Source organism: Streptomyces sp. NPDC013157, assembly GCF_042899865.1.
Taxonomy (GTDB): domain Bacteria; phylum Actinomycetota; class Actinomycetes; order Streptomycetales; family Streptomycetaceae; genus Streptomyces.
This window is the reverse complement of the sequence record NZ_JBIBAK010000022.1, coordinates 57276-113832: the sequence shown is the minus strand read 5'-3', so window position 1 is coordinate 113832 and position 56557 is coordinate 57276. Positions and strand designations below refer to the sequence as shown.

The window sequence follows — 56557 nt, the reverse complement described above, 5'->3', positions numbered from 1 at the left end:
AACGGCCGGACCAAGCTGGCACGCAAGGGCTGCGACCTGCTCGTGGTGAACGAGGTGGGGGAGCGCAAGACCTTCGGCTCCGAGGAGAACGAGGCCGTGGTGCTCGGCGCCGACGGCAGTGAGACCCCGGTGCCGCACGGGCCGAAGGAGGCTCTCGCCGACACCGTCTGGGACCTGGTGGCGGCCCGTTTGGGTTAACTTATTTCAGCCATATGTCAACTTTCCCGGACGCGACATTGCGGTGCAGGGGCTCTGGTCAAGGCCGCCGACCATTGGGCAGAATGCCCGTGCCGCAGGTCACAGCACTTCCGAGTGTCGAGACAGGTGGGCCGGCGGCCGAGTGCGACCGATAAACTGTTCTCGGACGACGCCCGGGTGCAGCCCCCGTGTCGTCCGCCAATGATCAGACAGCAGCCGCTGCAACCCCAGGGAGCGTTGTGTCCCGTCGCCTGTTCACCTCGGAGTCCGTGACCGAGGGTCACCCCGACAAGATCGCTGACCAGATCAGCGACACCATTCTCGACGCGCTCCTGCGCGAGGACCCGACCTCCCGGGTCGCCGTCGAGACGCTGATCACCACCGGCCTGGTGCACGTGGCCGGCGAGGTCACGACCAAGACGTACGCGGACATCGCGACGCTGGTCCGCAACAAGATCCTGGAGATCGGCTACGACTCCTCGAAGAAGGGCTTCGACGGCGCTTCCTGCGGCGTCTCGGTCTCGATCGGCGCGCAGTCCCCGGACATCGCCCAGGGCGTGGACACGGCGTACGAGAAGCGGGTCGAGGGCGACGAGGACGAGCTCGACAAGCAGGGCGCCGGCGACCAGGGCCTGATGTTCGGCTACGCGACGGACGAGACGCCGACGCTGATGCCGCTCCCGATCTTCCTGGCGCACCGCCTCTCCAAGCGCCTCTCCGAGGTCCGCAAGAACGGCACCATCCCCTACCTGCGCCCCGACGGCAAGACGCAGGTCACCATCGAGTACGACGGCGACAAGGCCGTCCGCCTCGACACGGTCGTGGTCTCCAGCCAGCACGCCTCCGACATCGACCTGGAGTCGCTGCTCGCCCCCGACATCCGCGAGTTCGTCGTGGAGCCGGAGCTGAAGGCGCTGCTGGACGACGGCATCAAGCTCGACACCGAGAACTACCGTCTGCTGGTCAACCCGACCGGCCGCTTCGAGATCGGCGGCCCGATGGGCGACGCCGGCCTGACCGGCCGCAAGATCATCATCGACACCTACGGCGGCATGGCCCGCCACGGCGGCGGAGCCTTCTCCGGCAAGGACCCGTCCAAGGTCGACCGCTCGGCCGCCTACGCCATGCGCTGGGTCGCCAAGAACGTCGTCGCCGCCGGCCTGGCCGCCCGCTGCGAGGTCCAGGTCGCCTACGCGATCGGCAAGGCCGAGCCCGTCGGTCTCTTCGTCGAGACCTTCGGCACGGCCAAGATCGACCACGAGAAGATCGAGAAGGCCATCGACGAGGTCTTCGACCTGCGTCCGGCCGCCATCATCCGCGACCTCGACCTGCTCCGCCCGATCTACGCCCAGACCGCCGCGTACGGCCACTTCGGCCGCGAGCTCCCGGACTTCACCTGGGAGCGCACGGACCGCGTGGACGCCCTGCGCGCGGCCGCGGGTCTCTGACCCCGCGACCACCTGGTGCGAGGCCCGGCTCCCTTTCGGCGGAGCCGGGCCTCGGCGTGTCCGGGGGCTGTGGAAAACGGCTGGCCGACGGGACGGGATGATCAGTACGGTGACGTCGTCCCGGTGCGATGGCCGCGGTTACTTCCGTGGAGTGTGCCCACGGGCGCGCGGTGAAGCTGGTGTGTTTCGACCGTTGCCGGACTGACCTCGGGAAACCGGCGCCGCCCGGTGTGCGGGCCTCGGATCCTTCTCTTCCGGGCGATGCCCACGCAGGTTCGAATCCTGCTGCCGGTTCCAGACCGGTATGGCCGAGTGGCCCAAGGCAGAAGAATGCCGTCACGGCGTTCCGCGGCCGGAGTGAACTCGGGCGGCGCCGGTTGTCAGTGACGTTTGGTAAGAATGCAAGGGTGAGCAGCGAGAACGGGCAGGGGGGCGGCGGTGCCGGAGGGGCGCCGCCGGAGCAGCTCGCGCTCATTCGGGAGAGCGTGCGGGGAGCCACGGCGCCCCGGGCCAAGCCGCGGACCTGGCGGGGGGCCGCGCTGGCCGAGCGGTTGCCGGTCGCGCGAGTGCTCGTGGACAAGGGCGTGCTCCACCTCGACCGCTACTTCGACTACGCCGTCCCCGCCGAGCTGGACGCCGAGGCGCAGCCGGGGGTGCGGGTGCGGGTGCGGTTCGGGGCCGGGCGGCACCGGGTGCGGGACGGGCGCCGCGAGGGCGGAGGGCTCATCGACGGGTTCCTGGTCGAGCGGCTCGCCGAGTCCGACTACTCGGGTCCGCTGGCCGCGCTGGCCCAGGTGGTGTCGCCCGAGCCGGTGCTGAGCGAGGAACTGCTGCGGCTCGCACGCGCGGTCGCCGACCGGTACGCGGGGAGCCTCGCGGACGTGCTGCAGCTGGCCGTGCCGCCGCGCAGCGCGCGGGCCGAGAAGCGGCCCTCGCCCGACCCGCTGCCGCCGCCGCCCGCGCCGGGCGCCGGAAGCTGGTCGCGGTACGAGCACGGGGCCGCCTTCATCGAGTCGCTGGCCTCCGGCGGCGCACCGCGCGCCGTGTGGAACGCCCTGCCGGGGCCCGGGTGGAGCGAGGAGATCGCCCGGTCCGTCGCCGCCACGCTCGCCTCGGGACGCGGCGCGCTCGTGGTCGTACCGGACGGGCGGGCCGCCGCGCGGGTCGACGCCGCGCTGACCGGTGTGCTGGGCGAAGGGCGGCATGCGCTGCTCACGGCGGACGCGGGGCCCGAGAAGCGGTACGCGCAGTGGCTCGCCGTCAGCCGCGGGTCGGTTCGGGCCGTCGTGGGGACGCGGGCGGCCATGTTCGCGCCCGTGCGGGATCTCGGGCTCGTCGCGATCTGGGACGACGGGGACGACAGCCACAGCGAGCAGCACGCGCCGCAGCCGCATGCGCGGGATGTGCTGCTGTTGCGTGCGGCTCTCGACAAGTGCGGGTTCCTGCTCGGGAGTTGGAGCTGCACGGTGGAGGCCGCGCAGCTCGTCGAGACCGGCTGGGCGCGGCCCCTGGTGGCGGGCAGGGAGCAGGTGCGGCTGGCCGCGCCGCTGGTGCGGACGGTCGGGGACGGGGACCTCGCGCGGGACGAGGCCGCGCGCGCCGCCCGGCTGCCGACGCTCGCCTGGCAGGCCGTCCGGGACGGACTGCGGCACGGGCCGGTGCTGGTGCAGGTGCCCCGGCGGGGGTATGTGCCACGGATGGCCTGCGCCCAGTGCCGGGCGCCGGCGCGCTGCCGGCACTGTGCCGGTCCGCTGGAGGCGCGGGACGCCGGGGCGCTGCAGTGCGGGTGGTGCGGGCGGTCGGAGAGCGACTGGCACTGCCCCGAGTGCGGCGGCTTCCGGCTGCGCGCCCAGGTGGTCGGCGCCCGGCGGACCGCCGAGGAGCTGGGACGGGCCTTTCCCGCCGTCCCCGTACGGACCTCGGGACGCGAGCAGGTGCTGGACACCGTGCCGGGGACGCCCGCACTGGTCGTGAGCACACCGGGCGCCGAGCCGGTCGCCGAGGGCGGCTACGCGGCGGCCCTGCTGCTGGACGGCTGGGCGATGCTCGGGCGGCCCGACCTGCGGGCCGGTGAGGACGCGCTGCGCCGGTGGATCGCGGCGGGGGCGCTGGTGCGGCCGCAGGCGGACGGGGGGACCGTGGTCGTCGTCGCGGAGCCGACGCTGCGGCCCGTGCAGGCGCTGGTGCGGTGGGATCCGGTCGGGCACGCGGTGCGGGAGCTCGCCGAGCGGGCGGAGCTGGGGTTTCCGCCGGTGTCGCGGATGGCGGCGGTTTCGGGGACGGCGGAGGCGCTCGCCGAGTTCCTCGGTACGGCCGAACTGCCGCCGGACGCGGAGGTGTTGGGGCCGGTTCCGGTGCCCGTGGTGCGGGCCGGGGCGCCTCGGCGGGCGGGTGCGCCGCCGCCCGGGGAGCACTGGGAGCGGGCGCTGGTACGGGTGCCGCCGGGGAGTGGAGCGGCGCTCGCCGCCGCCCTGAAGTCGGCTCAGGCCGCCCGGATGGCGCGGGGGAGCGGGAGCGGGGGCGCGGGCGGGGAGGCGGTTCGGGTGCGGATCGATCCGCCGGACATCGGGTGAGCCGGCAGACGGCTGCCCTCCCGGATGCTTGCCGGGAGGGCAGGAGCGGGCGGGTCGGCCCTTGAGGGCAGCCGTGGTGTCGGTCGGCCCTTGGCGACGTCGGCCGTTGCGTGTTCAGCCGTTGTGCATGTCAGCCGTTGTGCATGTCAGCCGTTGCGCGGGCCGGGGAAGGCCGTCGGCCTGGCCTCGTCGCGGAGGGCGGGGCTGCCCGCGGTCGGCTGGGTCGGCATGGAGCGGGCGGCCGGGACCGTGGGGACCGTGGGCAGACCGCCGCCCACGTTGATCGTGCGGGTGCCCGACGGTTCCGTGGACCGGTCGGGGTCGGCCGTGGCCGCTGTCTGGGCCGCGGCGCGGCGGGCGCCGTAACGGCGGTGCACGGCCTGCTTGGTGACTCCGAGCGCGGAGCCCACGGCGTCCCACGAAAAGCCGAGCGAACGGTCGAAGTCCACGGCGGCCGTGACCAGGGTTTCGACACTGTCCCGGAGTTCCTGGGCGAGCCGGACCGTCGGGGCGGGGGCGCGTCCGTAGACGACGAAGCCCGTGGACGGGCCGGATCGGCGCGGGCGGTAGACGTTGCCCAACTGGGCGGTGAGCGTGCGTAGTGCGTCCACCTGGCGGCGGACCCGCTCGATGTCCCGCACCAGCAAGTGCAGGCTGGCCCGGGCCTGGGCGTCGTGGGTTGCGTGGTCGGCCATGAACAAGCCTCTCGAACCGGCGTTGAAAGGAATGGGCCGCGTATGCGGCCCGTTGTGGTCAACTCTCTCTTGACCAACGCGTGGGCGCTCCGCTGGTCACGGTGTGGGGGCGTATGGGCATATGCGTACGCCGTGCGGCGGGGACTGCACCACCGGGGAGCCCTCCCACCCGCGCGCCGCCCGTTGCGGTCGGTGGAGAGGTTGACCGACCTGTGGGGGTGTTCGCCGTCGGCGGCTTGTGGTTCGTCGGCTGTCGCCCGTTGCCCACCCGCGCGCCGCCCGTTGCGGTCGGTGGAGAGGTTGACCGACCTGCGGGCGTGTTCGCCGTCGGCGGCTTGTGGCTTTGTCGTGCGGGGGCTTCGGGGCTGTGGGCGGTGGTTGGTTGTGGCGGCATAGACTTGCTTGTTGCCCGTGTTGATGCCGTTCGAGAGGGTCTCAGTCGCCCATGAAGCTTGTCTTCGCCGGTACCCCCGAAGTCGCCGTTCCCGCTCTGGACGCTCTCATCTCCTCCGGGCGGCACGAGGTGGCCGCCGTGGTCACGCGGCCCGACGCGCCGGCCGGGCGGGGACGCAGGCTGGTCGCTTCGCCGGTGGCCGAGCGGGCGATGGAGGCCGGGATCGAGGTGCTGCGGCCGCTCAAGCCGCGCGAGCCGGAGTTCCTGGAGCGGCTGAAGGAGATCGGGCCGGACTGCTGTCCGGTGGTGGCCTACGGTGCGCTGCTGCCCCGGGTCGCACTCGACGTGCCGGTCCACGGGTGGGTCAATCTGCACTTCTCGCTGCTTCCCGCCTGGCGCGGGGCGGCTCCGGTGCAGCACTCCATCATGGCGGGCGACGAGATCACGGGCGCCTCCACCTTCCTCATCGAGGAGGGGCTGGACTCCGGGCCCGTCTACGGGACCGTCACCGAGGAGATCCGGCCCACCGACACCAGCGGTGACCTGCTGACCCGGCTCGCCTTCGCCGGGGCCGGGCTGCTCGCCGCGACCATGGACGGTATCGAGGACGGCACGCTCAAGGCCGTACCGCAGCCGGGGGAGGGCATCACCCTCGCGCCGAAGATCACCGTCGAGGACGCGAAGGTGGCGTGGTCGGCGCCGGCGCTGCGGGTCGACCGGGTGGTGCGGGGGTGCACCCCGGCCCCCGGTGCCTGGACCACCTTCCGCGGTGAGCGGCTCAAGCTCATCCAGGTCACGCCGGTGCCCGAGCGGACCGATCTCGCCCCCGCCGAGATCGCTGTCGGGAAGAACAGCGTGCACGTGGGGACGGGGTCGTACGCCGTGGAACTGCTCTGGGTACAGGCCCAGGGCAAGAAGCCGATGCGGGCCGCCGACTGGGCGCGTGGCGTGCGCATCGGCGCCGGGGAGACCCTCGGCGCCTGAGCCCCTTTCCCCACCAGCGGCTTTCCCGCGTACGCGGCGTACGCTGGGAGTCGCCTCATTCCCATACCCGGAGCACCTTTTTCGTGAGCGAGCAGTCCCGGCGGCCGCGCAGGCCCGCCAAGCCCTACCGCCGTCCCCAGAAGGACCCCGTCCGCATCCTCGCCTTCGAGGCGCTGCGCGCCGTGGACGAGCGGGACGCGTACGCCAACCTCGTGCTGCCGCCGCTGCTGCGCAAGGCCCGGGAGAAGGGCGACTTCGACGGGCGGGACGCCGCGCTCGCCACCGAGCTGGTGTACGGGACGCTGCGCCGGCAGGGGACGTACGACGCGATCATCGCCGAGTGCGTCGACCGGCCGCTGCGCGAGGTGGACCCGCCGGTCCTTGACGTGCTCAGTCTGGGTGTGCACCAGCTGCTCGGGACGCGGATTCCCAGCCACGCCGCCGTCTCCGCCTCCGTCGAGCTGGCCCGGGTGGTGCTGGGCGACGGGCGGGCCAAGTTCGTCAACGCCGTGCTCCGCAAGGTCGCGCAGGACGATCTGGACGGCTGGCTCGCCAAGGTCGCGCCGCCCTACGACCAGGACCCCGAGGACCATCTGGCCGTGGTGCACTCGCATCCGCGGTGGGTCGTCTCCGCCCTCTGGGATTCGCTGGGGGGCGGGCGCGCGGGGATCGAGGAGCTGCTGGCCGCCGACAACGAGCGGCCCGAGGTGACGCTGGTCGCCCGGCCGGGGCGGGCCACCACCGAGGAACTCCTAGGCGAGGAGGCCGCCGTACCGGGGCGCTGGTCGCCGTACGCCGTGCGGCTCGCCGAGGGCGGGGAGCCCGGCGCCATCACGGCCGTGCAGGAGGGCCGGGCCGGTGTGCAGGACGAGGGCAGCCAGCTGGTCGCCCTCGCGCTCGCCAACGCGCCGGTCGAGGGGCCGGACGCGAGGTGGCTGGACGGCTGCGCCGGACCCGGCGGCAAGGCCGCGCTGCTCGCCGCGCTCGCCGCCGAGCGGGGGGCCGTGCTGCTCGCCTCCGAGAAGCAGCCGCACCGGGCCGGGCTGGTCGAGAAGGCGCTGCGCGGCAACCCGGGGCCGTACCAGGTCATCGCCGCCGACGGCACCCGGCCGCCGTGGCGCGCCGGCACCTTCGACCGGGTCCTGATGGACGTTCCCTGCACGGGCCTGGGCGCGCTGCGCCGCCGCCCGGAGGCACGGTGGCGGCGCCGCCCCGAGGACCTCGACAACTTCGGTCCGCTGCAGCGTGCGCTGTTGCGTACCGCGATCGACTCGGTGCGGGTGGGCGGAGTGGTCGGGTACGCGACGTGTTCTCCGCACCTGGCGGAGACGCGGGCGGTGGTGCAGGACGTGCTGAAGCAGTGCCCGGACACGGAGCTGGTGGACGCGCGTCCGTTGCTGCCGGGGGTGCCGGAGCTGGGGGAGGGACCGGATGTGCAGCTTTGGCCGCACGTGCACGGCACCGACGCGATGTATCTGGCACTGATCCGCCGGACCGGCTGAGGCCGGGGAGTGGGGACGCCTACCGGCCCTTGCAGGGTTCCTCCCCCAGCCTTCGGCCGGGGGAGGAACTGCGCGGCCAGCTCCCACCCGCCCGCGCGCGACCCACAACCGCGACCACCCCGAACCCCACTCGGCCCACCCCGTCAGGGCATGGCAGGCTTGGGGCATGGCCGTGCAGATCAACCCCAGCATCCTGTCCGCCGACTTCGCCCGCCTCGCGGACGAGGCGAAGGCGGTCGAAGGCGCCGACTGGCTCCACGTCGACGTCATGGACAACCACTTCGTCCCGAACCTCACGCTCGGTGTGCCGGTCGTAGAGTCCCTGGCCCGTGCTACGGACACCCCGCTGGACTGCCACCTGATGATCGAGGCCCCTGATCGATGGGCGCCGCAGTACGTCGAAGCGGGGGCCTCCTCCGTCACCTTCCACGTGGAGGCGGCGGCAGCCCCGGTGCGGCTCGCGCGGGAGATCCGGGCGAAGGGCGCCCGCGCGTCCATGGCGCTCAAGCCCGCGACGCCCATCGAGCCGTACGAGGACCTGCTCCCCGAGCTGGACATGCTGCTCATCATGACGGTGGAGCCGGGCTTCGGCGGCCAGGCCTTCCTCGACATCATGCTGCCGAAGATCCGCCGCACCAGGGAGTTGATCAGCAAGCACGGACTGGAGCTGTGGCTCCAGGTCGACGGTGGGGTTTCTGCGTCGACGATCGAACGGTGCGCGGACGCCGGAGCCGACGTTTTTGTGGCAGGTTCGGCGGTGTACGGGGCAAACGACCCGGCAGAGGCGGTACGTGCACTGCGCACCCAGGCGGCGGCGGCCACCGCCCAGGCGTCGTGGGCGTGCGACCACTGAGGTACGGGAACGTGAACGGCTCCGATCAGGGCTGATCAAGTGCGCCGGATCTGCAAGGATGAACGGCGTATCCAGAGTGTGAACAGCAGTGAGGAGATGGCCGTGTCGGGTATGTCGGCGGGCCGGTCAGCCATGCGGATGGGACCCGCAGAGCTGGTGCAGGCGGCGGCCATGGCCCGCCGCTTCTACCTCGAAGGCAAGTCCAAGATCCAGATCGCCGAGGAGTTCGGCGTCAGCCGCTTCAAGGTGGCCCGGGTACTGGAGACTGCCCTCGAAAGGGATCTCGTACGCATCGAGATCCGCGTACCGGCCGAACTGGACGCCGAGCGCTCGGACGCGCTCCGCGCCCGGTACGGCCTGCGGCATGCCGTCGTGGTCGAGTCCCCGGCCGAGGCGGAGGAGACCCCCGACCCCGAGAACCTCGGCGAGGTCGCCGCGGACCTGCTCGGCGAGCTCGTCAACGAGGGAGACGTGCTCGGCCTCGCCTGGGGCCGGTCCACCATCCACATGGCGGCCGCCCTCGACCGGCTGCCGCCGTGCACGGTGGTGCAGTTGACCGGCGTGTACGACGCGGGGACCTCCGAGCGCGGCTCGGTCGAGGCCGTCCGGCGCGCCGCGCAGGTCTCGGGCGGCGACGCGCACCCCATCTACGCGCCGATGCTGCTGCCGGACGCGGCCACCGCGGCGGCGCTGCGCAACCAGACCGGGATCGCCCGGGCCTTCGAGTACTTCGACAAGGTCACGGTCGCCTGCGTCTCCATCGGCTCCTGGGAGCCCGGTATCTCCACGGTGCACGACATGCTCAGCGACGAGGAGCGCGCGCACTACGCCACGCTGGGCGTCGCCGCCGAGATGGCCGCGCACCTCTTCGACGCCGAGGGCCGCCGGGTCGGACGCGACCTGGGGGAACGCTGCATCACGGTCAAGGCCGACCAGTTGCGGCGTATCCCGGAGGTCGTCGCCATCGCGGGCGGGCAGCGCAAGGCGGCCGCGATCGACGCGGTGCTGCGGTCGGGGCTGGTCACCAGCCTCGTCACCGACACCTCGGCCGCCGACTTCCTGATGACGGCGGGCACCACGCCCAAGCCCGCGCTGAACCGCGCGGACCCGGACGGTCCCTGACCGGGAGCACGGCAGTGCCGGCGGCAGCAGGGGTGACAACGCTGCCGCCGCGCCTGTGTCCGTCAGGTCCTCAGGACCGCTTCGGAAGTGCCGCGTCGATCAGCACGCCGGCCGCCTCCCGGGCGACCGCCCCCGCCGACGGGTCGCGGTCCATCCGGGCGGACACCCCGCCCCCGTCGTACAGCAGGTGGAGCTGATGGGCGAGCGCCTCGGGATCCGGGGCGCCGGCGTCCCGGGCGAGACCGGTGAAGAGCGCGCGGATCCAGGCACGGGCGACGTCGGAGGCCTCCTCGATGGCGCTGCCGTGCTTGGCCTCCGCGCTCGCCGCCACGAAGGCGCAGCCGTGGTAGTTCTGCTGGGCGAGCAGCTCGGCCTGCGCGTCGAAGACCGCCAGCAGCCGGTCGCGTGGGGTGTCGGCGGCGTCGACGGCGTGCAGCAGCCGCTCGGTCAGCCTGGTGTGCCGGGCGTCGAGGTAGGCGCGGATGAGCTGTTCCTTGCCGCCGAAGGTGTTGTACAGCGAGGCCTTGGCGACCCCGGCGTGCTCGATGATCCGGTCGATCCCGACCGTCTGCACGCCCTCCGCGTAGAACAGCTCGTTCGCAGCGGACAGGAGCCGCTCCCGGGCCGTGGGAGCCTTGGCACTCAACGTCTTCGTCATGCCACTCACCTTCTCGACTCTTCGATTCTACGGCTGACCAGACCGGTCTACTCAGTGGTCGGGACGTCGGTCACCGGGACGCGTCCGCGTGCTCGGCGTGGACGGCCGGGGTGCCGCCGGAGGCCACGAGCACACCCGGCGCGCTCTGCGGCTTGCCGCGCAGCAGCAGGGCGGCCAGGGCCAGCAGCGCCAGCGCGATGACCACCGCGCCGTACTCCTCGGAGGTCGGGACCAGCCCGCCGCCGTGCACCACCAGCACACCGGCGAGCACGGAGGGGACCCCCATGCCGAGGTAGGAGACGACGAAGAGCAGGGACAGCACGCCCGAGCTCTCGTGCGGCCTGGTCAGCGGCATCACGGTGCGGATGCCGCCCTGGAAGCCGCTGCCGAACCCGAGGCCGGACACGGCCGTACCGGCGAAGAACAGCGCCGGCACGCCTCGGTCGACGGCCACCAGGGTGAGCGCCACCCCGGCGACCAGCGCGACGATGCCGGTGTACGTCACGGTGGTCGCCGAGGCGCTGCGCAGGGCGAGGACCGAGCTTGCCGCCACGAACGCCAGGACGAAGAGGCCGAGGCCGCCCCAGACGGCGGAGGTGGAGCCGACCAGGGCACGGACCAGGGCCGGGCCGAGAGAGCCGTAGAACCCGGCCAGCGCCCAGACGGCGAACATGACCGGGGCGGTCGCCAGAACGGCACCGCGGACGGTGCGCGGGAGCCTGATCTCGGGCACCAGACTGGCCAGCGCGCCGGGCGCACGGGTGACGGTCTCGTCGATCAGGGCGATGGCGACGGCCTGGGCGACGAACACGGCGAGCAGGCCGAGGTAGATCGTGTGGGTCGGGGCGGGCAGGTACTGCACGACGAATCCGCTGACCAGGGCGCCCGTCGCGGTGCCCAGACCGGGGGCGAAGGCGTTCGCGAGCGTGCCGCGGGAGCGGTTGATGTCCATCATCCCGGCACCGACCGCACCGAGCGCGGCGCCGGTGGACAGGCCCTGCACGACGCGGGCGACGAGCAGTTCACCGACGCCTCCGGCGGTGGAGAACAGCAGCATCGCGGTGGCCTGGGCGGCGATCGCGGTGATCAGGACCGGGCGGCGGCCGACGTGGTCGGACAGCTTGCCGAGGACCAGCAGGCCGGAGAGGACGGCGATCGCGTAGACGCCGAAGACGACCGTGGTGGTGATCGGGGTGAATCCCCATTCGGCTTGGTAGGTCGCGTAGAGCGGCGTGGGCGCGCTGGAGGCGGCGAGGAAGGAGACGACGACGGAGGCGAGCACGTAGAACGCCGCGCGCGGCGGGATCGGCCTGCGCGCTGCCGTCACGCGCTCGGTGCGCTCGGTTCGCTCGTGCGGTGCGAGGTGGTTCATCGGAGATCCTTCGCGGGGACGGTGCGGAAGAGCGTCGGTTCGGAGATGCTCGGTGGGTAGACCTGTCTGTCTACCTGACCTGCTCAACCCCATAGACAGGTCTGTCTATTCCGTCGGGAGGAGGTTTCTTCGCACATTTCCCGGCACGAAGACGTCCGGGCACGAACGACGCGGTCAGGCGGCGGCGCGGGGCTCGCGGAACGCGCGGCGGTACGCGGTGGGTGTGGTGCCGACGGCGTCCCGGAAGCGGGCGCGGAGGTTGGTGCCGCTGCCCAGGCCGCTCCGGGCGGCGATGATGGACGCGATCCGGGCGCCGCGGCGGAAGGCGCGCCGCAGGGCCGCGGTGATCTCGGGGGCCGGTGGCCGCAGGTAGCCGTCGTATCCCGGCACGATGATCGTGTCCGCCCGGGCCGGCGCGGACAGTCCGGCCGTGGCGCCGACCGTGAACCCGGTACTGGTGGTGACGCTGCCGCGGGCCGCGCCGCAGGCCGTCAGCCGGTACGGGGTGCTCGGCCGCGGGTTGAAGATCTGTGTGGGGATGCCCAGGCCGATGGGGAGTACACCCGGCAGCGCGAGGACCGCGACACGATGAGGGACCGTGGCTCGAATATTACGGCCGTAACAAAGCGGTCGGCCGAGCCGTCCCGGCAGGGCAGGGCTGTCCCGAAAGTTGCGTACCGTGGCGGGCGAGCCCGTTTCCGATCGGGGAGCGCCCGACGACGATCGGATCCACGAACGCACACACCCCGATCGGCCGGTACTTCGACGTCCGGGGCGGGCAGGTCCACGGCCACGTCCGCGAGGGCGACGGACCGGCCCTCGTCTTCCTCCACTACTGGGGCGGCTTCCATCGCACCTGGCGGCCGGTCCTCGAACTCCTCGACCCCGCCCGGGCGTTCGTCTCGTACGACCAGCGAGGCTGGGGCGCGTCCGCCGCCACGCCCGGGCCGTACGGCATCGAACGGCTCGCCGACGACGCCCAGCAGGTCGCCGAGCAGCTCGGCCACGACGAGTTCGTGGTCGTCGGCCACTCCATGGGCGGAAAGGTCGCCCAGGTTCTCGGCTCACGGCGCCCGGCGGGGCTCCGGGGCCTGGTGCTCGTCGCACCCGCGCCGCCCGCCCCGGTGGGGGTGACGCCCGAGTTCCAGGAGGCTCTCTCGCGCGCGCGCCTACGACGACGCGGAGGCCGTCGGCCGGAGCATCGACCAGGTGCTGACCGGCCGGCCCCTCGGTGACGCCCTGCGCGGCCAGGTCCTGGAGGACAGCTCCCGCGCGGCGGAGGCGGCCCGCTCGGCCTGGCCGAGGCAGGGGATGGTCGAGGACTTCTCCGGCAGCGTCGGGAAGATCGACGTACCCGTGCTGGTGCTCGCCGGCGGCGCGGACCGGGTCGACCCGCCGCAGGTGCTGCGCGAGCACCTGCTCCCCCTCGTCCCCACCGCGACCCTCGTCGAACTGGACGGGGTGGGCCGCCTGTCCCCGCTGGAGGCACCGGACCTGGTCGCCCGCCACCTCGGGGACTTCCTGTGCGCCCTGTGAGCCGCGACGGGCATGTCTTCCGACAATCTCAACGCCGTTGTATGGAGCGTCTTCGCCGACTCGACGCCGTCAACCCCGAGTATGTGTACGACAGACCGCGTACCGAACGCATCGGGAGGACGAGTTGACCACTGAGCCCCAGTCCGTGCCGGGAGCCGAACCACAGCCGGTGCTCGGTCCGTTGACCACCGCCGCGATCTTCCTGGTGCTCACCGTGCGCCCCGGCGGCGAGGAGACGGCACGGGAGGTGCTGGGCGATCTCCGCGCGCTGCAGCGCAGCTTCGGGTTCGGGTCGCCGGACGCCGCGCTGAGCTGTGTGGCGGGGGTCGGCTCCGCCGCCTGGGACCGCCTGTTCGACCACCCCCGCCCGGCGAACCTGCACGCCTTCCGGCCTCTGGAAGGACCCCGGCACACCGCGGTCGCCACCCCGGGCGACCTCCTCCTGCACATCCGGGCCACCCGGTTCGACCTGTGCTTCGGGCTCGCCGCCGAGATCATGCACCGGCTGCGCGACGCGGTGACCGTCGAGGACGAGGTGCCGGGCTTCAAGTACCTGGACGCGCGCGACCTGCTGGGCTTCGTCGACGGCACCGAGAACCCGGTCGGCGTCGCCGCCCGCAGGGCCGTCCTGATCGGCGCGGAGGACCCCGGCCATGCCGGCGGCAGCTACGTGGTCGTACAGAAGTACCTGCACGACCTCGACGCCTGGAACGCGCTGTCCGTCGAGACGCAGGAGCGGATCATCGGCCGTACGAAGGCCACCAACCTCGAGCTGGAGGGGCCGGCCTCCCACGTGGACCTGAACACGATCACCGGCCCGGACGGCGAGGAACGGCAGATCCTGCGGGACAACATGCCGTTCGGCAGCCCCGGCGGCGGCGAGTTCGGGACCTACTTCATCGGCTACGCCCGGACGCCGGACGTCATCGAGCAGATGCTGCACAACATGTTCCTCGGTACCGAGGACGCCACCCACGACCGGATCCTCGACTTCTCCACCGCGGTCACCGGCACACTCTTCTTCGTGCCGTCCGACGACTTCCTGGACGACCTGCCCGCGCTCCCCGGAGCCGACGGGAGCGGGCGGTGAGACCGATGCCCGCGCACATGGTCGTGGACCGGCTCCGCAACCTCACTCGGACGGTGCTGAGATGACGACGAGCCCGCACCTGGTCACGCTCGACCTCGACGGGGTCGCCGACAAGGCCGGCCTCATGGACCGGATCGCCGCCGCCCTGGACCTGCCCGGCTGGTTCGGGCGCAACTGGGACGCCCTCACCGACAGCCTCCGCGACCCCTCGGTGTGGCCGCCGGAGGCCGTCGACCGCGGGCTCCTGATCGTCGTCACCGGCTGGCGGGGATACGCGCGGACCAGACCGGACGAGTGGGAGACCGCCCGGCGGGTGTTCACCGACGCGTCCGCCGACGAACCCGCGCTGACCGTCGCCCTCGCCCTCCAGTGACCCCGCCGTAGCCCCTGTAGGTTCGTCCAAGCGGGCTCTGACCTGCCTGGATGTTCGTCCCGGGCATGACGTGCCGGTCGGCATGGGAGAATGAAGTACGTGCTTTTCCCTCTGGCCGGCCGGTCCGGGGGTCACCTCTGATCGACTGGGATGTGCGGCACGTGCGTTTCCTCAATGACATCCAGCCCGCGTACGACCTGACGTACGACGACGTCTTCATGGTGCCGAGCCGCTCCGCGGTCGGCTCGCGTCAGGGCGTGGACCTCGGCTCGCCGGACGGCACGGGAACCACCATCCCGCTGGTCGTCGCCAACATGACCGCGATCGCGGGCCGGCGGATGGCCGAGACGGTGGCCCGGCGGGGTGGACTCGTCGTGATCCCGCAGGACATCCCGATCGACGTGGTCACCGATGTCATCACCTGGGTCAAGAGCCGCCACCTGGTCCTGGACACCCCGATCGTGCTGGCCCCGCACCAGACCGTCGCCGACGCGCTGGCCCTGCTGCCGAAGCGGGCGCACAACGCCGGCGTCGTCGTCGACGAGGACGGCCGCCCCGTCGGCGTCGTCACCGACCGGGACCTCACCGGCGTCGACCGGTTCACCCAGCTCGCCGAGGTCATGTCCCGCGACCTGCTGCTCCTGGACGCGGACATCGACCCCCGCGAGGCCTTCAACAAGCTCGACGGCGCCAACCGCCGCTACGCCCCGGCGGTCGACCGGGACGGCAAGCTGGCCGGCATCCTCACCCGCAAGGGCGCCCTGCGCGCCACGCTGTACACCCCGGCGACCGACGCGCACGGCAGCCTGCGCATCGCCGCCGCCGTCGGCATCAACGGGGACTTCGCGGACAAGGCCAAGCAGCTGCTCGACGCGGGCGTCGACACGCTCGTCATCGACACCGCGCACGGCCACCAGGAGTCGATGATCAACGCGATCAAGCTGGTCCGAGGCCTGGACCCGCGGATCCCGATCGCGGCCGGCAACATCGTCTCCGCGGAGGGGGTCAAGGACCTCGTCGACGCGGGCGCGGACATCGTCAAGGTCGGCGTGGGCCCCGGCGCCATGTGCACCACCCGCATGATGACCGGCGTCGGCCGGCCGCAGTTCTCGGCGGTCCTGGAGTGCGCCGCCGAGGCGCGGAAGTACGGCAAGCACGTGTGGGCCGACGGCGGTGTCCGGCACCCGCGTGACGTCGCCATGGCGCTGGCCGCCGGGGCGTCCAACGTGATGATCGGCTCCTGGTTCGCGGGCACCTACGAGTCCCCCGGCGACCTCCAGCAGGACGCCGACGGGCGGCTGTACAAGGAGTCGTTCGGCATGGCCTCCGCGCGGGCGGTACGCAACCGCACGTCGGAGGAGTCGGCCTACGACCGGGCCCGCAAGGCGCTCTTCGAGGAGGGCATCTCCACGTCCCGGATGTTCCTCGACCCGGCCCGGCCGGGCGTGGAGGACCTGATCGACTCGATCATCGCGGGTGTGCGGTCGTCGTGCACGTACGCCGGTGCGGGGTCGCTGGAGGAGTTCGCCGAGAAGGCGATCGTGGGGATCCAGAGCGCGGCGGGTTACGCGGAGGGCAAGCCGCTGCACGCCAGCTGGAGCTAGCCGCTTCACGGTTCGCCGCCGGGCTCGTGTTCTACTTCGGGTACGGCTGCCGCCGGTCCCGTCCTGCACCATCCGAAGGCTGAACGACCCCTTGCTGAACGATCTCGACGAACGCATCGTGCACGCCCTCGCCGAGGACGCCCGCCGCTCCTACGCGGACATCGGGCAACTGGTCGGCCTGTCCGCACCTGCCGTCAAACGGCGGGTGGACCGGCTGCGCGCCACCGGGGCGATCACCGGATTCACCGTACGGGTCGACCCGGCGGCCCTCGGCTGGGAGACCGAGGGGTTCGTCGAGATCTACTGCCGGCGCAACACGTCCCCGGAGACCATCCAGCGGGGCCTGGAGCGCTACCAGGAGGTGGTGGCCGCCTCGACGGTCACCGGTGAGGCCGACGCGGTCGTGCAGGTCTTCGCCTCCGACATGCGGCACTTCGAGAGGGTGCTCGAGCGGATCGCGGGGGAGCCGTTCGTGGAGCGCACCAAGTCGGTGCTGGTGCTGTCGCCGCTGCTGCGCCGCTTCTCGTCGGGTGCGCCCGGGTGAGAGTGACGGGGAGGGGGTGCGGTCGTGCGCCGGGTGCGGGTGATTCGTGGCTGGTCGCGCAGTTCCCCGCGCCCCTTCAGGGCGCGGTTCCGCCGCCGACCCAAGGGCGCGGGGAACTGCGCGAACAACCCCCACCGGCCCGCACCCGGCGCACGACCGCACCGCCCGCCTCCTACTCCGCGGTCTTCCTCGCCAACGCGTTGTTCCCGATGGAGTTGTGCACACTGAAGCTCACCGCGTCCGACCGGTAGCGGTCGTCGGACCACTCCACCGGCCGCCCCTCCCGCGTCGTCGTCACCCGCCGCACCCGCAGCAGCGGGCTCGTCCGGCGGATGCCGAGCAGCTCGGCATCCTGCGCACCCGCCGCCACCGCGTCTATGACGTGCTCGCCGTAGGCGAAGACCAACCCCTTGTCCTCGTACAGGCGTTGCGTGACCGAAGGGCAGTCCGGCTCTATCGCCTCGACCGCCGGAGAGATCCAGTCCGCGTAGACCGTGCGCTCCAGCAACACCGGCTCGCCGTCCAGCCCACGTACCCGCAGCACATGCAACACGGGCGTACCCAAGGCCAGTTGGAGGCGTACGGCGTCCTCCTGTGTGGCCGGCCGGTACTCCTGGGACACCACGTGTCCCGTCGCCTCGCGGCCCATCGCCTTCGCCCACTGCGCGAAGCTGCGCAGCTCCGCGAAGCTCTGGCTGCGGCGGCTGGCGAGGACCACCCGGCGGGCGCCCTGACGGGAGCCGATCAGCCCCTCGGCGGTGAGCGCGGCGACCGCCTGGCGGACCGTGCCGCGGGAGACGCCGTACTCCGCGGCGAGCTCCGTCTCCGAGGGCAGCCGGCTGCCGACGGTGTACTCCTCGCGGTCGATGGCGCGCCGCAGCTCGTCGGCGATCTCCTCGTGTCGCGCCGTCATGCTTCCCCTCTGAGTAGACCGCTGTGCACAGCGTGACCAGCCTAATCGACGTTCCCAGGTGAGTCGTGTCAGCCCGCACCCGGCCTGGATTGTGCAGGGAATCAGGGGCTGGAGTTTCGTCGCCGTTCATGAAGGGGAAACCCACGGCGGGCGTACTAGGGCCAACTTGTTCAGACAAGTTCGCTCGGCGCCGCCACCACTAGCGCCACCCACCCTCGTGCGTACTCCCTGGAGAGACCGTGACCGTGTCCCTGCCGAGAACCGCCCTCCTCGGCGGCTCCCTCGCCGCCGTAGCCGCGCTTGCCCTCAGCGCCTGTGGCGCCGCCCCCGACAACGCGTCGTCCACCACCTCCGACGGCAAGAACGCCGCCACCGCCACCTCCGCCGCCGACCTCGGCGGCATGGACAAGCTGGTCGCCGCCGCCAAGAAGGAGGGCGCGCTGCACATCATCGCCGTGCCCCGCGACTGGGCGAACTACGGCGCCATCATCGACGGCTTCCAGAAGAAGTACGGCATCAAGATCGAGGACGAGAGCCCCGACGGCTCCAGCCAGGACGAGATCAACGCCGTGACCTCGCGCAAGGGCCAGGACCGGGCGCCCGACGTCCTCGACCTCGGCTCGTCGTTCGCGCTCAGCGCCGCCCAGCAGGGGCTGCTCGCGCCGTACAAGGTCACCTCGTACGACGACATCCCCACCGGGCAGAAGGACCCGCAGGCCCGCTGGTACAACGACTACGGCGGCTACATCTCCATCGGCTGCGACGCGAAGCGGGTCAAGACCTGCCCGACCACCTTCGCCGACCTGCTCAAGCCGCAGTACAAGGGCCAGGTCGCCCTCAACGGCAACCCGACCAAGTCCGGTTCGGCCTTCGGCGGCGTGTACGCGGCCGCGCTCGCCGACAAGGGCTCCTTCGACGACATCCAGCCCGGCCTCGACTTCTTCGCCAAGCTGAAGAAGAACGGCAACTACACGCCCGTCGAGTCCACCCCGGCCACCGTCGAGAAGGGCGAGACGCCCATCTCCATCGACTGGGACTACCTGAACGCCGGTTACGCCGACGAGTTCAAGTCCAAGGGCGTGGACTGGAAGGTGTCGATCCCGAGCGACGGCCAGTACGCCCAGTACTACTCCCAGGCCATCAACAAGGACGCCCCGCACCCGGCGGCCGCCCGCCTGTGGCAGGAGTACCTGTACAGCACCGAGGGCCAGAACCTGTGGCTCAAGGGCTACGCCCGCCCGGTCCTGATGTCCGCCATGGAGAAGGCCGGCACGCTGGACAAGACCGCCGCCGCCAAGCTCCCCGCGGTCACCGGCGCGCCCACCTTCCCGACCGAGGCCCAGCAGGACAAGGCCAAGACGGTCCTCTCCACGGGCTGGTCGAAGGCCGTCTCCGGATGACGGCCACGCTCACGCGGGCCGATGTGGCGTCCGCCGCTTCCCAGAAGCGGCGGCGCCGTGCCCCCGGCTGGCTCGCCGTCGTCCCGCTCCTCGCCTTCACGGCCGTCGCCTTCGGACTGCCGGCCGTCGCCATGCTGAACGGCGCCTTCACGGTCAAGGACCCGGCCAGCGGGGTGAGTTCCTACACCGCGCGGAACCTCGGCGATTCGCTGCAGGGGCCGTACCTCACCGCCCTCGTCGGCAGCGTCAAGCTGTCCGCGCTCTCCGCCCTCATCGCCGCCGTCCTCGGGCTGCCGCTCGCGCAGGCCGTCGTCAGCTCGCGCTCCCGGGCGCTGCGCGAGGCCGTGCTCACCGCCTCCGGGGTGCTCGCCAACTTCGGTGGCGTGCCGCTGGCGTTCGCGTTCGTCGCGACCCTCGGCAACGCCGGTGTGCTCACCGTGCACCTGCACCTCGCGGACCACGGCTGGGACCTGTACAGCTTCTGGGGGCTCGTACTGGTCTACCTGTACTTCCTGATCCCGCTGATGGTCCTCACCATCACCCCGGCCCTCGACGGACTGCGCACCCAGTGGCGGGAGGCCGCGCTCAACAACGGTGCCACCGGCGTGCAGTACTGGCGGTTCGTGGCCCTGCCCGTGCTCGCGCCCTCGCTGCTCGGCGGGCTCGTGCTGCTCTTTGGCAGCGCCTTCGCCGCCTACGCCACCGCCGCCGCCATGGTCGGCAGCGCGGTCCCGTTGGTCACCCTCCAGATCGCCGACGCCCTCTCCGGCAACGTCCTGGTCGGCCAGGAGAACGTGGCCCTCGCCCTGAGCCTGGACATGGTGCTGGTGGCGGGCGTGGTGATGGCCGTGTACCTGCCCCTGCAACGACGGAGCGCCCGATGGCTCGACGCCTGACCCCCTGGCGCTGGGCCGTCCTAGGCCTTGCCGCCCTCTACTTCCTGGTCCCGCTGGGCGCCTCCGTCGTCTTCACGGTCGACGTGCCCGGCCAGGGCGTCACCTTCGACGCCTACACGCAGATCCTGTCCGCCGACGGGTTCACCTCCAGCCTGCTGCTCTCGCTGGAGCTGGCCGTCGCCACCATCGCCGTCGTACTGCTGCTGATGGTGCCCGCCGTGGTCGCCCTGCGGCTCAGCGCGCCCAAGCTGCGGCCCGTCGTCGAGATCGTCTGCTCGCTGCCGCTGGTGGTGCCGCCGATCGCGTTCGTCGCCGGCATCGCGAGCGTGCTCAAGTGGGGGCCGGACCACCTCTCCCGGACCCCGCTGTTCGAGACGTTCGTCGCCATCCAGAACCCGAGCTTCCCGGTCGTCCTGGTCCTCGCCTACGTCGTGATGGCGCTGCCCTTCGTCTACCGGGCACTGGACGCCGGGCTGCGCGCGATCGACGTGCGCACCCTCGTCGAGGCCGCCCGCAGCTGCGGTGCCAACTGGCCGCAGGCGCTCGTGCGGGCCGTGCTGCCCAACCTGCGCGGGGCGCTGCTCAACGCGGCCTTCCTCACGCTGGCGCTGGTGCTCGGCGAGTTCACCGTGGCCCGGCTGCTCGGCTTCGAGCCGTTCGCCGTGTGGATCTACAACGTCGGCGGCTCGCAGGCCCAGATGTCCGTCGCCGTCTCCGTGCTCAGTCTCCTGGTGACCTGGGCCCTGCTCCTCGCGCTCGCCGGTGCCGGCGGCCGTGACCGAACCGCTTCCTCCCGGGGATGACACACCATGACCACCGCCACCCTTGAGAAGGCCGCGACCGTCGAATTCCGGTCGCTGCGGCGCGAGTTCGGCGCCACCGTCGCCCTCGACGGACTCGACCTGACCGTGCAGCCGGGAGAGTTCCTGGCCCTGCTCGGCCCGTCCGGCTGCGGCAAGACCACCGCGCTGCGCATGCTCGCCGGCTTCGAACACCCCGACTCCGGCGCCGTGCTCGTGGACGGTGAGGACGTCACCCGGGTTCCGGCCCACCGCCGGGACGCCGGGATGGTCTTCCAGTCGTACAGCCTCTTCCCGCACCTGAACGCCGTCGACAACGTGGCCTTCGGGCTGCGGATGCGCAAGGTGCGTACGAGTGAACGGCGGGCGCGGGCCGCCGAGTTGCTGGAGCTCGTCGGGCTCGGCGACAAGGGGGAGCGGTTCCCGCACCAGCTCTCCGGCGGCCAGCAGCAGCGCATCGCCCTGGCCCGCGCTCTCGCCCTGCGGCCCCGGGTGCTCCTCCTCGACGAGCCGCTGTCGGCGCTGGACGCCAAGGTCCGGCTGTCGCTCCGCGAGGAGATCCGCCGGCTCCAGCAGGAACTCGGCATCACCACCCTGTTCGTGACGCACGACCAGGAGGAGGCGCTGTCCGTAGCCGACCGGGTCGCCGTGATGCGCGCCGGGCGGCTCGAACAGTGCGCCGAGCCCGCCGAGTTGTACGGCCGTCCGGCCACCGCCTTCGTCGCCGAGTTCGTCGGCACGATGAGCCGGATCCCGGGGACGGTCAAGGACGACACCGTCGAGGTGCTCGGGCAGCGGCTGCCGGTCGACGGGCAGGCACCGGGCGCGGGCGAGGTCGACGTGCTCGTGCGGCCCGAGGCGGTCCGGGTGCGCGCGGACGGCGCCGGTACGGCCACCGTCGTCGCCACCGCCTTCCTGGGCGCGGTCGTCCGGGTCACCGTACGGCTCGCCGACGGCACCGAGGCCAAGGCCGACCTGCCCGCCCACGAGGCCGCCGAGCTGGGGGCCGGATCCGCCGTGAGCGTGTCGCTGCCCGAGCGGCCGGTGCTCGTGGCGCCACGCGTCCAGAAGTAACGCTTCCCGAAGTCCCGCCCCCCCACGTGAGGAATGACAACAACGTGACCCCCCACCCACGACTCCCGCTCCAGGCCGCCCTGTTCGACATGGACGGCACGCTCGTCGACACCGAGCGACTGTGGTGGGAGGCGGTGGAACAGGTCGCCGGGCGGCCGCTCACCGAGGCCGACGAGCCGGAGGTGCTCGGCCGGCCGGTGGAGTACACCGCCGGCTGGCTCGCCGCCGCCACGGGCCGGTCGGCCGCGGAGCTCGCGGCCGGGCTGCACCGGGAGTTCGCGGACCGCGTCCGCACCGGCATCGTGCCCCGCCCCGGCGCCCTCGACCTGCTGGACGCGCTGGCAGCGGCCGGCGTCCCCACCGCCCTGGTCACCGCGTCCCCACGCGCGGTCGCCGACCTCGTGCTCGACGCCCTCGGCCCCCGGCGGTTCGCCGTCTCCGTCACCGCCGACGACACCGGCCGCACCAAGCCCGCCCCCGACCCGTACCTCGCCGCCTGTCGCGCCCTCGGCGTCGACCCGGCCGCCTGCGTGGCCGTCGAGGACACCGAGACCGGGGTCGCCTCCGCCGAGGCCGCCGGATGCGCCGTGCTGGCCGTGCCCTCGCTCGCCCCGATCGGCGGCGCGCCCGGCCGGACCGTGCGTGACACGCTGGTCGGGATCACCCCGAAGGAGCTGAGCGACATGGCCGTACCGGAACTCCGGGTGATGTCCTGGAACCTGTGGCTCGGCGGCAGCCGGATCGACGACCACCGGGCCAAGCAGCTCAAGGCCGTCATGGACGCGGGCGCGGACGTCGTCGGCCTCCAGGAGACCGGCGGGACCAGCGCCCGCGAACTCGCCGAGGCCCTCGGCTGGCACCACCACACGGCGGGCGAGAACCTCGGGATCATCAGCCGCTTCCCGGTCACCGCCCGCCTCGGTGACCCGGACGTCGGCTTCTACGGCGCCGCCGGGGTGCGGATCGCCGTCCGCCCCGGCCGCGAGGTCGAGATCTGGACCGCGCACCTGCACTACACGCCGTACGGGCCCTACGAGTTCCACTTCGACGGGCTCGGCGCCGACCAGCTGATCGCCCACGAGGAGGTCCGGCTCGGGCAGATGCGGGAGACCCTGCGGCGGATCGGGGACACAGACGTACCCGTGGTGCTCGTCGGGGACTTCAACTGCCCGTCCCACCTGGACTGGCCGGCGGTCCAGTGGCCGGTGACCAAGGCCGCGGAGGAGGCCGGGTTCCGCGACTCCTACCGCGAGGCGCACCCGGACCCGGCAGCGGCCCCCGGCCACACCTGGTCGCCGATCCACCCCGTCCACGAGGACGGCAGCGGGCGGCCCGAACCGCAGGACCGGATCGACTACGTGCTGCACAGGGGGCTGCGCGTGCTCGACTCCCGGACCTGGGTCACCGGCACCCCGGCGCCCTGGCCCGACGTGGCGGGCAACGACTGGCCCTCCGACCACGCGGCCGTCGTCACCGCGTTCGCCGTCGAGCCGTAACCAGGGGTTACCCGGGGCAACCATTGCGGTCGGGGTGACGATCCCGTAAGTTGTGCGGGCCTCCCCCCTACTCACTGGTAACACCGGTAGGTAACCCATGCGCTGGCCCGGCCGCCCCACCACCGTCCGCACGCGGATCGTGGCGCTCGCGCTCGCCCCGGTCGTCGCGCTGACGGCCCTGTGGAGCTTCGCCATGGTGTCCGTCACCGGCGAACTGCGCGCGCTGATCCGGGTCCAGGGGGTGTACGACGACTTCGGCACCCCCGTCGACAGCGCCGTCGGGCAGATCCAGATCGAACGGCGGCTGTCGGCGGCCTACCTGGGCGCCCCTCTGGACACGGCGACCGCCGCCGACCTGCTCGCCCAGCAGCGGCGCACCGACCGGGCGGTGGGCGCCATGCGCGACGCGATCCGGGACGGCGACCGCGGGCGCCTCAGCGACCGGCAGCGCGAGGCGCTCGACACGATGGTCACCGCCACCGGCGGGCTGGAGAGGCTGCGCGGGCAGGTGCTGTCCCGGAAGATCTCCTGGGACAGCGCCGTCACCGGGTACAGCGCCCTCGTGGAGCCCGGCTTCGACGTCGAGTCCGCCCTCACCGCGCTCCAGGCCGGACAGCTGGCCCGGGAGTCCCAGGTCGTCGTCGAGCTGGTGCGGGTACGCGAGTTCGTCTCGCGCGAGGACGCCCTGGTCGCCGGGGCGCGGGCCGCCGGACGGCTCACCGACGCGCAGTACGACGACCTCACCGCGACCATCGAGGACCGGCGGGTCTTCCAGCGGACCTACGTCCCCGACCTGCCGTCGGACTCGCGGGAACTGTTCGAGACGTTCCAGCGCGGCCAGCTGTACCGCTCGCTGGTGCGCGGCGAGGACGCGCTGCTGAGGGCGGGTGCGGACCGGGCCGGTGCGGCCGTCGCCGCGGACACCTGGCGGTCGACCACCGACCGGGCCGTCAAGCAGTACATGCTGCTGTGCACGCACTCCGCCGAGAACTCCGCCGCCCGCGGACGCGCCTTCGCCTACCGGGAGTTGGTCAAGGCGGCCGTCGTCGGCGCGGCCGGGCTCGCGGCGGTGGTCCTGTCGCTGTGGTTCGCGGTGCGCGGGGCGCGCCGCATCTCGCGCCGCCTGGAGATCCTGCGGGACGCGGCCGACCTGCTGACCGCACGCCAACTGCCCGCCCTCATGAAGCGGTTGAGCGCCGGTGAGGACGTGGACGCGGTCACCGAGGCGCCGCCGCTGGCCGCCGGGGAGGCCGGGGACGACGAGATCGGGGACGTCGGCCGGTCGTTCAACCGGGCGCGGCTGGCCGCCGTAGAGGCCGCGATCAGGCAGGCCACGCTGCGGCGGGGCCTGTTCGCGGTCCTCCTCAACATCGCCCGCCGCAACCAGGCGCTCGTCCACCGCCAGCTGAAACTCGTCGACACGCTGGAACGGCGCACCGACGACCCGGCCGTCCTGGGCGAGCTGTTCCGCATCGACCACCTCACCACCCGGATGCGCCGGCACGCGGAGAGCCTGATCATCCTCTCCGGCGCGACCCCCGGGCGGCGCTGGCGGCGGCCCGTGCCGATCGCCGACGTGGTGTCCTCGGCGGTCGGCGAGATCGAGGACTACCCGCGGGTCGTGGTGCCGCCGATGCCCGAGGTGGGCGTGGCCGCGGACGCCGTCGCCGATGTCGTGCACCTGCTCGCCGAGCTTTTGGAGAACGCCACGGTGTTCTCGCCGCCGCACACCCAGGTGACCCTGCGCACCGGCCGGGTCGGCCACGGCTTCACCCTGGAGATCGACGACCGGGGCCTCGGCCTCGACGCGGACCAGCTCTCCGGGGCCCGCCGCACCCTCACCGACCCCGACGCCTTCGACCCGACCCGCCACGACCGCCTCGGCCTCTACGTCGTGGGCCGCCTGGCCGCCCGGCACGGCATCGAGGTGACCCTCCGGGAGTCGCCGTACGGGGGGACGACGGCGGTGGTGCTGCTGCCGGGGACGGTGCTGGCCGAAGTGGAGCCGGAGGGCGGCCGACGGGACGGGGAGCGAGCAGGACGGCCGGCGCCGGGGGAGGAGCACGGACGGCCCGCGTCGGGGGAGGAACGCGGACGCCGGCCCACGTCGGAGGTCGGTGTGCTCGCGCCGTCCGGGCCGGGACGGTCCGGGACCCCGGCTCCCGGCACGGACCCGCCCCCGGCCCTGCCCACCCGCACCCGCCAGGCCTCCCTCGCCCCCGAGCTGCGCGCGGAGCGGGCTCCCGGCGAGGCGCGTGACCTGGACGCCGACGAGATGCGGGCGGTCTTCGGAGCCTTCCAGCGCGGCCTGGACCGGGGGCGCAGAGGACTGCCGACCGGCCCCGAGGAGCCGGACCACACCGAGGAAGGGACCCGAGCCGACGATGACCAGTGACGACCAGCCCCAGCCGCCCGGCCCGGCCATCGCCCCGGACCCGGCCGCCGTCCCCGGCTCACAGCCCCCGGCCGGCCAGGAGCCCGCCGCCCGGCCCGGCAGCGACCTCGGCTGGCTGCTCGACGATCTCGTCGCCCGGACCGATCACGTCCGGCAGGCCGTGCTGCTCACCGCGGACGGGCTGCCGCTCAGCCACTCCGAGGGGATGCGGCGGCGGGACATCGAACACCTCGCGGCCGTCTGCTCCGGGTTCCACAGCCTGGCCCGCTCGGCGGGGGACCGGTTCGGCGCCGGCGAGGTGCGGCAGACCATGGTGATGCTCGACGACGCCTACCTCTTCGTCACCCCGGCAGGGCACGGCAGCCGGCTCGCCGTCCTCAGCGACGTCCGCACCGACGTCGGCCAGCTGGCCCACGAGATGGCACTGCTCGTCCGCCGCCTCGGCCGGCACCTCGACGCCGCCGCACGCTCCACCCCCTGATCCTCCGGTGAGCGACGAGCACTGGTACGAGGACGAGACCGGCTCCCTGGTCCGCCCCTACACCGTGACCCGGGGTCGTACCGAGCCCTCCGGCAAGCACACCATCGATCTGATGTCCCAGGTCACGGCCGTGGACAGGGGTGAGGACGCGGACCGGCCGGAGGTCGACCATGCCCGCGCCGCGCTGCTCGCCCTGGTGCGCCGCGGGGGCCGCCCCGTCGTCGAGCTCGCCGCGGACGCCGACCTGCCGCTCACGGTCGTACGCGTGCTGCTCGCCGATCTCGCCGAGGCGGGCCTGGTCCGCATCCGGGAGCCGCGCCGGGTGGAACCGACGGGTCCCGCCGCCGACCCCGAGCTGCTCAAGGTGATCGTGGAGCGGCTGCGGGAGCTGTGACCCCGCGCAACGAATCGCCACCGGACCCCCGTCCCACGCAACGAACCGCGCGGCAACGCGCAACAGCTCCGCCTTGTCCGGTCCGGCCCGCCGACCGTACGGTCTAAGTGACCCCCAGACCTCCTTCCGTACCCGGTGAGGACCCGCATGCGCACCGCCCTGCTCCAGAGCTCCGGCCGCCCCGGCTCGACCGTCGAGAACCTCAAGGTGCTCGACGAGGCCGCCGGCCGGGCCGCCGCCGCGGGCGCCGCGCTGCTCGTCGCCCCGGAGATGTTCCTCACCGGCTACGCGATCGGCGACGACATCGCCCGCCTCGCCGAGCCGGCCGACGGCGACAGCGCGGACGCGGTCGCCGAGCTGGCCCACCGGCACGGTCTGGCGATCACCTACGGCTACCCGGAGCGCGACGGCGACCGTGTCCACAACTCCGCCCAGCTGATCTCCGCGGGCGGCGCCCGGCTCGCGAACTACCGCAAGTCCCACCTCTTCGGCGGCTTCGAGCGGGACCACTTCACCGCGGGCGAGCAGCCGGTCGTCCAGGCACAGCTGAACGGCCTCACCGTCGGGATCATGATCTGCTACGACGTGGAGTTCCCGGAGCTGGTCCGTGCCCACGCCCTGGCCGGCACCGACCTGCTGCTGGTCCCGACGGCGAACATGCATCCGTTCGAGATCGTCGCCGAGTCCATGGTCCCGGTGCGGGCCTGGGAGAACCAGATGTACGTGGCCTATGCCAACCGGGTCGGCCAGGAAGGCGAGTTCGAGTTCTTCGGGCTCTCCGCGCTGGCCGGACCCGACGGGGTCGCCCGCGCCCGCGCCGGCCGCGCCGAGGAACTCGTCCTCGCCGACCTCGACCCCGCTCTCCTCGCCGCCTCCCGCGAGGCGAACCCGTACCTGGAGGACCGCCGCCCCGGCCTCTACGGGTCCCTGGCCTGACCTCCCCGCTCTTCTTCACACGTTCCGCGTTTCGCAAGGAGTCCGTACCCCATGACGTCCACGGTGCCCAACGCCGTCGAGCACGCCGACGAGCAGCAGCCGCCGATCACCATGTTCGGCCCGGACTTCCCGTACGCCTATGACGACTTCCTCGCCCACCCGGCGGGCCTCGGTCAGATCCCGGCGACCGAGCACGGCACGGAGGTCGCGGTCATCGGCGGCGGGCTGTCCGGCATCGTGGCCGCCTACGAGCTGATGAAGATGGGCCTGAAGCCGGTCGTCTACGAGGCCGACAAGATCGGCGGCCGGCTGCGGACCGTCGGCTTCGAGGGCTGCGACTCCTCGCTGACCGCCGAGATGGGCGCGATGCGCTTCCCGCCCTCCTCCACCGCCCTCCAGCACTACATCGACCTGGTGGGGCTCGAGACCAGCCCGTTCCCCAACCCCCTGGCGGAGGCGACCCCTTCGACCGTCGTCGACCTCAAGGGCGAGTCCCACTACGCCGAGACGATCGACGACCTGCCGCAGGTCTACCGGGACGTCGCCGACGCCTGGAACAAGTGCCTGGACGAGGGCGCCGACTTCTCCGACATGAACCGCGCGATGCGCGAGCGGGACGTGCCGCGCATCCGTGAGATCTGGTCCCGGCTCGTCGAGAAGCTCGACAACCAGACGTTCTACGGCTTCCTCTGCGACTCCGAGGCCTTCAAGTCCTTCCGGCACCGCGAGATCTTCGGCCAGGTCGGCTTCGGCACCGGCGGCTGGGACACCGACTTCCCCAACTCCATCCTGGAGATCCTGCGGGTCGTCTACACCGAGGCCGACGACCACCACCGCGGCATCGTCGGCGGCTCCCAGCAGCTGCCGCTGCGGCTCTGGGAGCGCGAGCCGGAGAAGATCGTGCACTGGGCCTACGGGACCTCGCTCGCGAAGCTGCACGAGAACGGCGAGCCCCGTCCGGCCGTGACCCGGCTGCACCGCACCACCGGCAACCGGATCACGGTGACGGACGCGAACGGCGACATCCGCACCTACCAGGCGGCGATCTTCACCGCCCAGTCCTGGATGCTGCTCTCCAAGATCGCCTGCGACGACTCGCTCTTCCCGATCGACCACTGGACCGCGATCGAGCGCACCCACTACATGGAGAGCTCCAAGCTGTTCGTCCCGGTCGACCGGCCGTTCTGGCTGGACAAGGCCGTCGACGACAGGGGAAATCCGACCGGCCGGGACGTCATGTCGATGACGCTCACCGACCGGATGACGCGCGGCACCTACCTCCTGGACGACGGCCCGGACAAGCCCGCCGTGATCTGCCTCTCCTACACCTGGTGCGACGACAGCCTGAAGTGGCTGCCGCTGTCCGCGCACGAGCGGATGGAGGTCATGCTGAAGTCGCTCGGCGAGATCTACCCGAAGGTCGACATCAGGAAGCACATCATCGGCAACCCGGTGACCGTGTCCTGGGAGAACGAGCCGTACTTCATGGGCGCGTTCAAGGCCAACCTGCCCGGCCACTACCGGTACCAGCGGCGCCTGTTCACGCACTTCGTGCAGGACTCGCTGCCCGCGGACAAGCGGGGCATCTTCCTCGCCGGTGACGACATCTCCTGGACGGCGGGCTGGGCCGAGGGCGCCGTCCAGACCGCGCTGAACGCGGTCTGGGGCGTCATGCACCACTTCGGCGGAGCGACCGACGCGGCCAACCCCGGCCCCGGCGACGTCTACGACGAGATCGCGCCGGTCGAACTCCCCGAGGACTGAACCCAGGACTGACCCGAGGGCCGGCCGGAGGGCGGACTAGACCCCGGCCGCCCGCGCCTTCTCGTACACCTCGGCCGCGACGTCCTTGAGCTCCCGGGCGTCGCGCGCGGTGATCTGGAGGTCGATCAGGATCTCCTCCAGGCCGACCGCCGCGTGGGCCGCCAGGTCCTCGACGATCTGGTCGACGCTGCCCTGGAAGGGGCGGCGATCGGCGCCGTCGTAGGCCTTGGGCGTGTAGGCGGTGTTGACCCGCAGGACTGTCCGGATCGGTTCCGTCCGGCCGCGCTCGGCCGCCAGCTCCTGCAACTCCTGCCACTGCGCGGCCAGTTGTTCGACGCCCATGCCCACGGGCAGCCAGCCGTCCGCGCGGTCCACCAGCCGGCGCAGAGCCTTCCTGCCGTGCGCGCCCAGCATGATGGGGATCGGCCGGGCGGGCTTGGGACCGACCAGGGCCGAGGCGATCTTCGTGACCTCGCCGTCGTGACGCACGGGGTCGGGGCCCCACACCGCCCGGCACACGTCGATGAACTCGTCGAGCACCTTGCCGCGGTCCTCGAACGGCCGGACCCCGGCGGCCGCGTACTCGTCGAGGGACCAGCCGGTGCCCAGGCCCGCCACCACCCGGCCGCCGCTCGCCGCGTCCAGCGAGGCCAGGGACTTGGCCAGTTGGAAGGGGATGTGCAGGGGTGCCACCAGCACGCTGCTGCCCAGCCGGGCCCGCTCGGTGGCCGCGGCGGCGAGGGTGAGGGTGACCAGGGGATCCGCCACGTGCCGGTACTCGTCGGGCCAGGGGAGGCCGGGGACGTTGTAGAGCCCCTGGGTGGCGGGCTCCGGGAACAGGGCCCGCTCGAAGACCCACAGGCTGTCGTAGCCGATCTGCTCGGCGGTGCGTGCCACGTCGGGGACGTCGGTGCCGAGGGAGTACTGCCGCATCTGGGGAAGACCAAGACCGAGCCTGGTGGTCATGCCGGTGCTCCTTTGCAGTCGGGTGCCAGCCGTCAACGTACGGTGCGCGTCCGAAGATTCCGGAGGCGGCGCGCACACCGATGGGATCGCGCCACGTCAGTCGCGCAACGGCGTGAGCAGCATCCGGCCCGCCAGGCCCACGGCCGCGTCCAGCCGCTCGGCGAACTCCTCGGCCAGCTCCTCGAATCCGCGTAGCGCCCACAGCGCCCGCGCCGCCGCCCAGGTCGCCTCCCGGGCCCGCTCCAGGCTCCAGGAACCGAGCAGATGGGTCAGCGGATCGGCGATCTGGAGCAGGTCGGGGCCCGGCATCAGGTCCTCGCGGATGCGTTCCTCCAGCGAGACGAGCAGGTCGCCCACGCGGTCGAACTCGTCCTCCAGATCGGCCGGTTCGCAGCCGAGCGTGCGGCAGGCGTCCACCACGGCCAGCGCCAGGTCGTGACCGATGTGCGCGTTGATGCCGGACAGCGCGAACTGCAGCGGGCGGATGCCGGGATGGCGGCGGAACCGGAACAACGGCCGCCAGCAGGCGGGGGGTCGGCGGTCCGCCGCCTCCACGTCCACGGCGGTGAGATAGCGCTCGGCGAACCGCACGTCCAGGGTCGCCGCGGCCCCGGGGTCCGCGAACCGGCCCGCGTCCAGGCGCCGTTCGACCTCCTCCGTGACGGCGAGGTACACACGGTTGAAGACCGCGACCCCGTCCCGCTCGGGCAGGGCCGCGTCCAGGGCGCGCATCCGGGCGACGACGGTGCCGACCGGAGCGGTGAGGTGGTGCAACTGCGCCATGGGGGAAGGGTCCCAGCTCCGGCCCGGCGCGCGTGCCGACGGGCCCGGCGCTTCCCCGGAACGGGGGAACGGACCCGCTGCGCGGATGGCCGCAACCGGGCGCCTACGGCCGGGTGTCGTCGTAGGAGCTCGTGCCCTCGTCGAGGAGCGGTTCCGGTCCCTTGAGGTGGGCCGGGGCCATGGCGCGCAGGGCGTGGTAGCCGACGATGACGACCAGGGTTCCGAGGGCGATGCCGCTGAGGGAGAAGGTGTCGGAGAACTTCATGCTGACGTTGCCGACGCCGATGATGATGCCTGCGGCCGCCGGGACCAGGTTCAGCGGGTTGCGCAGGTCGACCTTGGCGTGCAGCCAGATCTGGGCGCCGAGCAGGCCGATCATGCCGTACAGGATCACCGTGATGCCGCCGAGGACCCCGCCCGGGATCGCGGCCACGATCGCGCCGAACTTGGGGCAGACGCCGAAGAGCAGCGCGAAGCCGGCGGCGGCCCAGTAGGCGGCGGTGGAGTAGACGCGGGTCGCGGCCATCACGCCGATGTTCTCGGAGTAGGTGGTGTTGGGCGGGCCGCCCACGGCGGTGGAGAGCATCGAGGCGACCCCGTCGGCCGAGATCGCGGTACCGAGCTTGTCGTCGAGCGGGTCGCCGGTCATCTCGCCGACCGCCTTGACGTGCCCGGTGTTCTCGGCGACCAGGGCGATGACGACGGGCAGGGCGACCAGGATCGCCGACCACTGGAAGGACGGGCCGTGGAAGGACGGCAGCCCGATCCAGTCGGCCTTGCCGACGCCGGAGAGGTCCAGTCGCCAGTGGTCGGTGACCTTGCCGCTCGGGCTCATGGAGTGGATCCGGCCGAAGATCCGGTCGAGGGCCCACGAGAGGGCGTACCCGAAGACCAGGCCCAGGAAGATCGCGATGCGGGACCAGAAACCACGCAGACAGACGACGGCCAGACCGGTGAACGCCATCACCAGCAGCGCCGTCCACTGGTCCTGCGGCCAGTAGGTGGAGGCGGTGACCGGCGCGAGGTTGAAGCCGATCAGCATCACGACCGCGCCGGTGACGATCGGCGGCATCGCGGCGTGGATGATCCGGGCGCCGAAGCGCTGGACGGCCAGCCCGACCAGGAACAGCGCGACGCCGACCACGAAGACCGCGCCGGTCACCGTGGCACTGGTGCCGCCCTGCGCGCGGATGACGGCGGCCACCCCGACGAAGGACAGCGAACAGCCCAGGTAGCTGGGCACCCGGCCGCGCGTGGCCAGCAGGAAGAGCACGGTCGCGACGCCGGACATCATGATCGCGAGGTTGGGGTTCAGACCCATCAGAACCGGGGCGACGAAGGACGCACCGAACATTGCGACCACATGCTGGGCGCCGAGCCCGACCGTCCGCGGCCAGGAGAGCCGCTCGTCGGGGCGTACCACCGCTCCGGGCGCGGGGGTGCGCCCGTCGCCGTGCAGTTTCCAGCGCACGCCGAGATCCATGGTGGGGCTTCGCTTTCTCTGTACGTGAAGATGGTCCGAACCATTGTCAGGGCTACCTGGCGGTTCTACGCTCGCACGGTCCTACTCATGAACTGCGTTCATAAGTCTGAATAGACGATCGGAGTGCCGATGAGTGGAAGATCCCGCGCGGCCGTTCTGCTGACGACCCTGGTGGCGTTCGGAGCCGTCCTCGTCCCCTCCGCCCATGCCGTGGCCAAGGCTCCGGACACCGCCGTCCTCGACGGCGCCCGGCTCCAGCACACCAGGGCCGAACTCCACGACGGCGACCCGCAACTGCGGCGCGCGCTGCGCGACCTGACGACCCGTGCCGACAGCTGGCTGACCCAGGGCCCCTGGACGGTCGTCGACAAGCCCAAGCCCGCCCCGGGCGGCGACGTCCACGAGTACCTCAGCCAGGCCCCCTACTGGTGGCCCACCACCACCCCCACCGCCGACAACCCCTGGGGCTGCCCCTACGTCCAGCGCGACGGCCAGCGCAATCCCGAGGTCGACAGCGGCACCGACCGCCAGGACGTCGAGAAGGTCTTCGACTCGACGTACGACCTCTCCCTGGCCTGGTACTACACCGGTAACCGGAAGTACGCCGAGAAGGCCGGGCAGATCCTGCGTACCTGGTTCCTCGACCCGGCGACCCGGATGAACCCGGACCTGAACCACGCCCAGTTCATCCCGTGCAAGTACGACGGCCGGGCCATCGGCATCATCGACTTCTCCCAGTCGTACACGAGCGTGGTCGACGCGCTGGCGATCCTCGGCACGGGGGCGCCCGGCTGGAGCGCCGCGGACCGGGCCGGGATGCGGAGCTGGAACACCGGCTTCCTCGACTGGCTGAAGAACAGTGCCTTCGGCAAGGAGGAAGGCGCCGCCGCCAACAACCACGGCACCTTCTACGACATGCAGCTCGCCGCCCTCGCCTACGCGACCGGCGACAAGGCGCTGGCCAGGCAGACCGTGCTGGACGCCCGGACGAAGCGGATCGACCCGCAGGTCGCGGGCGACGGCAGCCAGCCGCAGGAGCTGGCCCGCACCAGGAGCTGGCACTACTCGACCTTCGACCTGGTCGCCTACACCCGGCTCGCGGCGATCGGCCGGCACGTCGGCGTGAACCTCTGGGGCTACCGGGGGCCGGACGGGCAGAGCCTGTCCAAGGCCGTGGACTACCTGCTGCCGGCCGCGACCGGGGCGGCCGCCTGGCCGTACCCGGAGCTGGAGTTCCACCGGTACGCGGCGAGCGACGTGGTGCACGCGGCGGCCGACGCGGGCGACAAGGCGGCCCAGAAGGCGGTCGGGCGACTGGAGACCCCGCCCGGCGGCGACCTCTGGGCGCTGCGGCCGGCCGCCGAGCAGCTGGACTCGATCGCGGGCTGACCAGCCCCTTCCCGACCGGGGCTCCTGAGCGTCCGCTTAGGATGGAGTGTCCCCACCGCTTCGTCCAGCGCCCAGGAGCCCCACCCGTGACCGCCGAAGCCCCCTCCGCCCCCGCCCTTCCCTACGGCCGGCTGCTGCCGGTCAGCGTCCACTTCGACGACCTCGACGCGCTCGGGATGCTGCACAACGCCCGCTACCCGTTGCTGGTCGAGCGCGCCTGGACCGAGCTGTGGCAGGGGCACGGCATCCGCTTCGACGGCGACTGGGCCACCGCCGGGGACGCCTGCAACGTGGTCAGGGAGCTGCTGATCGGCTACGAGGAACCGGTCACCAGGTCGGGCACCTACGCCGTCCACCTCTGGCTGGAACGGCTCGGCACCACCGGGCTGACCTACGGCTTCCGCTTCTGCTCGCCGGACGGCGCGACCACCTACGCGCGGGGCACCCGGGTGCTCGTCCGGCTGGACGCGGCCACGCTGCGCCCTGCGCCCTGGAGCGAGACGTTCAGGGCCGTGGGCCGGGAACTGCTGCGGCCTCGGGGCTGACCTCCGCACGAGATCCCCGCGTCCCGGCGCGCAGCACGCCCGCGAACGCCACCAGCCCCAGCGCCAGCACCGTGACCAGGCAGAACGACACCACCAGACTGGTCGCCTGGGCGATGCCGCCGATCAGGCTGGGCGCGATCAGGCCCGAGGTGTAGGTGATCGTCGCCACGCCCGCGATGGCCTGGCTCGGGTTCGGCCCGGCGTGTCCGGCCGCCGCGAAGCACAGCGGTACGACGACCGCGATGCCGAGGCCCATCAGCGCGAACCCGGTCATCGCCACCACCGGCTGCCCGGCGAGGACCACCAGCGTTCCGCCGATCGCGGCCAGCACACCCCCGGCGCGCACGGTACGGACCGCGCCGAAACGGTTCACCACCGCGTCCCCGCTGATCCGGGCCGCCGCCATGGCCAGCATGAACCCGGTGGTGGTGGCCGCCGCGAGCCCGGCCGAGCTGTCCATCCGGTCCCGCAGGAACACCGCCGACCAGTCCAGGCTCGCCCCCTCCGCGAACACCGCGCAGAAGCCCACCGTGCCGATGAGCAGTGCCGACCGGGGCGGCAGCGTGAACCGCGGCGGCGGCTCCTCGTCCTCGCCGGGCCTGACGTCCAGGACGAAGCCGGCCGCCAGCACGCCGAGCACGGTGAGAACGGCCGAGGCCAGGGCGAAGTGCACGCGCGCGTCCGTGCCCAGATGCGCGGCGAGGGTGCCCGCCGCCGAGCCGAGCAGGGTGCCCGCGCTCCACATGCCGTGCAGCCCCGACATGATCGACCTGTCGAGCACCCGCTCGATCTCCACGCCGAGCGCGTTCATCACCACGTCCGCCATGCCGGCGCTCGCGCCGTACACGAACATCGCCAGGCACAGCAGGTACAGGTTGGTGGCGAGCGAGGGCAGGATCAGCGACAGCGTCCACATCGCGATCAGCCCGCGCAGTGCCGTACGGCTCCCGAAGCGGTGGCTGATCCGGCCGGCCAGCGGCATCGAGCACGACGCGCCGAACGCCGTGAAGGCGAGCGCGAAGCCCAACTGCCCGGCGCTCAGCGAGGCGTGGTCCTGGACCCACGGCACCCGGGTCGCGAACGAGCCGGTGACGGCACCGTGCACGGTGAACACGGCCGCGACGGCGTACCGCGCGCGCTTCACCCCGTGCTGCTCGTAACCCACGTCTTTCATGGTCCTGCCCCTCCCCGGGTGGGTGCCGCCCCGCTGTCCGCCGTAAACTATCAGGGACCCTGCCTGATAGATAGGGAGTTATGTGGCCGTCCTGGGCCATCGGATCTGGGAGGATGCCCGTCATGCCCGCATCACCGAGCACCGCCCGGGCCATCAACGACCGGCTCGCGCTGAGCCTGCTCCAGCAGGAAGGACCGCTGACGGCAGGGCAGTTGAAACAGCTGACCGGGCTGTCCCGGCCGACCGTCGCCGACCTCGTCGAACGGCTCACCGCGTCCGGTCTGATCACGGTGGTCGGCGAGTCGGGCGAGCAGCGCCGGGGGCCGAACGCCCGGCTGTACGGCATCGTCGCCGACCGTGCGTACCTGGCCGCCCTCGACGTACGCACCGAGAGCGTCTCGGTGCTGGTCTCCGACCTGGTGGGGCGGGTGCTGGCGGAAGGGTCGGTACCGGTCGTCCCGGAGGCCGGGGAGGCGGCGGCCGTCGATCAGGCGATGGGGCTCGTGGAGCGGGCGGTGAAGGAGGCGGGGGCGTCCGGGGACGAGGGGCAGCTGCACACCGTGGGCATCGGCGCGCCCGGGCTCGTCGACCCGGCCACCGGTGAGCTCCGCGACACTGCGGGCCTGCCGGTCTGGCACCGGCGGCTGGTCGCCGCCCTCCAGGAGCGGTTCCCGCAGGCCAGGGTCAGCGTCGAGAACGAGACCAACCTGGCCGCCCTCGCCGAACAGCGCGAGGGTGCCGCCCGGGACCGCGACACCTTCGTCCTGCTCTGGCTGGGGCACAGCTGTGGCGCCGCCGTCGTCCTGGACGGCGGCCTGCGCCGGGGCGCCTCCGGCGGCACGGGCGAGATCGGCTTCCTGCCGGTGCCGGGCACGGCCGCGCTGCCCACGGCGACGGACTGCTCAGGGGGTTACCACTCGCTGGTGGGAGCGGCGGCGATCGTGGAGCTGGCGGCGGAGTGCGGCGTGGGGCCGGGGGGCCTGTCCGCCGACCGTCTGGTCGAGGAGGCGGTACGCCGTGCAGCGGGCGGTATCGATATGCGGCTCCGCCGCGTGGGCGCGACCAGCCACGAGGGCGCCGATGACGACCACCGGCCGTCCCCGGCACATGCTCGCTTTCTCGACACCCTCGCCGACCGCATCGCCGTAGGCGTGGCAGCCGTCGTCGCCGTCCTGGACCCCGGCTGCGTGGTCCTCGGCGGTGAGATCGGCCCCGGCGGGGGAGTGGCGCTCGCCACGCGGGTCGAGGCGCGACTCGGCCGGATGTCCCCCCTGGCCACCGAGGTACGGGCGAGCACGCTCGGCGGCGCCGCCGTCCTGCGCGGCGCCCTGCTCACCGCCCGCGAGCGTGCCCAGGACGAACTCTTCGCGGCACCGGACCGCTGACCCCGTGCCCCGCGCCGGCGCGGGCCGCCCGGATTGGGCGGGCCCGGCGACGGGCAAGGGCCGTCGTCACCGCCACCGGGTCCGCTCGAACCCTAAAAGGACTAGACCAGTAGGGTCAATAGGTGTGAATAACAGTCAAGATTCCTGGTCCGGGCGCCAGTTGGGCACACCGCGGTCCGTCTGGGAAGTCCAGCGGCGCGGGCTGTGAGGCACCCCACACGGTTCCCCTGTATGGACCACGATCGGGCGTGGCACACTGGCCGTGTACCAGAAGCAGCGCACTCCGGGGTCGGTGAAACTCCGAACCGGCGGTTATAGTCCGCGACCCGTCCGCTTCCAGCGGCCGGTTGACCAGGTGAAATTCCTGGACCGACGGTTAAAGTCCGGATGGGAGGCAGTGCGCGGCGGGCGAGCATGTACGTGTGCGCGCCGCCGTATCTGGTCTCGTCCGTCACGGACGGGACCTTTTCGGCGTCGTCCTCGGTGTGATCGTCCGTCCATTCTGTCGTCCGTCGACAGGCCCCGGAGTCCGTGCCCCGTTGAGGCAGGAGGACCCGGGAAGTGTTCACCGGAATCGTCGAAGAGCTGGGTGAGGTCACCGCCGTCGAGAACCTCGGCGACGCGTCCCGTTTCCGGCTCCGTGGCCCCGTAGTGACCGAGGGCGCGCAGCACGGCGACTCCATCGCCGTGAACGGTGTCTGTCTGACCGTCGTGGAGCACGAGGGCGACGAGTTCACCGCCGACGTCATGGCGGAGACCCTCAAGCGTTCCTCCCTCGGCGCCCTGGGCGTCGGCTCCCGCGTCAACCTGGAGCGCCCCACCGCGGTCGGCTCCCGCCTCGGCGGCCACATCGTGCAGGGCCATGTCGACGGCACCGGCCAGGTCCTGGCCCGCACCCCCTCCGAGCACTGGGAGATCGTCAAGGTCTCCCTTCCGGCCGACCTCGCCCGCTACGTCGTCGAGAAGGGCTCCATCACCGTCGACGGCATCAGCCTCACGGTCGTCGAGGCGGGCCCCGACTACTTCACCGTCAGCCTGATCCCCACCACCCTCGACCTCACCACCCTCGGCCACAAGCAGCCCGGCGACCAGGTCAACCTGGAGGTCGACGTCGTCGCCAAGTACGTGGAGCGCCTGCTCGCCGGCACGCAGGGAGCAGGCCGGTGAACTGGCTGAACTCCGAGGCCTTCGCCCTCTTCGGCCAGCACATCCTGTGGTCGGACATGATCGGCAACATCCTCGGCCTGGCCGCGCTCGGCCTCGGCTGGCGCCGCAACCTGTGGAGCTGGCCGGTCCAGTTCGCCTCCGGTCTGATCCTCTTCGGCGCCTTCTTCGGCCACCTCACCGGCAGCGCGGGCAAGCAGGTCGTCGTCATGGCGGTCGCCCTGTACGGCTGGTGGCAGTGGAACCGCAACAGGGGCCGGGTCGAGGACGGCGGTGACGGCCACATCGCGCCCCGCTTCGCCACCTGGCGGGAGCGCGGCGCGATGGTCGCCGCCGCGGCCGTCGGCACGGTCGCCGTCGCGCTGCTCTTCAAGGCCTACCCGTCCCTGTCCTGGGACCCCTGGCCGGACGCCTACATCTTCGTCGGCACCGTCGTCGCCATGTACGCCCAGGCGCGCGGCATGGTCGAGTTCTGGATCGCCTGGCTCCTGGTCGACGCGGTCGGCGTCCCCCTCAACTTCACCAACGGCTACGCCTTCTCCGGCTTCGTCTACGTCATCTACGGAGCGCTCGTCCTGTGGGGCCTGCGCGACTGGTGGCTGCGCTCCCGCCAGGGCACGCGGCCCGCTCTGGAAGGAGCACCCGCATGACCGCGGCACCGATCCTGTACAGCACCGAAGGCGTCGAGGACCTCACCCTCGACCCGGTCGAGCAGGCCATCGCCGACATCGCGGCCGGCCGCCCGATCGTGGTCGTCGACGACGAGGACCGCGAGAACGAGGGCGACCTCGTCATCGCCGCCGAGAAGATCACCCCCGAGATCGTCGCCTTCATGATGAGCGAGTGCCGCGGCCTGATCTGCGCCCCCATGGAGGGCGACGAGCTGGACCGGCTGCAGCTGCCGCAGATGGTCGGTGACAACACCGAGTCCATGAAGACCGCGTTCACCGTCTCCGTCGACGCCTCCGCCGCGCACGGCGTCACCACCGGCATCTCGGCCGCCGACCGCGCCACCACACTCCGGCTGCTGGCGAGCGGCGACGCCGAGCCGACGGACCTCGTCCGCCCCGGCCACGTCTTCCCGCTGCGCGCCCGCCCCGGTGGCGTCCTGGTCCGCAACGGCCACACGGAGGCCGCCGTCGACCTCGCCCGCCTCGCGGGCCTGCGCCCGGCCGGCGCCATCGTGGAGATCGCCGGCGAGGACGGCCGGATGCTCCGCCTCCCGGAGCTGATCCCGTTCGCCCGCAAGCACGGTCTGACGATCATCTCCATCGCGGACCTGATCACCTTCCGCCGGGCCGCCGAACCGACCGTCCGCCGCGAGGCCGAGGTCAACCTGCCCACCAAGCACGGTGCCTTCACCGCGTACGGATACCGCTCCACCACCGACGGCGTCGAGCACGTCGCCCTCGTCCACGGCGAGATCGGCGACGGCGGGGACGTCCTGGTCCGGATCCACTCCGAGTGCCTCACCGGCGACGTGTTCGGCTCCGCCCGCTGCGACTGCGGACCCCAGCTCGACGCCGCCCTGGACCGCATCCAGGACGAGGGCCGGGGCGTCGTCGTCTACCTGCGCGGCCACGAGGGGCGGGGCATCGGCCTGCTGTCCAAGCTGCGCGCCTACGAACTCCAGGAGCGCGGCCGCGACACCCTCGACGCCAACCTCGAACTCGGCCTGCCCGCCGACGCCCGCGACTACGGTGCCGGCGCCCAGATCCTGGCCGACCTCGGGGTGCGCAGCGTCCGCCTGATGACCAACAACCCCGACAAGAGCGACGCGCTGCTGAGCCACGGCCTCAAGCTCAGCGGACGCGAGCCGATGCCCGTACAGGCGGGCGAGCACAACCTCCGTTACCTGCGCACCAAGCGGGACCGGATGGGCCACGACCTGCCCTGGCTGGACACGCCCCCGGCGCTGTCCACCTGCGGCAACCAGTAAAGAAACAGCACTGAGGAGAGACGTGAGCGGCAAGGGTGCACCTGAACTGTCCGTACGCAATGTCAGCGACCTGCGGGTCGCGGTCATCGCGTCCCAGTGGCACGAGAAGGTGATGGACGGTCTGGTGGACGGCGCCCTGCGCGCCCTGCGCGAACTGGGGATCGACGAGCCGACCCTGCTCCGGGTCCCCGGCAGCTGGGAGCTCCCGGTCACCGCCAAGGTCCTCGCCGGGCGGGGCTACGACGCGATCGTCGCCCTCGGCGTCGTCATCCGCGGCGGCACCCCGCACTTCGAGTACGTGTGCCAGGGCGTCACCCAGGGCCTCACCCAGGTCTCCGTGGAGACCGGTGTGCCGGTCGGCTTCGGCGTCCTCACCTGCGACGACGAGGAGCAGGCCCTGGACCGGGCGGGTCTCGCGGGCTCCAACGAGGACAAGGGCCACGAGGCGGTGACGGCCGCGGTGGCGACGGCGGCCACCCTCCGCTCAGTATCTGAACCCTGGCACTGAGCGACGCGGCGATTGGCGTAGTCTGGCGCTCACCATGTCCAACAAGACTTTCGAGGAGCTCTTCACCGAGCTCCAGCACAAGGCCGCCCACGGCGACCCCGCCACCTCCCGCACCGCCGAGCTGGTCGGCAAGGGGGTCCATGCCATCGGCAAGAAGGTCGTCGAGGAGGCCGCCGAGGTCTGGATGGCCGCCGAGTACGAGGGCAAGGAAGCGGCCGCCGAGGAGATCTCGCAGCTGCTCTACCACGTCCAGGTGATGATGGTCGCCCGCGGCATCTCGCTGGACGACGTCTACGCCCACCTGTAGAACCTTTTCCGACAAACCCGCCTTTTCGAGCAAAGGAAGCCGACCTCATGCTGCGCATTGCCGTCCCCAACAAGGGTTCCCTCTCAGGCCCTGCGGCGGACATGCTGCATGAGGCCGGCTACCGGCAGCGGCGGGAGTCCAAGGAACTCCGCATCGTCGACCCGGTCAACGACGTCGAGTTCTTCTACCTCCGCCCCCGCGACATCGCCATCTACGTCTCCTCCGGTCGCCTCGACATCGGCATCACCGGACGCGACCTGCTGGTGGACTCCGGTGCCAACGCCGAGGAGATCCTGCCGCTCGGCTTCGCCCGCTCCACCTTCCGCTTCGCCGCCAAGCCCGGCGAGGCGAACGGCCTGGCGGACCTGAAGGGCAAGACGGTCGCCACCTCCTACGAGGGCATCGTCGCCAAGCACCTGGCCGACAGCGGCGTCGACGCCTCCGTCGTCCACCTGGACGGCGCCGTCGAGACCGCCATCGAGCTGGGCGTCGCCGAGGTCATCGCCGACGTCGTCGAGACCGGCACCTCGCTGCGCAACGCCGGCCTGGAGGTCTTCGGCGAGCCGATCATGAAGTCCGAGGCGATCGTGGTCCGCCGCACCGGCGCCGACGCCGAGGAGCCCAAGGTCCAGCAGTTCCTGCGCCGTCTCCAGGGCGTCCTGGTCGCCCGGACGTACGTGATGATGGACTACGACTGCCGGGTCGAGCAGCTGGAGAAGGCCGTCGCCCTCACCCCGGGCCTGGAGTCGCCGACCGTCTCCCCGCTGCACAACGAGGGCTGGGTCGCCGTCCGCGCGATGGTCCCCACCAGGGACGCCCAGCGGATCATGGACGACCTGTACGACATCGGCGCCCGCGCCATCCTGACGACGGCCATCCACGCCTGCCGCCTCTGAACCGGGGCACGCGAGAGATGTCCGAGCTCCCCGCCCTTCCCGTCACCTTCCGGCCGGGTCTCACCCGCGTGATCCTGCTCACCGCGGGTGTCGCGATCTTCGCCACCATCTCCGGGGTCGCGCTGCTCCTGGAGCAGCTCGGCCCGGGGGAGAAGCTCAGCTTCGTCGTCACCGGCGCGCTGATCTTCTGGGTGCTGGCCCGGCTGGCCCGGGTCAAGGTGGTCGCCGACGAGTCCGGGGTCACCGTCGTCAACATCGCCGGCAAGCGGCACCTGGAGTGGGCGGAGATCGTCCAGGTGAACCTCCGCCCGGGTGACCCGTGGGTGTTCCTCAACCTCAGCGACGGCACCAGCCTGCCCGCTCTCGGCATCCAGCCGGGCATCGCCAAGCAGCGCGCCGTCGCCGACGCCGCGGCCCTGCGCGCCCTCGCCGAGGCCCATGCGATCAGCGACCCCGAACAGCATCTGGGCTGAAATCACGCAACTTCGGGGGCGTCTTGGGGCCGTCGCCCCTGCCGCACCGGCCCCTGTCTTGATTAATCTGTTGGCGGAGGCTTTTCACGTCCCGCCTCCGCCCCTGTCGCGCGCCCCGCGCACAGGGGTTCCTGCTACCCGAGGAGTGACCCTCTCCGGCGATGGACGGATCGTCCTGTAGTACCTGCGCCGCCCCCTCCCGACATACCGCGGACCGCCTTCTCGCAGTCCACGAGGCTTCGGAGGCGGCGGCATCATGACCACCCCCCTGCTGCTCCTGGCAGCCGCGTTCCTGCTCATCCTCGCCAACGGCTTCTTCGTGGCCGCCGAGTTCGGCCTGGTGACCGTGGAGCGGCCCGAGGCCGAGAAGGCCGCCGCCGACGGCGACAAGCGCGCCCGTACGGTCGTCGAATCGCTGAAGGAGCTGTCCTTCCAGCTCTCCGGCACCCAGCTCGGCATCACCATCACCTCCCTCGTCGTCGGCATGCTCGCCGAACCGGCACTGGCCGCGCTGCTGCGTGGCCCGCTCACCGCCATCGGCCTGCCCGACGGCGCGGTCTCCGGTATCGCCGTCGTGGTGGGCATGCTGCTCGCCTCGGCGATCCAGATGGTGATCGGCGAACTCGTGCCCAAGAACTGGGCGGTCTCCAAGCCCCTCCAGGTCGCGCGGTTCGTCGCCGGCCCGCAGGCCCGCTTCTCCCGCCTGTTCCGTCCGGTCATCGCCGCGCTGAACACGGTCGCCAACCGGCTCGTCCGCGCCCTCGGCGTCGAGCCCGCCGAGGAGCTGGCCTCCGCCCGCACCCCCGGCGAACTGGTCTCCCTGGCCCGGCACTCCGCGCAGGCCGGTGCGCTGGAGCAGGACACCGCCGACCTGTTCGTCCGGACCCTGTCCCTGGGCGAGCTGACCGCCCAGCACGTCATGACCCCCCGGGTGAAGGTCAGCGCACTCCAGGACACGGCGACCGCCGAGGACGTCGTCAACCTCACCCGGGCCACCGGCCTGTCCCGCTTCCCCGTGTACCGGGAGAAGATCGACGAGATCGTCGGCATGGCCCATCTCAAGGACGCCCTGGCCGTCTCGGTCCACGACCGGCTGCGCACCCCGGTCGGCCGCATCGCCCGCAAGGCCCTGCTGGTCCCCGAGACGCTCCCGGTCCAGCCCCTCCTGGCCCGGCTCCGCTCCGAGCAGCCCATCGCGGTCGTCGTCGACGAGTACGGCGGTACGGCGGGCGTGGTCACCCTGGAGGACATCGTCGAGGAGCTCGTCGGCGAGGTCCGCGACGAGCACGACAGCCCGGACGCACCGGAACTCGCGTCCGCCCCGGCCCAGGACGGCAGGCCCGCCTGGGACGTCGACGGCAGCGTCCGCGTCGACATCCTCCAGCGGATAGGCCTCGACGTGCCCGAGGGCCCCTACGAGACGGTCGCCGGCCTGGTCGCCGACCTCCTCGGCCGGATCCCGGCGCCCGGCGACCGCGCCGAGCTGCCCGGCTGGCGGCTGTCCGTCCGCCGGGTCGGCCACTACCGTGCGGAACGGGTCCGCCTGGTCCGCACCGCCCCCGCCGTCGCGGAGGCCGCCCGATGAGCGTCCTGCAACTGGTCTTCGCCGGCCTGCTGGTGCTGGCCAACGGCTTCTTCGTCGGCGCCGAGTTCGCCCTCGTCTCCGTCCGCCGCAGCCAGATCGAGCCCCTGGGCACCGCCCGGGCCCGCCAGGTCCTCTACGGCCTGGAACGCCTCCCGCAGATGATGGCCGCCGCCCAGTTCGGCATCACCGTCTGCTCCCTGACGCTGGGTGCGGTGGCCGAACCGACGGTGGCCCAGCTGCTGGAGCCGCTGTTCGAAGCGGTGCATCTGCCGGAAGGCGTGATCCACCCCCTGGGCTATGTGATCGCGCTGGCCGGGGTGGTCTTCTTCCACCTGGTCATCGGCGAGATGGTGCCCAAGAACCTGGCGATGGCGGCGCCGGAGAAGGCCGCGCTGTGGCTGAGCCCCGGCCTGGTCGCCTTCGCCCGCGTGTGCCGGCCGATCACGGTCGCGCTCGGCGCCTGCGCCCAGGGCATCCTCAAGCTCTTCCGGGTCGAGCCGAAGGACGAGGTCGAGGCCGTCGTCACCAGCGAGCAGCTCAACCGGCTCCTGGAGGACTCCGGCCAGGCAGGCCTCCTCGACCCCGAGGAACAGGAACGCCTGGAGGACGCGCTGGAACTGGGCTCCCGCCCGGTGACGGACGTGCTGCTGCGACGCGAGTCCCTGATCACGGTCCCGCCGTCGGTCACCCCGGGCCAGATCGTCGAGCTCACCGCCCGCACCGGCTACTCCCGCTTCCCGGTGGCGGCCGAGTCCGGGGCCTTCATGGGGTACGTGCACGTGAAGGACGTACTCGACCTGGAGGACTCGGACCGGGCGGTTCCGCAGCAGATATGGCGCCCGATGACGACACTGCGGGCCGAGCTGCCGCTCGACGACGCGCTGACCGTGATGCGCCGGGCGGCGACCCACCTGGCCCAGGTCGCCGACGCGAACGGCCGGGTCCTGGGGCTGGCGGCCCTGGAGGACGTCCTTGAGCTACTGGTCGGCGAGGTGACGGACCCGGCCCACCGGGACCAGGCGGCAACGCCGAGGACGCCGGAGCCGAGGGTGAGCGGGGAGCCGGAGGAGGCCATGGCGGGGTGAGGCCGTAGTTCGGCTGCGGGTGCGTGGGGGCTGCTCGCGCAGTTCCTACCCCCAGCCGAAGGCTGGGGGTACCCCCAGCGCCCCTTACGGGGCGCTTCCCAGCCGTGTCTCACACAACCGCGGGCAGTCGTGCCGCTGGGGCGGCACGGGTGGGCGCGGGCGGCACCCCGCAAGCGCCGGTGAGCGTCCCCACCCCGACCCCAGCCCCCACGTACCCGCACCTACATCCCGGCCGCCGGATCCTGCGGCCCCCGCCCCGACAGCACCTCTCCGTACGCCTGCATCAGGTCCGGCAACCGCAGCGTCGCCAGGTCGTCCCGGGACAGCACCCCCGGATACGCCGACAACCGCAGATCCCGGTACGCGCAGCTCTTCTCGTACAGCGTCCGCAGGAACCGCCCGTTGCCCAGCTCGTCGATCCACCCCTGGTCCACCACGTGCCCGGCGATCGACCGCAGCTCCTCCAGCGCCTCCTCGTCCCACGCGTCCCCGTTCTCGGCGGCCAGGACCTCGCCGATCGACGTCAGTTCGAGGGGGCGGTAGGAGGGAAAGTCGACACGCGTGGTGAAGCGCGAGGAGAGCCCCGGGTTCGCGGCCAGCAGGCGGTCCATGCCCTCCGGGTAGCCGGCCAGGATCACCACCAGGTGGTCCCGGTTGTCCTCGGCCCGCTTCAGCAGCACCTGCAGCGCCTCGTCGCCGTACGCGTCCCCCTTGCCGTAACCGGAGTTGGAGAGTGAGTAGGCCTCGTCGACGAAGAGCACACCGCCGATCGCGGAGTCGATCAGTTCGTTCGCCTTCACGGCGGTCTGGCCCAGGTACTCGCCGACCAGGTCGGCCCGCTGCGCCTCCACGAGATGGTCCCCGCCGAGCAGGCCGAGCGCGTAGAAGACCCGACCGAGGATGCGGGCGACGGTGGTCTTCCCGGTACCGGACGGCCCGGAGAAGACGAAGTGGCGTTTCGGCGGCTGCACCGGCAGCCCCTGCCCGGCCCGCAACCGAGCCATGTTCAACTGCGCGGACAGCGCCTTGACCTGCCGTTTCACGGGTTCGAGCCCGACCATGCGCTCCAACTCGGCGAGCGCCTCCTCAAGTAACGCGGGGTCGGTCGGCCCGGCCGGCAGCGCAGGCGAGGGCACGACCTTCTCGCGCACCGCCGGGTCGATCACCGACGGCATCGCCCCGGCCGGCGGCTCCGGATCGCCGAGCCGCAGCTCGCGCCCCTCGGTGCCGAAGAGCGGGTCGAGCATGTCCGGTCCGTCCACCACGTCCTGTCCGGCGCCGATGAGGGTGATCGACGCGAAGTCGGCCGTGTCGTCGTACCCGTCGCCCTCGGCTATCGCGGCCAGCCGCGCGGAGGTGTCCATGAAGGCGGGGTCGACGCGGTGCACGGCCCGGTAGAGGGGGAGCGCGGCGGCGCTGCGGCCGGTGCCCTCGTGCGCCCGCGCCAGCCAGTAGCGCAGTTCCTTGCGCTGCGGCTGCTCGCTGCGGCAGCGCATCAGCGCGGCGGACAGCAGCGGTTCGGCCTGGCCGTACATTTCGAGGCGGACCCGGGCCATGCCGCCGAACAGGCCCGCCTCGATGCCGAGCATGGGATCGTCGAGGAGCGGGTCGGTGTGCCGTACCAGCTGCTCCCAGTCCTTGACCAGGTAGGCCCGGCAGGCGTGCAGGAAGCGGACCTGGGGATCGGCGTCCACCGGCGGCAGCCCGGCGAGGGCCCGGTCGAGTTCCGGGACGTGCCGGCCGTCCAGCCAGTGGGAAGCATGGGCCAGCAGGAGATCGCGCGGGCTCTCGAGCACCGGCTGCACCCACCAGCCCAGCCAGTACCAGGAGTTCAGGGTGCGGCGATGCCGGCCGCGCTGTTCGCCGAAGCGGTCCCGGTGCCGGAACATCCGCAGCAGCGCGGTCGTCGTGTCGACGCGCAGCGCGTGCAGTCCGAGCCAGGCGTCGGCCATCCCGGGATCCATCCGTACCGCGGCCCGGAACTCCTCCTCCGCCTGCGGATAGGCGCCCATCGTGTAGGCGTCCACCCCTCGCAGCCAGGCGAGGTCGGCCGGGGCCTCGGGGCCCTGCGTGCCGAAATCCATCACGTCCCCCACAAACCGTGCCCCCGTGGTTGGCCCCCGGGCTCCCCCCGATGGCCGCCGTTGGTCGAACCGCTGTGCCGCGGACCGGAGTTGCAGGTGCGCGAAGCAGCCGTTCGAAGGTCGCACCGAGGGCATCGTACCTGCGGTTCCGCCGCCCGCCGAAGGGTGCCGCACAGGCCGTTTGGCGAGGTGGGGGCAGACGGGGCGCACACGGGTCGGTGACCGAGGGTGAGCGAGGGGGTGCGCGCCGCGCACACAAAAGGGGTAAAGGGCAGAACGAAGCCCCCGATCACGGGGGAACAACCGGGGGCTTCGCGTCTGCAGGGCGGCCTCGAGCGGCCGCTCATTCAGAACGTAAGTCCTGTACGGCCCCCCGGTCAAGCCGAGTTGAGGTACTCGGGCAACTTCCTGGAAGCGCGTCTTCACGAGTTCAGCACACAGCGGACGGTCCGTCACGGTGGGTGATGGCCTGGTCCGGTCCAACTGTCTTCGCAGGTCCCGGCAGCACCTCGTATCCCTTCTGTGACTGTGTCACCAGAAGGTCGGCGTACGGCCTTGACGGGTCTTCGCTGAAGTGTTCGTGTTCCGCCCTGACCCACTCGGCCCAGAAATCCCGTTGTTCCGCGCCGTCCCGCGCCCTGCCCCGCGTCCATGCCTGCTCGTGCGGCAGCTCCATCCACAGCAGTCGCGCCAGGAAGGGGCGCAGTGCCCGGCGGCCGGCGCCGACGCCCTCGACGAGGACGACCGGGGCCGGCGGGAGCGGGCGGGGCGGGCCGAAGCGGCGGGTGTGCCAGTCGTAGGGGGAGTAGTGCGCCGTCCCGCCGTGCCCGAGCGGCTCGATCACCTGGGCCAGCAGCCGGCCGGTCCAGGCGAACAGCTCCTCGTGGCTGGCGATGTCGTCGAGGTGCAGCACCGGTGCCCCGCCCAGGGCGGTGGCCAGTCGGCCGGCGAACGTGGTCTTCCCGGACCCGGCGTGCCCGTCGACGCCGACGAGGCGGACCGGGCCGCAGGAGGGCGGCAGGGCCCGGAGTGCGGAGGCGAGCTGACGAATGACCGTTCCCGAGGTGTGCTGCGATGTGGGGGTGTTTTCCGGAAACATTCTAGTAGTGCGGCGCATAGCGGGTGTTTACGGCCCCGAGAAAGTATCGGCTTGAACCAATTTCGAGCCGTTCTCCGCCGCGTCCACCAATATTTCCGACCGGCTGACCGATATGTCGACCTCGTGCGTTTCCGGTGCGCCCGGCCCTGAGTAGGGTGCCTGGTGCACGCGTCGGACGGGGACGGACAGGGGAAGATGGCCGCGGAGTTATTCGAGGGGCACTACGTATGGCATCCGGCGGCCGACGACCGTTTGCTCGCGAGCGTATGCGTGGACGTGCGCGCCGGAAGATATCTGAGTGTGAGGCGCTGGCCGAGACGCGTGCCGACTTCGCCCTGCGCGCCCACCGCTCCCTGGTCCTCGCCTCCGAGGCGGCAGGCACCGATCTGGTGGAACGGTGGCTGGCCGAGGAGCCGGGCCCCGAGTCGGCGCTGATGTGGGCCCGGGTGGCCGTCCAGCGGGCGATCCGGGCGGCCGACGCCCGGGACGAGCGGGCCGAGGCGCTGGAGCGGATCGCCCTCGCCGCCTGCGACCGGGCCAGCGCCATGAACCCCGCCGACCCCACGCCCTGGGCCGCCAAACTGGCCATGGCCCGGCTGCACCGCCCGCACGACCCCGCCCCGGGCGGCCTGCTGACCTCACCGTCCGGTCCCTGGCGGCTGTTCGCGCACACCCTCGCCCTCGACCCCTGGAACCGAGAGGCCCACCACCGCTTCCTGTCCTTCTTCTTCACCCGGTACGGCGGCTCGGTCAACGCGGCCTGGGACGTCGCCGCCTTCCTCGCCCAGCGGGCCCCCGCCGACTCCGCCCTGCGGCTGCTGCCGCTGGTCGCGCTGGTGGAGAGCCACAACCCCACCCAGCTGCTCGCCGAGCGGGTCTGGGAACAGCCCCAGTGGCGCAGCACCGCGCTGTCGGTCTACCACAACTGGCTGCCCGTGGCCGCCGGATACCGCTTCACCCCGGTGCTCGACCTGGCCTACCTCGCGCACGCGCTGGTCATGGCCCGGTGCGAGTTCGAGGCCCGGGCGGTCTTCACGGTCAAGGGGCCGTACGCCTCACGCATGCCCTGGAGCGTCTTCGGCGAACCGGCCGACCAGCTCTCCCGGGCCCGCCGCGCCTGCGGCCTGCCCATCCCCTCCTAGCCCCAGAGAAAGGCCGGCACGTGTCAGAACGCACAGCGGACCCCGTCACGCTCGAGGACGACGCGACCCTGCACGCGTTGGGTTATCCGCGGAAACTCACCCGCCGATTCCAGGCCTTCGACAATTTCGCCATCTCCTTCACCATCATCAATATTCTCTCCGGGATCTTCTCGTCCTTCGGATTCGGTATGAACGCGGGTGGCCCCCGCATTCTCGTGTTCGGCTGGATCGGCGTCTGTGTGATGGTGCTCTGCATCGGGGCCGCCATGGCGGAAGTCGCCTCCGCCTATCCGACGAGCGGCGCCCTGTATTTCTCCGCCGGTAAACTCGCCAAACGGCACAAGGGCGCCTGGTCCTGGTACACGGGCTGGCTTAACTTCGTGGGCCAGATCGGCGGCACCGCGGCCACCGGATACGCGGCCGCCACCTTCATCCAGGCGTTCGTCGCCCTGCAGTGGCCCTCGTACACGCCGACCGCCCACCAGACGGTCCTGATCACGGCCCTGATCATCGTGGTCCAGGGGCTCGCCAACACCTACACCGTCCAGCTCGTCGCCGTACTGAACCGGATTTCCGTCTGGTGGCTGCTGATCGGACTCGTGGTGATCGTGAGCACACTGATCGTGATGCCGGACCACCACCAGTCGGCGTCCTTCGTGACGCATTTCGTGAACAACACCGGCTTCACCAACGGCCTTTACGGCGGCCTGCTCGGGCTGCTGGTCACCAGTTGGACCTTCACCGGCTTCGACGGCAGCTTCCACATGTCCGAGGAGACCGTCCAGGCGACCGTCAACGCACCCAGGGGGATCATCCGGTCCATCGGGTATTCGGCGATCACCGGCCTGATCCTGATGCTCGCGCTGGTGTACAGCATCGGCAACTACGACAAGGTGGCGAGCTCCTCAGCGCCGCCCGTCCAGATTCTCATCGACGGACTCGGCATGGGCTGGGCCAGGGCGATGCTGCTCGTCGTCATCGGCGCCATGCTCTTCTGCGGCCTCGCCAACCTCACCAGTAACACCCGGCAGATCTTCGCCTTCTCCCGGGACGGCGCGATGCCCGGCTCCCGCCTGTGGCACTCGGTCTCGCCCCGCACCCGGACCCCCGTCAAGGCCGTCTGGCTCGCGGTGGCCTGCTCGCTCGCCCTGGTGGTGCCGGGCTGGTGGTCGCACACGGCGTTCACCGCGATCGTCAGCGTCAACGTCGTCGGCCTGTTCCTCGCCTACGCCGTGCCGGTGTTCCTGCGGCTGCGCCTGGGCGACGACTTCCGGCCGGGGCCGTGGAACCTGGGCCGCTGGAGCAGGCCGGTCGGCTGGCTGGCGGTGGTCTGGATCCTGCTCAGCAGCATCCTGTTCATGCTGCCGCAGGCCTCGCCGATCACCGTCGACTCCTTCAACTACGCGCCGATCGCACTGGCCGTCGTCCTGGCCGTGGCCACGGTCTGGTGGTTCGCCACCGCCCGCCGCCGCTTCCAGGGCCCGGTCAGCTACGGCCGCCCCGACGAGGTCGCCGCGATGGACCTCATCTGACCGACCAGGACCCGTTTGCCCATATGAAGGAGGCCCGGGCGACCGCGCCGGGGCCTCCTTCAGTGGACGAGACCAATATTGATGGGCGTGGCACGGGCCGAAGTGCTGGCAGGGGCATGGCGCCTGCTCCATAGTTGGCGCACAGCCCTTGCTCCGGATCAGCCGTGACGCGCACACCTGGGGGTCCTCCACCCATGAGCAGAGCCGAAAAGCCGTCCCGCAGAACCGTTCTGGCAGCCGCCGCCTCCGTCGCGGCGGCGGCCGTGGCCCAGAGCGTGGTCCCCGTGGCGCCGGCGGTCGCCGCGCCGGAGACCGACGCCGACGACACCGCCCGGACCGAGACCCGCCGGGCCGGGAACGGCCGTGCCGGCCACGGCCGGGACGGGACCCGCCCGATCGACTACCGCTCCTGGACGACCTACAGCGACTGGAAGACCGGCACCGCCAAGGGCGTCGGCGCCGTCGCCGGGAACCGCCCCGGCGTGGTGATCGGCACCCCGGCCGGCACCACCTCCTACACCGACCCCCACACCGGCACCACCGCCGCCTGGGAGTACGCCACCTGGACCGGCCCGGTGCACCAGCTCGCCGTCCCCGCCACCGAGACCATCGCCTCCTGGAACGCGGACACCCCGGCCGGCACCTGGATCCAGGTCGAACTGCACGGCACCTACTCCGACGGCACCGCGACCCCCTGGTACGTCATGGGCCGCTGGGCGGCCGGCGACCAGGACATCAAGCGGACCTCGGTGGACGGCCAGACCGACGGCAAGAGCACCATCTGGACCGACACCTTCGCCGTCGACGACGCCACCACCGGTCTGCGCCTCACCTCGTACCAACTGCGTCTGACCCTCTACCGCAAGCCGGGCACCAAGCTCACCCCGACGGTCTGGCGGCTCGGCGCCATGGGCTCCGACATCCCGGACCGCTTCACCGTCCCGGCCTCCACCCCGGGCCTGGCCCAGGAACTCAAGGTCCCGCGGTACTCACAGGAGATCCACAAGGGCCAGTACCCCGAGTACGACAACGGCGGCGAGGCCTGGTGCAGCCCCACCTCGTCGCAGATGATCGTCGAGTACTGGGGCGGCCGGCCCACTGCGGCGCAGCTGGCCTGGGTGGACCCGTCCTACACCGACCCGCAGGTCTGCTACGCGGCCCGCTACACGTACGACTACCAGTACGGGGGCTGCGGCAACTGGCCGTTCAACGCTGCCTACGCGTCGACGTACCAGGACCTCCAGGGCGTGATAACGCGACTGGCCTCGCTCACCGACCTGGAGACCCTGATCGCGGCCGGCATCCCGGCCATAACGTCACAGTCGTTCCTCGCGTCGGAGCTGACGGGTGCCGGTTACGGCACCTCCGGGCACCTGATGACCGTGATCGGCTTCACCGCGGACGGCGACGTGATCGCCAACGACCCGTTCTCGGCCGACGACGACGCGGTGCGGCGGGTCTACCTGCGCCGGGAGTTCGAGAACATCTGGCTGCGGACCAAGCGGTACAACGCCAGCGGCAAGGTCGTCTCCGGCACCGGAGGCGTCTGCTACCTGTACTTCCCGGCCTGTCCGAGCCCGGCCCAGCTCAAGGCGCTCGCAGCGGTCGGCGTGCGCTGACCTGGCACGACGGCGGCCCCCGGGCATCCCGGGGGCCGCTCTCCTGTGACCAAGCTCTCCGCTGCAAAAGCCGCAATCAATGGCATGGTGGACTTCATGACCACGCACTCCGCCACTGCCGCCCGCGCCCGTACCGGCGGCCCCAAGGACGACGGCCCGAAGGTTCTGGAACATGTCATGGGCTGGACTCTTGTGGTGGTCATCGCCATGTTGGTGACTCAACTCGGCCTGCTGTGACCTGAACTGACATACTGCGGATGTCCCGCAGCCGTTGAGACCAGGGTCGATATTGAATATCAGTCAACAGCGTGCCACCGCCCGTCCCAGGGCGCGCGGCACCGAGCGTTCCGTGGCTCGTCGCGCCGAACTCATCGCCATCGGGCGGAAGTTGTTCGCCGACACCTCGTACGACGCGCTCTCCATGGACGACATCGCCAAGCAGGCGCATGTCGCCAAAGGGCTGATCTACTACTACTTCCAGTCGAAGCGCGGCTACTATCTGGCGATCATCCAGGACTCCGTCGCCGACCTGGTCACCTATGCCGCGAGCGGCCTGGAGCTGCCCCAGGTGGACCGCGTCCACCGGACCATCGACAGCTACCTGCGCTACGCCGAGCACCACCAGGCCGCGTACCGCACGATCGTCAGCGGCGGTGTCGGCTTCGACACCGAGGTGCACGCCATCCGGGACGGGGTGCGCGAGGCGATCGTCGCGACCATCGCCGAGGGCGCCTACGGCCGCACCGACATCGCCCCGCTCGCCAGGGTCGGCCTGCTCGCCTGGCTGTGCAGCGTGGAGGGCGCCACCCTCGACTGGATCGACCGGACCGAACTCTCCCGGGAGACCCTGTGCGAGCTGCTGGTCAAGACGCTCGGCGGCACCCTGCGCGCCATCGAGGAACTCGACCCGTCCTACCGTGCCCCGGCCCCGGCCCGCCGGGACACCTGACGCGCCGGGCCTGTCCGTCCATGGCACCCGCCGGACAGGCTCCTGGGGCGGAGGGCTCGTGGTTCCCCCGCCCCAGGCCCCCGTGACCGGGGTCAGTTGATGGCCTTGATCAGCTCACCGTTCGCGGTGTCGCCGCTCAGCTCCCAGAAGAAGGTGCCGCCCAGACCCTGCTGGTTCTTGTAGGTCATCTTGGTCGCGATGGTCGCCGGGGTGTCGTAGCTCCACCAGTCGCTGCCGCACTTCGCGTACGCCGTGCCGCCCACCGTGCCGGTCGCCGGGCACTTGGTCCTGAGCACCTTGTAGTCGTCGATGCCCTGCTCGTACGTCCCCGCCGCCGGACCGGTCGCCGAGCCGCCGGGCGCCGCCTGGGTGACGCCGGTCCAGCCGCGGCCGTAGAAGCCGATGCCGAGCAGCAGCTTGGCGGCCGGGATGCCGAGGCCCCTGAGCTTGGCGATGGTCGCCGAGGTGTAGAAGGCCGCCGTCGGGATGCCCGAGTAGGAGTTCAGCGGTGAGTGCGGGGCCGTCGGACCGGTCGAGGCCCAGGCGCCGAAGTAGTCGTACGTCATCGGGTTGTACCAGTCGACGTACTGCGCCGCGCCCGCGTAGTCGGCCGCGTCGATCTTGCCGCCGCCGGTGGCGTCGGCGGTGATCGCCGCCGTCACGAGCGAGCTGCTGCCGAACTTCGCGCGCAGCGCCGCCATCACGTTCCGGAACGCCTCCCGGCCGCTGGTGTCGCAGGTGTTGCCGCAGGCGTTCGGGTACTCCCAGTCGATGTCGATGCCGTCGAAGACGCCGGCCCACTTGGAGTTCTTGACCAGGTCGTAGCAGGACTGGGCGAAGGCGGTGGGGTTCCTGGCGGCCTCGCCGAAGCCGCTCGACCACGTCCAGCCGCCGAAGGACCAGAGGATCTTGAGGTTCGGGTGCTTCTTCTTCAGCTTCAGCAGCTGGTTGAAGTTGCCGCGCAGCGGCTGGTCCCAGGTGTCCGCGACGCCGTCCACGGACTCGGCGGCGGTGTAGGTACGGTCGGTCGCCGCGTACGAGTCGCCCATCGCGCACTTGCCGCCGGTGACGTTGCCGAAGGCGTAGTTGATGTGGGTGAGCTTCGCGGCCGAGCCGGAGGTCTCGACGTTCTTGACCAGGTACTTCCGGTCGTAGGTGCCCCATTCCGTGAAGTAGCCGACGACCTTGGAGCCGGCCTGCACCTGGGGGGCGGACGGTGCGGACGGGGCGGCCGCGGACGCGGTGCCCGCGCCGGCCAGCAGCCCGGCGCCGAGGACGGCGCAACAGGCCGCGGAGAGCAGCGCCCGGAAGCGGGAGCGGTGGGAGGTGTGCATCGGGTGTCTCCTCCTGGGGGAGAGGGGAACGCGCGCCGATTGGCATGAACGCGGTAAAGCGTTGGTCATGAACCTTAGGAGGACTAGACCAGTAGGGTCAATGGTTCGGACCAATTTCGCGGGTTTCGAATGTTGGCCTGGAATTCCTGAAGTAAGCGGTCGTTAACTGGTGACGGGAGGTCCCCGATCGGGCATACTCACTGCGCAGCCGCAGGTCAGCAGCTTCCGAGACCCGGAACGCCGACCTCGGCCGCACCCGCACGACAGGCGGAGCCGCCCCTATCCCACGGGCCGTGACCGCCGTTGCCCGACAGGGAGGAGACCGACGCCATGTCCGACCGCGACCCGCAGCCGGTGGAGCGTCAACTGCCCACGGACGAGGCGAGGGACCTGCTCGCGCTGGTCCGCGAGATCGCCCGGCGTGAGATCGCGCCGCAGGCGGCCGAGGAGGAGGACGCCGGGCACTTCCCGCGCGAGGTCTTCACCCTGCTCTCCGAGTCGGGCCTGCTCGGCCTGCCCTACGACGCCGAGTACGGCGGCGGCGACCAGCCCTACGAGGTCTACCTCCAGGTCCTGGAGGAACTGGCCGCGGCCCGGCTCACCGTCGGCCTCGGCGTCAGCGTGCACACGCTCGCGAGCTACGCGCTCGCCGCCTACGGCACCAAGCAGCAGCAGGTCGAGCACCTGTCCGCGATACTCGGCGGCGGCCTGCTCGGCGCCTACTGCCTCTCCGAGCCGGCCTCCGGTTCGGACGCCGCCTCCCTGCGCACCAGGGCCGTCCGGGACGGCGACTCGTGGGTGATCAACGGCACCAAGGCCTGGATCACGCACGGCGGCATCGCCGACTTCTACACGGTCATGGCCCGCACCGGCGCCGAGGGCTCGCACGGGATCACCGCCTTCCTGGTCCCCGGTGACACCGAGGGCCTCAGCGGTGCGGTGCCCGAGAGGAAGATGGGCATGAAGGGCTCGCCCACCGCCCAGGTCCACTTCGACGACGTCCGTGTCCCCGACGAGCGCCGCCTCGGCGAGGAGGGCCAGGGCTTCGCCATCGCCCTCTCCGCGCTGGACTCCGGGCGGCTCGGCATCGCGGCCTGCGCGATCGGCCTGGCCCAGGCCGCCCTGGACGAGGCGGTCGGCTACGCCACCGGGCGACGGCAGTTCGGCCACCCCATCGCCGACTTCCAGGGCCTGCGCTTCATGATCGCCGACATGGCCACCCAGATCGAGGCCGGCCGGGCCCTCTACCTCGCGGCGGCCCGGCTGCGCGACGCGGGCCGGCCGTTCGCCAAGCAGGCCGCCATGGCCAAGCTGCACTGCACCGACACCGCGATGAAGGTCACCACCGACGCCGTCCAGATACTCGGCGGGTACGGCTACACCGCGGACTTCCCGGTCGAGCGCTACATGCGCGAGGCCAAGGTCCTGCAGATCGTCGAGGGCACCAACCAGATCCAGCGGATGGTCATCGCCCGTCACGTGGCGGGGCCGGAAAGTCGCTGAGCTCGCTGAACTGCCCGCGGGTGACCGTCGGCGCCGCCAGCCTGACCCACTCCGGGTCGTGGCGGCCCGGCAGGGCGCGGCCCCGGTCGGCCCAGGTCCGCATCAGGTCGCGGTAGAT

At 71.9% G+C, this 56557-nt stretch carries 53 protein-coding genes, 2 pseudogenes and 1 riboswitch (2 of these 56 only partly in view); of the genes and pseudogenes, 42 read left to right on the top strand and 13 right to left on the bottom strand.

What is annotated here, in order from left to right; all coding sequences use genetic code 11:
* The 4 genes and pseudogenes from coaBC to ACFY6U_RS45185 all read left to right on the top strand — a co-directional run.
* A protein-coding gene (gene coaBC / locus ACFY6U_RS45200) for a bifunctional phosphopantothenoylcysteine decarboxylase/phosphopantothenate--cysteine ligase CoaBC (protein ID WP_390047984.1) crosses the window boundary here: on the top strand, positions 1–198 show its 3' portion. The gene continues 1032 nt to the left of window position 1, outside the view; the window shows 198 of its 1230 coding nt (coding positions 1033–1230); the start codon falls outside the window, past its left edge; it ends in the stop codon at positions 196–198.
* Between the two features lie 239 nt (positions 199–437).
* Complete coding sequence (metK, locus tag ACFY6U_RS45195) at positions 438–1646, top strand: methionine adenosyltransferase (protein ID WP_388920498.1); 1209 nt, start codon at positions 438–440, stop codon at positions 1644–1646.
* A gap of 214 nt (positions 1647–1860) precedes the next feature.
* Positions 1861–1943 (top strand): annotated as a pseudogene (locus ACFY6U_RS45190).
* Positions 1944–2053: 110 nt separating this feature from the next.
* Complete coding sequence (locus ACFY6U_RS45185) at positions 2054–4219, top strand: primosomal protein N' (RefSeq protein ID WP_390047982.1); 2166 nt, start codon at positions 2054–2056, stop codon at positions 4217–4219.
* A 146-nt stretch (positions 4220–4365) separates the two neighbouring features.
* Here ACFY6U_RS45185 and ACFY6U_RS45180 read toward each other — a convergent pair whose 3' ends face one another.
* Positions 4366–4914 carry a hypothetical protein gene (locus tag ACFY6U_RS45180; RefSeq protein WP_390047980.1) on the bottom strand — a complete coding sequence of 183 codons (549 nt, stop codon included), beginning with the start codon at positions 4912–4914 and terminating at the stop codon, positions 4366–4368.
* A gap of 445 nt (positions 4915–5359) precedes the next feature.
* Here ACFY6U_RS45180 and fmt point away from each other — a divergent pair, with 445 nt between their 5' ends.
* From fmt to ACFY6U_RS45160, 4 genes are all read left to right on the top strand, one after another.
* Positions 5360–6292 carry a methionyl-tRNA formyltransferase gene (gene fmt, locus ACFY6U_RS45175; RefSeq protein WP_390047979.1) on the top strand — a complete coding sequence of 311 codons (933 nt, stop codon included), beginning with the start codon at positions 5360–5362 and terminating at the stop codon, positions 6290–6292.
* 83 nt (positions 6293–6375) lie between these two features.
* Positions 6376–7794 carry an RsmB/NOP family class I SAM-dependent RNA methyltransferase gene (locus ACFY6U_RS45170; protein WP_390047977.1) on the top strand — a complete coding sequence of 473 codons (1419 nt, stop codon included), beginning with the start codon at positions 6376–6378 and terminating at the stop codon, positions 7792–7794.
* 166 nt (positions 7795–7960) lie between these two features.
* The gene (rpe, locus tag ACFY6U_RS45165) at positions 7961–8647 is read left to right on the top strand and encodes a ribulose-phosphate 3-epimerase (RefSeq protein WP_352364554.1); all 687 of its coding nucleotides are present in this window, start codon (positions 7961–7963) and stop codon (positions 8645–8647) included.
* 78 nt (positions 8648–8725) lie between these two features.
* Positions 8726–9769, top strand: a complete 1044-nt coding sequence (locus ACFY6U_RS45160; RefSeq protein ID WP_351487819.1) for a sugar-binding domain-containing protein — start codon at positions 8726–8728, stop codon at positions 9767–9769.
* A 70-nt stretch (positions 9770–9839) separates the two neighbouring features.
* Here the strand turns inward: ACFY6U_RS45160 and ACFY6U_RS45155 are convergent, their stop codons facing one another.
* The 3 genes from ACFY6U_RS45155 to ACFY6U_RS45145 all read right to left on the bottom strand — a co-directional run bounded on the left by ACFY6U_RS45155 (position 9840) and on the right by ACFY6U_RS45145 (position 12540).
* The gene (locus ACFY6U_RS45155) at positions 9840–10427 is read right to left on the bottom strand and encodes a TetR/AcrR family transcriptional regulator (protein WP_390047975.1); all 588 of its coding nucleotides are present in this window, start codon (positions 10425–10427) and stop codon (positions 9840–9842) included.
* Between the two features lie 70 nt (positions 10428–10497).
* Positions 10498–11799 carry an MFS transporter gene (locus ACFY6U_RS45150; protein ID WP_390047973.1) on the bottom strand — a complete coding sequence of 434 codons (1302 nt, stop codon included), beginning with the start codon at positions 11797–11799 and terminating at the stop codon, positions 10498–10500.
* Positions 11800–11973: 174 nt separating this feature from the next.
* Positions 11974–12540, bottom strand: a complete 567-nt coding sequence (locus ACFY6U_RS45145; RefSeq protein WP_390048151.1) for a hypothetical protein — start codon at positions 12538–12540, stop codon at positions 11974–11976.
* On the opposite strand from ACFY6U_RS45145, the gene ACFY6U_RS45140 reads away from it, so the two are divergent.
* The 6 genes from ACFY6U_RS45140 to ACFY6U_RS45115 all read left to right on the top strand — a co-directional run bounded on the left by ACFY6U_RS45140 (position 12501) and on the right by ACFY6U_RS45115 (position 16946).
* Positions 12501–13034, top strand: a complete 534-nt coding sequence (locus tag ACFY6U_RS45140; RefSeq protein WP_390048141.1) for an alpha/beta fold hydrolase — start codon at positions 12501–12503, stop codon at positions 13032–13034. The two genes, ACFY6U_RS45145 and ACFY6U_RS45140, sit on opposite strands and share 40 nt — an antisense overlap.
* A complete protein-coding gene (locus tag ACFY6U_RS45135; RefSeq protein WP_390047971.1) occupies positions 13009–13335 on the top strand; it encodes an alpha/beta fold hydrolase in 327 nt (108 codons plus the stop codon). Before ACFY6U_RS45140 ends, ACFY6U_RS45135 begins: the two co-directional genes overlap by 26 nt.
* A gap of 124 nt (positions 13336–13459) precedes the next feature.
* Positions 13460–14425, top strand: a complete 966-nt coding sequence (locus tag ACFY6U_RS45130; protein WP_390047969.1) for a Dyp-type peroxidase — start codon at positions 13460–13462, stop codon at positions 14423–14425.
* A gap of 61 nt (positions 14426–14486) precedes the next feature.
* Positions 14487–14798, top strand: a complete 312-nt coding sequence (locus ACFY6U_RS45125; protein WP_390047968.1) for a barstar family protein — start codon at positions 14487–14489, stop codon at positions 14796–14798.
* A 161-nt stretch (positions 14799–14959) separates the two neighbouring features.
* Complete coding sequence (locus ACFY6U_RS45120) at positions 14960–16402, top strand: GuaB1 family IMP dehydrogenase-related protein (protein ID WP_390047966.1); 1443 nt, start codon at positions 14960–14962, stop codon at positions 16400–16402.
* 91 nt (positions 16403–16493) lie between these two features.
* Positions 16494–16946 (top strand): Lrp/AsnC family transcriptional regulator, encoded by a 453-nt coding sequence (locus ACFY6U_RS45115; protein WP_046726552.1) that lies wholly within the window; start codon positions 16494–16496, stop codon positions 16944–16946.
* Positions 16947–17118: 172 nt separating this feature from the next.
* Here ACFY6U_RS45115 and ACFY6U_RS45110 read toward each other — a convergent pair whose 3' ends face one another.
* Positions 17119–17859 carry a GntR family transcriptional regulator gene (locus ACFY6U_RS45110; RefSeq protein ID WP_390047963.1) on the bottom strand — a complete coding sequence of 247 codons (741 nt, stop codon included), beginning with the start codon at positions 17857–17859 and terminating at the stop codon, positions 17119–17121.
* A gap of 239 nt (positions 17860–18098) precedes the next feature.
* Between ACFY6U_RS45110 and ACFY6U_RS45105 the strand changes: the two genes are divergently transcribed.
* The 10 genes from ACFY6U_RS45105 (at position 18099) to ACFY6U_RS45060 (ending at position 29495) form a co-directional block, all read left to right on the top strand.
* On the top strand, positions 18099–19259 hold the full coding sequence (locus tag ACFY6U_RS45105) for an ABC transporter substrate-binding protein (RefSeq protein WP_390047961.1): 1161 nt from the start codon (positions 18099–18101) through the stop codon (positions 19257–19259).
* Positions 19256–20155, top strand: coding sequence for an ABC transporter permease (locus ACFY6U_RS45100; protein ID WP_390047959.1), 900 nt, complete (start codon positions 19256–19258; stop codon positions 20153–20155). The genes ACFY6U_RS45105 and ACFY6U_RS45100 overlap by 4 nt, the downstream gene beginning before the upstream one ends.
* Positions 20140–20958 (top strand): ABC transporter permease, encoded by an 819-nt coding sequence (locus ACFY6U_RS45095; protein ID WP_390047957.1) that lies wholly within the window; start codon positions 20140–20142, stop codon positions 20956–20958. The genes ACFY6U_RS45100 and ACFY6U_RS45095 overlap by 16 nt, the downstream gene beginning before the upstream one ends.
* 6 nt (positions 20959–20964) lie before the next feature.
* Positions 20965–22029 carry an ABC transporter ATP-binding protein gene (locus tag ACFY6U_RS45090; RefSeq protein ID WP_390047955.1) on the top strand — a complete coding sequence of 355 codons (1065 nt, stop codon included), beginning with the start codon at positions 20965–20967 and terminating at the stop codon, positions 22027–22029.
* Between the two features lie 44 nt (positions 22030–22073).
* Positions 22074–23525: an HAD-IA family hydrolase gene (locus ACFY6U_RS45085; protein ID WP_390047953.1), complete on the top strand. Its 1452-nt coding sequence runs from the start codon at positions 22074–22076 to the stop codon at positions 23523–23525.
* Between the two features lie 97 nt (positions 23526–23622).
* The gene (locus ACFY6U_RS45080; RefSeq protein WP_390047951.1) at positions 23623–25920 is read left to right on the top strand and encodes a nitrate- and nitrite sensing domain-containing protein; all 2298 of its coding nucleotides are present in this window, start codon (positions 23623–23625) and stop codon (positions 25918–25920) included.
* Positions 25910–26401 (top strand): roadblock/LC7 domain-containing protein, encoded by a 492-nt coding sequence (locus ACFY6U_RS45075; RefSeq protein ID WP_390047949.1) that lies wholly within the window; start codon positions 25910–25912, stop codon positions 26399–26401. The genes ACFY6U_RS45080 and ACFY6U_RS45075 overlap by 11 nt, the downstream gene beginning before the upstream one ends.
* Before the next feature lie 7 nt (positions 26402–26408).
* Positions 26409–26795: a DUF742 domain-containing protein gene (locus ACFY6U_RS45070; RefSeq protein WP_390047947.1), complete on the top strand. Its 387-nt coding sequence runs from the start codon at positions 26409–26411 to the stop codon at positions 26793–26795.
* Positions 26796–26942: 147 nt separating this feature from the next.
* The gene (locus ACFY6U_RS45065) at positions 26943–27731 is read left to right on the top strand and encodes a carbon-nitrogen hydrolase family protein (protein WP_390047945.1); all 789 of its coding nucleotides are present in this window, start codon (positions 26943–26945) and stop codon (positions 27729–27731) included.
* Between the two features lie 51 nt (positions 27732–27782).
* Positions 27783–29495 (top strand): flavin monoamine oxidase family protein, encoded by a 1713-nt coding sequence (locus ACFY6U_RS45060; RefSeq protein WP_390047943.1) that lies wholly within the window; start codon positions 27783–27785, stop codon positions 29493–29495.
* A 36-nt stretch (positions 29496–29531) separates the two neighbouring features.
* Here ACFY6U_RS45060 and ACFY6U_RS45055 read toward each other — a convergent pair whose 3' ends face one another.
* The 3 genes from ACFY6U_RS45055 to ACFY6U_RS45045 form a co-directional block, all read right to left on the bottom strand.
* Positions 29532–30461, bottom strand: a complete 930-nt coding sequence (locus ACFY6U_RS45055; protein WP_390047941.1) for an LLM class F420-dependent oxidoreductase — start codon at positions 30459–30461, stop codon at positions 29532–29534.
* 96 nt (positions 30462–30557) lie between these two features.
* Positions 30558–31244, bottom strand: a complete 687-nt coding sequence (locus ACFY6U_RS45050) for a DUF5995 family protein (protein ID WP_390047939.1) — start codon at positions 31242–31244, stop codon at positions 30558–30560.
* Between the two features lie 103 nt (positions 31245–31347).
* Positions 31348–32727: a uracil-xanthine permease family protein gene (locus ACFY6U_RS45045; RefSeq protein ID WP_390047937.1), complete on the bottom strand. Its 1380-nt coding sequence runs from the start codon at positions 32725–32727 to the stop codon at positions 31348–31350.
* Positions 32728–32856: 129 nt separating this feature from the next.
* On the opposite strand from ACFY6U_RS45045, the gene ACFY6U_RS45040 reads away from it, so the two are divergent.
* Positions 32857–34116: an alginate lyase family protein gene (locus ACFY6U_RS45040; protein ID WP_390047935.1), complete on the top strand. Its 1260-nt coding sequence runs from the start codon at positions 32857–32859 to the stop codon at positions 34114–34116.
* Between the two features lie 86 nt (positions 34117–34202).
* Positions 34203–34661 carry an acyl-CoA thioesterase gene (locus ACFY6U_RS45035; RefSeq protein WP_390047933.1) on the top strand — a complete coding sequence of 153 codons (459 nt, stop codon included), beginning with the start codon at positions 34203–34205 and terminating at the stop codon, positions 34659–34661.
* Here the strand turns inward: ACFY6U_RS45035 and ACFY6U_RS45030 are convergent.
* On the bottom strand, positions 34621–35835 hold the full coding sequence (locus ACFY6U_RS45030; protein ID WP_390047931.1) for an MFS transporter: 1215 nt from the start codon (positions 35833–35835) through the stop codon (positions 34621–34623). The two genes, ACFY6U_RS45035 and ACFY6U_RS45030, sit on opposite strands and share 41 nt — an antisense overlap.
* 122 nt (positions 35836–35957) lie before the next feature.
* Between ACFY6U_RS45030 and ACFY6U_RS45025 the strand changes: the two genes are divergently transcribed.
* From ACFY6U_RS45025 to ACFY6U_RS44980, 10 genes are all read left to right on the top strand, one after another.
* A complete protein-coding gene (locus ACFY6U_RS45025; RefSeq protein ID WP_390047929.1) occupies positions 35958–37220 on the top strand; it encodes an ROK family transcriptional regulator in 1263 nt (420 codons plus the stop codon).
* 274 nt (positions 37221–37494) lie between these two features.
* Positions 37495–37625: riboswitch (FMN riboswitch) on the top strand.
* Between the two features lie 156 nt (positions 37626–37781).
* Entirely contained in the window at positions 37782–38387 is a 606-nt protein-coding gene (locus tag ACFY6U_RS45020; protein WP_390047927.1) for a riboflavin synthase, read from the top strand.
* Positions 38384–39034: a nicotinamide riboside transporter PnuC gene (gene pnuC, locus ACFY6U_RS45015; RefSeq protein ID WP_390047925.1), complete on the top strand. Its 651-nt coding sequence runs from the start codon at positions 38384–38386 to the stop codon at positions 39032–39034. Before ACFY6U_RS45020 ends, pnuC begins: the two co-directional genes overlap by 4 nt.
* Positions 39031–40323: a bifunctional 3,4-dihydroxy-2-butanone-4-phosphate synthase/GTP cyclohydrolase II gene (locus ACFY6U_RS45010; RefSeq protein WP_390047923.1), complete on the top strand. Its 1293-nt coding sequence runs from the start codon at positions 39031–39033 to the stop codon at positions 40321–40323. Before pnuC ends, ACFY6U_RS45010 begins: the two co-directional genes overlap by 4 nt.
* A 22-nt stretch (positions 40324–40345) precedes the next feature.
* Complete coding sequence (gene ribH / locus ACFY6U_RS45005) at positions 40346–40831, top strand: 6,7-dimethyl-8-ribityllumazine synthase (protein ID WP_390047921.1); 486 nt, start codon at positions 40346–40348, stop codon at positions 40829–40831.
* Between the two features lie 34 nt (positions 40832–40865).
* Positions 40866–41138, top strand: a complete 273-nt coding sequence (locus tag ACFY6U_RS45000; RefSeq protein WP_030946750.1) for a phosphoribosyl-ATP diphosphatase — start codon at positions 40866–40868, stop codon at positions 41136–41138.
* Positions 41139–41185: 47 nt separating this feature from the next.
* A complete protein-coding gene (gene hisG / locus ACFY6U_RS44995) occupies positions 41186–42034 on the top strand; it encodes an ATP phosphoribosyltransferase (RefSeq protein ID WP_390047918.1) in 849 nt (282 codons plus the stop codon).
* A 17-nt stretch (positions 42035–42051) separates the two neighbouring features.
* Positions 42052–42507, top strand: coding sequence for a PH domain-containing protein (locus tag ACFY6U_RS44990; RefSeq protein ID WP_390047916.1), 456 nt, complete (start codon positions 42052–42054; stop codon positions 42505–42507).
* Positions 42508–42763: 256 nt separating this feature from the next.
* A complete protein-coding gene (locus tag ACFY6U_RS44985; protein WP_351500944.1) occupies positions 42764–44092 on the top strand; it encodes a hemolysin family protein in 1329 nt (442 codons plus the stop codon).
* Positions 44089–45177 (top strand): hemolysin family protein, encoded by a 1089-nt coding sequence (locus tag ACFY6U_RS44980; protein WP_390047914.1) that lies wholly within the window; start codon positions 44089–44091, stop codon positions 45175–45177. Before ACFY6U_RS44985 ends, ACFY6U_RS44980 begins: the two co-directional genes overlap by 4 nt.
* 221 nt (positions 45178–45398) lie before the next feature.
* Here the strand turns inward: ACFY6U_RS44980 and ACFY6U_RS44975 are convergent, their stop codons facing one another.
* Positions 45399–47261, bottom strand: coding sequence for an AAA family ATPase (locus ACFY6U_RS44975; protein ID WP_390047912.1), 1863 nt, complete (start codon positions 47259–47261; stop codon positions 45399–45401).
* A gap of 430 nt (positions 47262–47691) precedes the next feature.
* Positions 47692–48360: a uridine kinase gene (locus ACFY6U_RS44970; RefSeq protein ID WP_390047910.1), complete on the bottom strand. Its 669-nt coding sequence runs from the start codon at positions 48358–48360 to the stop codon at positions 47692–47694.
* A gap of 195 nt (positions 48361–48555) precedes the next feature.
* Between ACFY6U_RS44970 and ACFY6U_RS44965 the strand changes: the two are divergent.
* The 5 genes and pseudogenes from ACFY6U_RS44965 (at position 48556) to ACFY6U_RS44945 (ending at position 53602) form a co-directional block, all read left to right on the top strand.
* A pseudogene (locus tag ACFY6U_RS44965) lies at positions 48556–49502 on the top strand (hypothetical protein).
* Positions 49503–49522: 20 nt separating this feature from the next.
* Positions 49523–51034, top strand: a complete 1512-nt coding sequence (locus ACFY6U_RS44960; RefSeq protein WP_390047908.1) for an amino acid permease — start codon at positions 49523–49525, stop codon at positions 51032–51034.
* Positions 51035–51228: 194 nt separating this feature from the next.
* Positions 51229–52653 carry a C39 family peptidase gene (locus ACFY6U_RS44955; protein WP_390047906.1) on the top strand — a complete coding sequence of 475 codons (1425 nt, stop codon included), beginning with the start codon at positions 51229–51231 and terminating at the stop codon, positions 52651–52653.
* Positions 52654–52698: 45 nt separating this feature from the next.
* Positions 52699–52890, top strand: coding sequence for an SCO1431 family membrane protein (locus tag ACFY6U_RS44950; RefSeq protein ID WP_390047904.1), 192 nt, complete (start codon positions 52699–52701; stop codon positions 52888–52890).
* Between the two features lie 52 nt (positions 52891–52942).
* Positions 52943–53602, top strand: a complete 660-nt coding sequence (locus tag ACFY6U_RS44945) for a TetR/AcrR family transcriptional regulator (protein ID WP_390047902.1) — start codon at positions 52943–52945, stop codon at positions 53600–53602.
* 92 nt (positions 53603–53694) lie between these two features.
* Here ACFY6U_RS44945 and ACFY6U_RS44940 read toward each other — a convergent pair whose 3' ends face one another.
* Complete coding sequence (locus ACFY6U_RS44940; RefSeq protein WP_390047900.1) at positions 53695–54936, bottom strand: glycoside hydrolase family 18 protein; 1242 nt, start codon at positions 54934–54936, stop codon at positions 53695–53697.
* A gap of 330 nt (positions 54937–55266) precedes the next feature.
* Here ACFY6U_RS44940 and ACFY6U_RS44935 point away from each other — a divergent pair, with 330 nt between their 5' ends.
* Complete coding sequence (locus ACFY6U_RS44935; protein ID WP_390047898.1) at positions 55267–56439, top strand: acyl-CoA dehydrogenase family protein; 1173 nt, start codon at positions 55267–55269, stop codon at positions 56437–56439.
* Here the strand turns inward: ACFY6U_RS44935 and ACFY6U_RS44930 are convergent.
* A protein-coding gene (locus ACFY6U_RS44930; RefSeq protein ID WP_390047896.1) for a hypothetical protein crosses the window boundary here: on the bottom strand, positions 56402–56557 show its 3' portion. It continues 93 nt past the right edge of the window; only the last 156 of its 249 coding nucleotides appear in the window; its start codon lies off the right edge, out of view — the gene reads right to left on this strand; it ends in the stop codon at positions 56402–56404. The two genes, ACFY6U_RS44935 and ACFY6U_RS44930, sit on opposite strands and share 38 nt — an antisense overlap.

What these genes read in the sequence shown, in the direction of transcription:
- ACFY6U_RS45180 (WP_390047980.1), bottom strand. Translation starts at nt 4,914, where the DNA reads ATGGCCGACCACGCAACCCACGACGCCCAGGCCCGGGCCAGCCTGCAC.
- fmt (WP_390047979.1), top strand. Translation starts at nt 5,360, where the DNA reads ATGAAGCTTGTCTTCGCCGGTACCCCCGAAGTCGCCGTTCCCGCTCTG.
- rpe (WP_352364554.1), top strand. Translation starts at nt 7,961, where the DNA reads ATGGCCGTGCAGATCAACCCCAGCATCCTGTCCGCCGACTTCGCCCGC.
- ACFY6U_RS45155 (WP_390047975.1), bottom strand. Translation starts at nt 10,427, where the DNA reads ATGACGAAGACGTTGAGTGCCAAGGCTCCCACGGCCCGGGAGCGGCTC.
- ACFY6U_RS45150 (WP_390047973.1), bottom strand. Translation starts at nt 11,799, where the DNA reads ATGAACCACCTCGCACCGCACGAGCGAACCGAGCGCACCGAGCGCGTG.
- ACFY6U_RS45125 (WP_390047968.1), top strand. Translation starts at nt 14,487, where the DNA reads ATGACGACGAGCCCGCACCTGGTCACGCTCGACCTCGACGGGGTCGCC.
- ACFY6U_RS45110 (WP_390047963.1), bottom strand. Translation starts at nt 17,859, where the DNA reads ATGACGGCGCGACACGAGGAGATCGCCGACGAGCTGCGGCGCGCCATC.
- ACFY6U_RS45100 (WP_390047959.1), top strand. Translation starts at nt 19,256, where the DNA reads ATGACGGCCACGCTCACGCGGGCCGATGTGGCGTCCGCCGCTTCCCAG.
- ACFY6U_RS45095 (WP_390047957.1), top strand. Translation starts at nt 20,140, where the DNA reads ATGGCTCGACGCCTGACCCCCTGGCGCTGGGCCGTCCTAGGCCTTGCC.
- ACFY6U_RS45090 (WP_390047955.1), top strand. Translation starts at nt 20,965, where the DNA reads ATGACCACCGCCACCCTTGAGAAGGCCGCGACCGTCGAATTCCGGTCG.
- ACFY6U_RS45080 (WP_390047951.1), top strand. Translation starts at nt 23,623, where the DNA reads ATGCGCTGGCCCGGCCGCCCCACCACCGTCCGCACGCGGATCGTGGCG.
- ACFY6U_RS45075 (WP_390047949.1), top strand. Translation starts at nt 25,910, where the DNA reads ATGACCAGTGACGACCAGCCCCAGCCGCCCGGCCCGGCCATCGCCCCG.
- ACFY6U_RS45065 (WP_390047945.1), top strand. Translation starts at nt 26,943, where the DNA reads ATGCGCACCGCCCTGCTCCAGAGCTCCGGCCGCCCCGGCTCGACCGTC.
- ACFY6U_RS45060 (WP_390047943.1), top strand. Translation starts at nt 27,783, where the DNA reads ATGACGTCCACGGTGCCCAACGCCGTCGAGCACGCCGACGAGCAGCAG.
- ACFY6U_RS45055 (WP_390047941.1), bottom strand. Translation starts at nt 30,461, where the DNA reads ATGACCACCAGGCTCGGTCTTGGTCTTCCCCAGATGCGGCAGTACTCC.
- ACFY6U_RS45050 (WP_390047939.1), bottom strand. Translation starts at nt 31,244, where the DNA reads ATGGCGCAGTTGCACCACCTCACCGCTCCGGTCGGCACCGTCGTCGCC.
- ACFY6U_RS45045 (WP_390047937.1), bottom strand. Translation starts at nt 32,727, where the DNA reads ATGGATCTCGGCGTGCGCTGGAAACTGCACGGCGACGGGCGCACCCCC.
- ACFY6U_RS45040 (WP_390047935.1), top strand. Translation starts at nt 32,857, where the DNA reads ATGAGTGGAAGATCCCGCGCGGCCGTTCTGCTGACGACCCTGGTGGCG.
- ACFY6U_RS45030 (WP_390047931.1), bottom strand. Translation starts at nt 35,835, where the DNA reads ATGAAAGACGTGGGTTACGAGCAGCACGGGGTGAAGCGCGCGCGGTAC.
- ACFY6U_RS45025 (WP_390047929.1), top strand. Translation starts at nt 35,958, where the DNA reads ATGCCCGCATCACCGAGCACCGCCCGGGCCATCAACGACCGGCTCGCG.
- ACFY6U_RS45010 (WP_390047923.1), top strand. Translation starts at nt 39,031, where the DNA reads ATGACCGCGGCACCGATCCTGTACAGCACCGAAGGCGTCGAGGACCTC.
- ACFY6U_RS45000 (WP_030946750.1), top strand. Translation starts at nt 40,866, where the DNA reads ATGTCCAACAAGACTTTCGAGGAGCTCTTCACCGAGCTCCAGCACAAG.
- hisG (WP_390047918.1), top strand. Translation starts at nt 41,186, where the DNA reads ATGCTGCGCATTGCCGTCCCCAACAAGGGTTCCCTCTCAGGCCCTGCG.
- ACFY6U_RS44990 (WP_390047916.1), top strand. Translation starts at nt 42,052, where the DNA reads ATGTCCGAGCTCCCCGCCCTTCCCGTCACCTTCCGGCCGGGTCTCACC.
- ACFY6U_RS44985 (WP_351500944.1), top strand. Translation starts at nt 42,764, where the DNA reads ATGACCACCCCCCTGCTGCTCCTGGCAGCCGCGTTCCTGCTCATCCTC.
- ACFY6U_RS44980 (WP_390047914.1), top strand. Translation starts at nt 44,089, where the DNA reads ATGAGCGTCCTGCAACTGGTCTTCGCCGGCCTGCTGGTGCTGGCCAAC.
- ACFY6U_RS44975 (WP_390047912.1), bottom strand. Translation starts at nt 47,261, where the DNA reads ATGGATTTCGGCACGCAGGGCCCCGAGGCCCCGGCCGACCTCGCCTGG.
- ACFY6U_RS44970 (WP_390047910.1), bottom strand. Translation starts at nt 48,360, where the DNA reads ATGTTTCCGGAAAACACCCCCACATCGCAGCACACCTCGGGAACGGTC.
- ACFY6U_RS44955 (WP_390047906.1), top strand. Translation starts at nt 51,229, where the DNA reads ATGAGCAGAGCCGAAAAGCCGTCCCGCAGAACCGTTCTGGCAGCCGCC.
- ACFY6U_RS44940 (WP_390047900.1), bottom strand. Translation starts at nt 54,936, where the DNA reads ATGCACACCTCCCACCGCTCCCGCTTCCGGGCGCTGCTCTCCGCGGCC.
- ACFY6U_RS44935 (WP_390047898.1), top strand. Translation starts at nt 55,267, where the DNA reads ATGTCCGACCGCGACCCGCAGCCGGTGGAGCGTCAACTGCCCACGGAC.